This window comes from Streptomyces sp. enrichment culture (assembly GCF_964272855.1).
Classification (GTDB): Bacteria; Actinomycetota; Actinomycetes; order Streptomycetales; family Streptomycetaceae; genus Streptomyces.
In genome coordinates this window covers 1,546,541-1,603,383 of sequence record NZ_OZ186847.1, presented here as the reverse complement: position 1 = coordinate 1,603,383, position 56,843 = coordinate 1,546,541, and the positions used below count along the sequence as shown (strand labels likewise).

The following is a 56,843-nucleotide window of genomic DNA, read 5'->3' as shown; positions in this document are numbered from 1 at the left end:
CCATCGACGAGTTTCTCGCCCGGCACGCGGCCGACGTGGAGGACGCGGTCCGCAAGGCGGCCGCCGCGGAGATCATGCCGCGCTTCCGGCGGCTGGCCGCGCACGAGGTCGACGAGAAGAGCGGCCCGCACGACCTGGTGACGGACGCCGACCGCAAGGCTGAGCTCTACCTCACCCAAGCGCTGGGCGCGCTGCTGCCCGGTTCCGTGGTGGTGGGCGAGGAGGCCGTGCACGCCAACCCCGCGACGTACGAGGCGATACAGGGCGACGCGCCCGTCTGGATCATCGACCCCGTCGACGGCACGCGCCAGTTCGTGCACGGCGACGACGGCTTCTGCACCCTGGTCGCGCTCGCCCGGCACGGCAAGCTCCTCGCGTCCTGGACGTACGCGCCGGCCCGCGACCAACTCGCCACCGCGGTAAGGGGCCAGGGCGCCTTCCTGAACGGCGAGCGGCTGTACGCCGGCCCGCCGGAGCCCGGCCGCGACCTGCGCGTCGCCACCTCCCACCCGGACTACACCACGGACGACCAGAAGCGCGCCCTGCTCGGCCTGCGCACGGAGGGCGTCGCGCCGCGCGCCTGCGGCTCCGCCGGACTGGAGTATCTGGCCGTCGCCCGCGGCGATTCCGACGGAACAGCCTTCTCCTGGGAGGCGGCGTGGGATCACGCCGCGGGACTGCTGCTCGTCGAGGAGGCCGGCGGCGCCCATCTGACCCTCACCGGCGAGCCGTTCCGCATCACCGGCGGCAACTCCCTGCCGTTCACCGCGGCCCGCGACGCGGCGACCGCCCGCAGGATCGCCGCCCTGCTGGCCACCGGGCACTGACCGGACCGGCCGCCCCATGGGCCGGGGCGGTGCGGGGCGGCACCCGTCGCCGGTGCCTGTCGGTGCCCCGGCATATCCTGCTGTTCGAGTGGACATCGGCTGACGAACCGTCCCGGTGCCCATCGGCTGACGAAGGGGTCCGAAGGTGCCGTCGATGTTCGATGTGGTCGTGGTGGGTGCGGGGCCGAACGGACTGACGGCCGCCGTGGAACTGGCCCGTCGCGGCTTCTCGGTCGCTCTCTTCGAGGCCCGCGACACGGTCGGCGGGGGCGCCCGCACCGAAGAGCTGACGCTGCCCGGCTTCCGCCACGATCCGTGCTCCGCCGCCCACCCCCTCGGCGTCAACTCGCCCGCCCTCCGCGCCCTGCCGCTGGCGCGCTACGGCCTGAACTGGCTCCAGCCGGAGCTGCCCATGGCTCACCCGTTCCCCGACGGCACCGCCGCCGTGCTCTCCCGCTCCGTGTCGGAGACCGCCGCGTCCCTCGGACCGCGCGACGCGGGCACGTACCGCAGGCTCGTCGAGCCGTTCCTGCCGCGCTGGGACACACTCGTCCGCGACTTCATGTCACTGCCGCTCAGCGCCCTCCCGCGCGACCCGGTGACCCTGGCCCGCTTCGGACTCGCCGGGCTGCCGCCGTCGACGTGGCTGACCCGCCGCTTCCGCGACGAGCGCGCCAGGACCCTCTTCGCCGGACTCGTCGCCCATGTCATGGCCCCGCTCAGCGGCATCGCCACGGGCGCCATCGGCCTGGTCTTCGCGCTCGCCGCGCACGCCCGCGGCTGGCCTGTCGCCCAGGGCGGCTCCCAGGCAGTGTCGGACGCGCTCGCCGCGTACCTGCGCGACCTCGGCGGCAGCATCCACACCGACTACGAGGTCAAGCGCCTCGACGACCTGCCGCCCGCCCGCGCCTACGTCTTCGACACCTCGCCCACCGCCCTCGCCCGGATCGCGGGTCTCGGCCGCCACTACGACGGTTACCGGTACGGCCCGGGCGTCTTCAAGATCGACTACGCGCTGGACGGTCCCGTCCCCTGGACCGCGCCGGAGGCCCGCACCGCCGGCACCGTCCAGATCGGCGGGGACAGCGCGGAGATCGGCGCCGCCCTGCGCGCCGCCTCCCGCGAGGGCCGGGCCCCCGACAAGCCGTTCATGATCACCGTGCAGCCGAGTGTCGTCGACCCCGCCCGAGCTCCGGCCGGCAAGCAGGTCTTCTGGGCGTACGGACACGTCCCGCACGGCTGGACCGGCGACCTCACCGACGCCATGGAACGCCAACTGGAGCGCTTCGCCCCCGGATTCCGCGACCGCGTCCTCGCCCGCGCGACGGCCGGCCCGCCCGAACTCGCCGCCCGCAACGCCAACTACGTCGGCGGCGACATCGGCTCCGGCGCGTTCTCCGGACTCCAGGTCCTGATGCGCCCCAGACTGTCCCTGTCCCCGTACCACACCCCGCACCCCGCGGTCTTCATCTGCTCGTCGGCCACCCCGCCGGGCCCCGGAGTGCACGGCATGTCGGGCCACAACGCGGCGAAGGCCGTCTGGAGAAGGCTGAGGCAGACGCCATGACCACCCTCGTACTCGTCCAGGGCGACATCACCCGCGAGAGCGCCGACGCCATCGTCAACGCGGCCAACTCCTCCCTGCTGGGTGGCGGAGGCGTCGACGGGGCCATCCACCGCCGGGGCGGCCCGGCGATCCTGGAGGAGTGCCGCAAGCTCCGCGCCTCCCGGTACGGCAAGGGCCTCCCCACCGGCCAGGCGGTCGCCACCACGGCGGGCGCACTGGACGCGCGCTGGGTCATCCACACCGTCGGCCCGGTCTGGTCGGCCACGGAGGACCGCTCCGGCCTGCTCGCCTCCTGCCACCGGGAGTCGCTGCGCGTCGCCGACGAGCTGGGCGCCCGTACGGTCGCGTTCCCGGCGATCTCCACCGGGGTGTACCGGTGGCCGATCGACGACGCGGCGCGCATCGCGGTGGAGACGGTGCGGAACACGCCGACAGCGGTCGAGGAGGTGCGCTTCGTCCTCTTCGACGACCGGGCGTACCAGGCGTTCGCGCGGCAGGCCGGCTGACCGCCGGACCGGCTGGATGCAGAACCGCCAGACAGGGTGACCGCCGGACCGGCTGACCGCCGGACCGGCGGGTCAGAACGGCGGGTCCTCGGAGTAGCCACCCGTTCCCCAACCCTGCCGTTCGGCGGCCCGGCGGGCGCGAAGTTCGCGGACCGCGACGTCGTCCGCGTTCTCCAGAGCGCTGGTGTCGTGGCCCCATGTCCTGAGCGCGCTCAGCGCACGGTCCCGCCTGGACCGGTCCGTGCTGGTGGTCAGCAGACGGCGGGCGTGCTCGGCCAGTTCCCCCCGGTGCGAGACGAGGGCGGGGTGCTCCACCAGCGGGACGGCGGCGACGAAGGCCGCGTCGCGCACGTCGGCGTCGTCATCGCCGAGGAGGGGCCGGACCGCCGAGTGGAACGCCGGCCGCAGGTCCCGGAACGCGCGTATCTCCGGGCACTCGTCGAGAAACCCGTCGTCCCACGTGCCCTCGGCGATGGCCACGCACTCGTCGTCGGCGTCGAGGGCGGTGTCCGCGAGCCAGTCCAGCAGCGCCGCGCGGGTCGGGTAGCGCGACGTCCGCTCGCCGTCCCGGCCGGACTCACCCGCGGCGGTGGCCGGGTGGTTCAGGACCGCCGCGACGTACAGCGCCACGGGCACGGTCGCTTCGTAGACGGTGTTCTGGTGGGTGACGGCGCTGAGCGCGTCACCGACGGCGGCCGCCCGGACGGCCGGGTCGGTGTCGAGAAACCGTGCCAGCGCCCCCGGCAGATCCTCGCCCGTCCCGCACGGGGTCTCGAGCGAAGCCCAGTCGGTGCCGGTCAACAGCTCCTCGGGGCGGGGGAGCGGGGCGTGGTGAGGGGTGTCCGTCCGGTTGCTCGTCACCCGCGAAGGCTACTTCGGAGGCCGGGGCTATGCTTCGACGGATCGAACATGTGATCCACAGCGCTTGAACCCTCGCTCAGCACACGCCCACTGGAGGTCCGCGTTGCCCTCGATCCACGACTTCGCGACATGGGAACCGGTGCTCAGGCTGCTGAGCCCCGGCAGCGCGTCGGACGCCGCCACGGCGGGCGGCCGCGTGGCGGGCCGGATCGACCGGCACGGATGGAGTTTGCCCCTCCGGCGGCCGAGGCCACGACCCGGACAGGCCGCGCAGGTCGAGGACATGCAGGCGGAGTTCGACGCGGTGCGGCGGGTGCAGCGCGCGCTCGCGGGCAGTGGGGCCGACACCGTCTCCTTCTCGGCGGAGTTCCTGCCGGACGCCAGGGCGGTCGTCCACCTGCTCGGCTCCAGCCCCGCCGTGGAGCCCGGCGTGGGCAGCGCCCACCCCGGGTCGCTCGTCCTGGTCGAGGACGCCGTGCCCGCGCCCTGGCGCCGCCTCCCGGAACCCGTGCCCGGCGCGCTGCCCGCCCCCACGGCGGACCCGGAGCTGCTGGAGCGCACGCTCCGCGAGCGGTTGCCCGACGCGATCGGCGCCACCGAGGCGGAGATCGCCCAGGCGGAGGCCCGTCTCGGCGTCGCCCTGCCCGAGGAGCTGAAGGCGCTGTACCGGGTGACCCGCGCCAAGTGGGAGGACTGGGCGGACGACCACGGGGCGCCGGCCCGCCACGCCGAGGCGGTCGGCTGTGAACTGTTCGCCCTGGACGAGCTCTACATATCCGATGTCGCCTCCCGGCCCTGCCCCTGGCGGTTCGCGGCCACCGAGGCGGCCGTCACCCCGCCGGACGCCGCGGTGCAGCGCCTGGCCGGCTCGCCGGGCTGGATCGTCTTCGGCGACAACGGCGGCGGCGACCGGATCGCCGTCGACCTGACCCCCGGCCCGCGCGGCCGGCTCGGCCAGGTCGTCATGATCGGCCACGAGGACAACCTCGGCGCCGAGCTGCTCGCGCACTCCGTCACCGACATGATCCTCGAACGGGAGGCGGAGGAGCCGCACGACGGCCGAGAGGGCGAGGGCCGAGAGGACGAGCCGTCGCCCGTCGCGCACGTCAACATCCGCAGTCTGCCCAGCGTGGCCGCCGCCGCCCACCCGGCGCTGGAGGTGCTGTGCGTCGGCGTGTGGGAGGGCGAGCCGGTGAGCCTCGCCCCGGTCGTCGGACTGCCCCGGCTGCGCACCCTCACCGCCTACCCCGGCACGCTGGCCGACCCGCTGGAGATCGCCCGGCTGACCGGCCTCGAGTACCTGGAGCTGGGACCGGGGGAGTGGCGGGTCCTCCTCGACGCGGACGCCGTCCCGCGCGGCCTGTCCGCCGTGGGCATCGTGGCGCACGGCAACCCGGACCCGCTGCCGATCGTGGGGCTCGCCAACGAGATCCTCTCCCTCTGGGACCGCCCCCTGATCTCCCGCACCGTCCTCGAAGGCCGCCTCGGCCAGGTGGCGTAGCCCCGCCGGGCCGCGCCCGCGGCGCTCACCAGGTGCGGCCCGCCTCCAGCAGAAGGTCCCGGACCCGGACGACGTCCGGGTTGTCCGGGCGGCCGGGGCGTTGGACGAGGTAGCCCGTGTTGATCGGCGGGTCCTCCGGTTCGAGCAGCGGCACCAGGGCGCCGGAGGCCAGCTCGGCCAGGCACAGATAGCGCGGCAGCACGGTGAACCCGGCTCCCGCGACGACCGCCGCGAGCACCCCGCGCAGGTCGGGGACGGTGACGGCGGCCGGGCAGGACAGCCGGGTGCCGAAGACGTGCCGCCAGTACCGGCGGGCGATCGGCACGTCCTCCGCGTAGGTGACGAGCGGCACGGCGTGCAGCGCGTCGGGGGCGTCGGCGGTGAGGCGCCCGGCCAGCCGGTCCGCCCAGACGGGCGCGGCCACCAGGACGAACTCCTCGTCCATCAGCGGCGTGGCGGTCAGGGCCCGCCCGCGCGGCCGGTAGGTGGCGATCACCAGGTCGTGACGGCCGGCGCGCAGTTCCTCCAGGAGCGGATCGGTCAGTCCGAGCGTGACCCGCAGCCGCAGCCCCTCGGCGGTCAGCGGGGCGAGGGCCGGCAGCACCCGGACGGACATCAGCTCCGCGGGCCCGGCCAGATGCACCGGCGCGGCCCGCTCGTCCGCGGCGGTGTCCTGCCCGGTCGCGGCGGCGAGCGCGTCGAGCGGCGCCGCCACCCGCGCGGCGAGGTCGTGTGCGACGGCGGTCGGGGCGACGCCGCGCGGCAGCCGCGCGAACAGTTCCCGCCCCGACTGCCGTTCCAGCGCCCGGATCTGGGTGGTCACGGTCGGCTGCGACACACCGAGCAGGCCTGCGGCGGCGGTGAACGAACCGGAACGGTAGACCGCCAGGAAGGTGCGCAGCAGGTTCAGGTCGGCCACCGTGTGCGCGACGGGCGACCGCTCTTCGGCGGAGCCGCCTGAGCCATCGGTTTGCCTATGCGTCACGGTCAAGAGCCTAGTCGCCTCCTATGAGAGAGGGGCGGGAAGCCCATTGCGCACAGCGGTACCGCCGCCATACCCTCCGATGCGCCTATTCAATTTATTGAGTATGTGTGCGTCGCGTTACCGAGCATGCATCGCGGCTGAGGCCGCAGACAGGGAGGGCTCCCATGCACCCGTTCCGGAAAGCCGTCGAGAACCGCGACGTGCCCGCGCTGGAGGCGCTGCTGGCGGAGAACGTGGTCTTCACCAGCCCCGTGGCCTTCAAGCCGTACGAAGGCAAGGCCATCACCGCGGCCATCCTGCGCGGCGTGATGCGGGTCTTCGAGGACTTCTCCTACGTCCGCGAGATCGCCAACCCCGACGGCCGCGACCACGCCCTCGTCTTCACCGCCACCGTGAACGGCAAGCGGATCCAGGGCTGCGACTTCCTGCACTTCGACGAGGACGGCAGGATCGACGACTTCACCGTCATGGTCCGCCCCCTGTCCGCGGCCCAGGCCCTCGCCGAGGCCATGGGCGCGCAGTTCGACCGGATAGCGAGCGAGGCGGCGGCCGGCGCCTGAGCCGCCGTCCTCCGCCCCGCCGTCCCGGGCCGGCCGGTCTCCGCCCGCCTCACCCGCCGTTCCCCGTTCTCCGCCCGGCGGCGTCGCTCAGGCCAGCTTCTTCAGCAGCTCGGCGGCGAGCGGGGCGGACGAGGCCGGGTTCTGCCCGGTCACGAGGTTGCGGTCGACGACCACGTTCGGCGCCCACGGCTCACCGGCCCGCACGTCCACCCCGGCCTCCACGAGGCGGGACTGGAGCAGCCACTTCGCCTTGTCCGCCAGGCCGCCCTGGGTCTCCTCGGCGTCCGTGAACGCGGCCACCCGGTACCCGGCGAACGCGTTCGCGCCGTCCTCGCGCACGGCGGCCAGCAGCGCGGCCGGGCCGTGGCAGACCACGCCGAGCGGCTTGCCGGCGTCGAGGGCGTCGATCAGCAGCCCGCCCGAGGCGGCGTCCACGGCCAGGTCCTCCATGGGGCCGTGCCCGCCGGGGTAGAACACGGCCGCGTAGTCGTCGAGGACGACGTCCTCCAGCCGGATCGGCCGCTCCAGCTCGGTCATCCCGGCCAGCGCCCGCGCGACCCGGTCGGCGCCCTCCGGACCGCCGTTGTACTCGGGGGCCAGGCTGCCCTTGTCCACGGGCGGCACGACACCGCCCGGCGTGGCGACGACGATCTCGTGACCGGCGGCCTTGAACGCCTCGTACGGCGCGACGGCCTCCTCGGCCCAGAATCCGGTGGGGTGCCGGGTGCCGTCGTTCAGCGTCCAGTGGTCGGCGCCGGTCATCACGAACAGGATCTTCGACATGGTGCATCTCCCAAGGGTGGTTCGATGCCGTCGACGTTAGGCCTGCCCCGGAGGGCCTTTCCAATGACGAATCCAATGTCCCGCATAGGCAAGCCGATGGATCCGCAGGAATAACCCGGACGGCTGCTCAGCGGGAGGTCGGCGCGGGCGTCGGCGACGGCGCCGACGTGTTGATGTTCAGGTCCTCCCGCGGCTCCAGCACGAGCACCGGCGCGCCCGGCTGCGGCGGCGGCGGGGTGAGCTGGTCCTTGGGCAGCTTCGGCGGGGAGGTCTGCTGGAAGTTCACCTGTTCGTGATTGACCAGGCCGGTCTTCTCCAGCACGGTGATGTGGTCGAGCACCGTGTCGTTGGCCTGGTCGGCGAGTTCCCTGATCAGGCTGTTGCGGGTGTTGGCACGGACCTTGGCGATGACCGGGAAGATCTGACCGTGCGTCACCCGCATGATGGTGACGGCCGTGGAGTCGAACTGCCGGCCCGTCTCCGAGGCCGATGTCGCCACGAACTGCTGCTGCTGGGGGCTGGCCTGGTTGGGCAGCGTGATGCCCAGCTCCGGCGCGATCCGCCGGCAGGTCGCGTCGAGCCTGGAATGACCGACGACCAGATGCTTGCCGGCCTCCTTCATCTCCGCCGTCGTACCGCGCTTCATCGCCATCTCGCCCAGCGGGTACTCCCACAGCCCGGCCGCCCGGACCTTGACCACGAAGTCGCGGTCGGCCTCGGTCAGCGGCCCGTACCGGGTGTTGGCGATGATGCGGTCCCCCGTCGTCGCCGTGTTCTCCACGCCGAGCATGGCGGGATACGCGAGGGCGGCCAGGGTCAGACCCAGCGCGCCGAAGACGAAGACACTTCCTGCCGTGGTGCGGGACATCCGCATGCTGCCTCCAGACGCGAGCACGTTGTACGCCAGGAGGTACGCAAACGCCGGGCGGTTCGATCAGCGCGCCGGGAAATTCCTCACCCGGGCGGTGTGGGCTGCGCCACACCACCTGTTTCGGCCGACCGGCCCAACAGAACCGCACAGACAGCGACGGCGTCATTGCTTCGATTGTGTTGGAGTTCTAGTGTGACCGAGCCTCAGAAGTCCCCAGGGGCCCATGAGTTGAGGGGTTCACCCGAGGAAGGTCACGGTCATGCCGCACCCGCACGTGCCTCATGTCTCACACCCCGAACCGTCCGCCGGACGCCCGGCAGTCAGCCGCCGCCGGCTGCTCGAGGGCGGAGCCGCCGTCCTCGGCGCGCTCGCCCTGTCCGCACCGCCCGGCACGGCCCGCGCCGCCGGACCCGCCGCCGCGCCGGACGGGACCCCTGAGTGGAACGGCCGTATCGACGTCTTCAGCGTCGGCACCGAACCGCCGCACACCACGCTGATGCCGTACGCGGACGTCGACCAGGCGCTGGCCGCCGACCGCACCCGCTCACCGTGGCGGATCGGCCTCGACGGCACCTGGAAGTTCGCCTACGCCGAGCGCCCCGACGACCGCGATCCCGACTTCCACCGCACGGACCTCGACGACCGCGACTGGGACACGATCCCCGTCCCCTCCGTCTGGCAGCTGCACGGCTACGACCGCCCGATCTACCTCAACATCACCTACCCCTACTGGGGGCCCAACGGCCTGGGCGAGGAGCCGCAGCCGCCCGCCGCGCCGACCCGCCACAACCCCGTCGGCCAGTACCGCCGCACCTTCACCGTGCCGCGCTCCTGGTCCGGCCGTCGCACCGTGCTGCACTTCGAGGGGGTGAAGTCCGCCCACTACGTGTGGATCAACGGCAGGCTGGCCGGCTACGACGAGGACTCCTACACGCCCTCCGAGTACGACATCACCCCCCACCTGCGTGAGGGCACCAACCAGATCGCGGTGGAGGTCTACCGCTACTCCGACGGCGACTGGCTGGAGGACCAGGACATGATCCGGCTGAGCGGCATCTTCCGCTCGGTCTACCTGTACTCCACGCCGGCCGTGCACCTGCGGGACTTCAAGCTGGACACCCCGCTCGCCGACGACTACACAGCCGCCGAGCTGAAGGTGACGGCACACGTCCGCTCATCGGACGAGGTATCCGGCGGACTGTATACCGTCGACATCATGCTGTACGACGCCGACGGCCGACCCGTCTGGCGCCGCCCGCTCCAACGGTCCGTCGACGTCCCCGCCGGGCAGGAAGCCACCGTGGACGCCACGCAGCGGATCCCCGAGCCCCGGCTCTGGTCGGCCGAGCAGCCGTACCTCTACACCGCCGTCCTCCAGCTCCGCGACCCGGCCGGAAAGGTCGTCGAGACCCTGTCGCACCGCGTCGGCCTGCGCGAGTTCGCGCTCGAGGACGGCCTGATGCGCATCAACGGCAAGCCCGTCACCTTCCGCGGCACCAACCGGCACGAGATGCACCCCGACCGCGGCACCGCGCTCACCCGCGCGGACATGGTCCGGGACATCGAACTGATCAAACGCCTCAACATCAACAGCGTCCGCACCTCGCACTACCCCAACAACCCGCTCTGGTACGAACTCGCCGACGAGTACGGCCTGTACCTCGTCGACGAGACCAACCTGGAGACCCACGGCATCCGCGGCGAGTACCCGGGCGACCACCCCGAATGGACCAAGGCGTGCGTCGCCCGCGCCCAGAACATGGTCCACCGCGACAAGAACCACGCCTCGGTCGTCATCTGGTCGCTCGGCAACGAGGCCGGCGGCGGCAGCACCTTCACCACCATGCACGACTGGATCCGCTCCTACGACCCCACCCGCGTCATCCAGTACGAGGGCGACGACCGCCCGGGCGTCAGCGACATCCGCTCCGAGATGTACGACACCCCCCAGCGCGTCGAGACCCGCGCGAAGGACACCTCCGACACCCGGCCCTACGTCATGATCGAGTACTCCCACTCGATGGGGAACTCCACCGGCAACTTCAAGAAGTACTGGGACCTCGTCCGCCGCCACGACGTCCTCCAGGGCGGCTGGATCTGGGACTTCGCCGACCAGTCCCTCACCTGGCCCACCCCGCCGCGCGTCCTGCTCACCGAGACCGGCCCCGCCGGCCTGAAAGGCGAGATCCTCGCCCCCGGCGGCAGCTTCGACCGGGCGCGAGGCCTGTCCGGCGGCACCGTCTTCGCCCGCGACCCCCGCCTGGACCTCACCGGCTCCCTGACCCTGGAGGCATGGATCACCCCGAAGGTGACGGGCTACCACCAGCCCATCATCGCCAAGGGCGACACCCAGTACGCCCTGAAGCAGACCAACCGCAACCTGGAGTTCTTCATCCACGGCGACGGCCAGTGGACCACCGCGACCTGGCCGCTGCCCGCCGACTGGACCGGTTCCGAACACCACGTCGCGGGCGTCTACGACGCCGACGCCGGCACCCTCACCCTCTCCGTGGACGGCCAGGTCAGAGCCACCCGCACCACCACCCGGCGGCCCGGCGTCAACACCGCGCCCCTCGCCCTCGCCACCGACGCCGACAACTGGACCCGCGAGTTCAGCGGCACCGTCCGCCGCGCCCGCGTCTACGCCCGCGCCCTCACCGCCGCCGAACTCGCCGCCGCCGGCCGAGGCCCCGGCGACGACGGCGTGCGGTTCTGGTTCGACGCCGCCACCGTCGGCCACACCGAGAGGAAACCCCGCGAGAAGACCTTCTACGCCTTCGGCGGCGACTGGGGCGACAACCCCAACGACGGCGCCTTCGTCGCCGACGGCATCGTCACCGCCGACCGCGGCCACACCGGCAAGGCCGCCGAGGTCAAACGGATCCACCAGACCATCGACGTCACCCCCGCCGGCGGCGGCCCCGGCGCCGTCACCCTCACCAACGAGAACCTGTTCACCGGTCTGCGCGCCTACGACGGGCACTGGGCCCTGGTCGCCGACGGCAGCACGGTCCAGCGCGGCCGGCTGACCCGCGCCCAGCTCGACGTACCGCCCCTGTCCTCCAAGAGCGTCACCCTCCCCGTACGGCTGCCCGACGACCCGCCGCCCGGCACCGAGTACTTCCTGGAACTGTCCTTCACCACCCGGGAGCCCACCCCCTGGGCCGACTCCGGCTTCGAGGTGGCCCGCGCGCAGATCCCCCTCGACGCGGGCGCCCCGGCCGTCACACCGGTACCGCTCGACCGCGTGCCCGCGCTCCGCCACACGGAGACGGGCGAGCGGATCACCGTCACCGGCGACGACTTCACCGTCACCGTCGACAGACGCAGCGGCCTCATCACCTCCTACGAGGCGAACGGCCGGCCCCTGATCGTCTCCGGCCCCGCACCCAACTTCTGGCGCGCCCCCACCGACAACGACAAGGGCAACGGCCAGCACACCCGCAACCAGACCTGGCGCGACGCCGGGGCCCGCCGCACGGTGACCGGCGTCCGGGTGCGCGCCCTGCGCGACCGGGCCGTCGAGATCACCGTCACCGGCACCCTGCCGACCACCGTCGAATCGGCGTACGGCACCACCTACACCGTCTTCGGCAACGGCGAGATCAAGGTCGACCACACCCTGCACCCGGGCGCCGCGAACCTGCCGTACCTCCCCGAGGTCGGCAGCCTGCTGTTCCTGCCCGCACGGCTGGAACGGCTGCGCTACTACGGGCGCGGCCCCGAGGAGAACCACTGGGACCGCAACAACGGCACCGACGTCGGCGTGTACTCCGGGACCGTCTCCGGACAGTGGACGCCGTACATCCGCCCGCAGGAGAACGGCAACAAGACCGACGTCCGCTGGATCGCTCTCACCGACCGCGACGGCACCGGACTGCTCGTCACCGGGGACTCCCTCCTCGAGGTCAACGCCTCCCACTTCACCCCCGAGGACCTGTCGCTGGGCGTGCGCCACGACTACCAGCTCACCCCGCGCGAGGAGGTCGTCCTGCGAGTGAACCACCGCCAGATGGGCGTCGGCGGCGACAACAGCTGGGGCGCCCACACCCACGACGAGTACAAGCTGTTCGCCGACCGCGACTACGCCTACACCTACCGGCTGCGCCCCCTCACCGGCCTCGACCAGGCCATGGCGGCCTCCCGCCGGCCCACCGCCACGGAGGCCTAGACCTCCGGATCCGGTTCCTCACCCGACGGCACCGCCTCGAAGGTGCCGTCGGGGCCGGGCACCACCGCGGCGCCCACCGCGAAGGCGTCGAGCGTCGCCCGCAGCCAGGCGCGGTCACGCCCGTCCGGGTGCTCCAGCCGCATCCGCCGCGCCCGCAGCGGCACCAGCCGCAGCCCGCGCAGCCGCCCCGTCCCCGCCTCCACCGCGGCCAGGAACACCAGCCGCAGATCGTCGCGGTACTCCTCGTAGCCGGAGATGCCCTCGTAGTCGTCGACGAAGTCCCCGCAGCCGTACAGCACCAGCCGCTCCCGGTACACCTCGATGCGGCGGGGGTGGTGCGAGGAGTGACCGTGCACCACGTCCACCCCGCCGTCGACCAGGTCGTGCGCGAAACGGACCTGGTCCCGCGGGATGAGGTGGCCCCAGTTCGAACCCCAGTGCACGGAGACGACCACCACGTCACCGGGCCGCCGGACCCGCCCCACCCGGCGCAGCACCGCCTCGGCCACCGCCGGTGACGGGGAAGGGGCGAAGGCCACCCCCGACTGCCGCTCCGTCGCCGCCCAGCTCGGCGGCACCCCGCTGGACAGCATGGCGAGCCCGAACACCAGCACCCGCACGCCACCGGACCCCACCGGCACCACGGCGGGCGCGTACGCCGACGCCGCGTCCCGGCCCGCGCCCGCCGTCCGCAGCCCCGCACCGGCCAGCACCTCCAGCGTCTCCGCCAGCCCGCGCCGGCCGAAGTCCAGGACGTGGTTGTTGGCCAGCACGCACACGTCCGGACGGGCCACCGTCAGCGCCGGCAGGTTCGCCGGATGCATCCGGTAGTGCACCGCCTTGCCCGGCGCGAACGTGCCGTCCGCCGTCACCGACGTCTCCAGGTTCACGATCCGCACGTCCGGCGCGGCCTCCGCGAGCACCCGCAGCGCCTCTCCCCACGGCCACCCCGGATCCACCGGCGCCGGCACCGGCCCGTTCACCGCCTCCGCCAGCGCCACATAGCCGCGGGCATCGCGTACGTACTCCTCCCGCAGCCCCGGATCCCCCGGGTGCGGCAGGATCTGGTCGACGCCCCGCCCGAGCATCACGTCCCCGCACAGGAACAGCGTCACGACACCGCCGCCCATGACTCCACCGTAGGACCGCCCCGCCACGTGTGGCTCGCCTCCGCGGGGAAACCCGGGGCCGAGAGGACGTAACGAGAGGGCGACCGGACGGGGGCGGGGCACATGACCACGCGTTTCCACAACCGCACACACGCCGGCCAGGAACTGGCCGAACACCTGCGCATCCTTCAGGAGAAGGGACTCCTCCCGCATCCTGTCGTCCTCGCCCTCCCCCGCGGGGGCGTCACGGTGGCCCAGGAGGTCGCCCGGGCCCTCGGCGCACCGCTCGACGTGCTGGTCGTACGCAAGATCGGGGCACCGTTCCACGAGGAGTTCGGGGTCGGCGCCATCGCCGGCGACGAGCCCCCGCTGTTCGACCAGCGGTCCCTGGACCAGGCCGGGCTCACCGAGGAGGACCTCGCCCCCGTGGTCGCCCGGGAACGCGCCGAGCTGCGCCGCCGCGAGGAACGCTACCGGCAGGGCCGGCCCGCCCCCGAACTGGCCGGCTGCACCGCCATCCTCGTCGACGACGGACTCGCCACCGGCGCCACCGCCCGGGCCGCCGTGCACGCCGTGCGCGGAGCGCAGCCGGAGCGGATCGTCGTGGCCGCGCCGGTGTGCTCCGCGGAGGCGGCCGAACTGCTGCGCGGCGACGCCGACGACGTGGTGTGCCTGCTGAGGCCCAGCCCCTTCCACGCGGTCGGCCTCTGGTACGAGGACTTCGACCAGCTCACCGACGACGACGTCCTGAAAGCACTGCACGGCGGCTAGGAGGCACCCCATGACCAGGTACGTACGCGACGTGATGTCGCCCGGCGCGGCAGCCGTCGAACCGATGACGACGCTCACCGAGGCCGCCGTGGTGATGCGCGAGCAGAACATCGGCGACGTCCTCGTGGCGTACGACTGCGACCTGTTCGGCGTCCTCACCGACCGGGACATCACCGTCCGGGGCGTCGCCGAGGGCCGCGACCCCAAGGTCACCACCGTGGGTTCGCTGTGCACCCGGCCGCCCGTGGTGACCCTCGCCCCCGAGGACACCACCGACCACGCCGTCGAGCTGATGCGCCGGTACGCGGTACGCCGGCTGCCCGTCGTCGAGCACGGCGGCTGCCCCATCGGCATGATCAGCCTCGGCGATCTCGCCACCACCGAGGACCCGCACTCCGCGCTCGCCGACATCAGCCGGGCCGCCCCGAGCCGCTGACCGCGCGGCGGCCGGTGGCGGGCCGCGGTGCGGGACGGAACAATCCGACTGGAACCGCTCGCACCGCACCGAAAGGGACCTTGCGCATGGACGAGCAGGACGAACGCTTCGACGTCGTCGTACTCGGCGCCGGCCCCGGCGGGTACGTCGCCGCCATCCGCGCCGCCCAGCTGGGCCGACGCGTCGCCGTCGTCGAGGAGAAGTACTGGGGCGGGGTCTGCCTGAACGTCGGCTGCATCCCCACCAAGGCCCTGCTGCGCAACGCCGAACTCGCGCACATCGTCACCCGCGAGGCGAAGACCTTCGGCATCCGGTCGGACGCGCCGATCACCTTCGACTACGGCGAGGCCTACCGCCGCAGCCGCAAGGTCGCCGACGGCCGCGTCAAGGGCGTCCACTACCTGATGAAGAAGAACAAGATCACCGAGTTCGACGGCCGCGGCACCTTCCTCGACGCGAACACCCTCCAGGTCACCGACTACGAGGGCACCACCCGCACCATCGGCTTCGACAACTGCGTCATCGCCACCGGCGCGACCCCGAAACTGCTGCCCGGCACCAAACGCAGCGCCCGCGTGGTGACGTACGAGGAGCAGATCCTCGCCGAGGACCTGCCCGGGTCGATCATCGTCGCGGGCGCCGGGGCCATCGGCATCGAGTTCGCCTACGTCCTGCACAACTACGGCGTGCAGGTCACCGTCGTCGAGTTCCTGGACCGCGTCGCGCCCACCGAGGACGCCGACGTCTCCGCCGAACTCGCCAAGCAGTACCGCCGCCTCGGCATCGACGTGCTCACCTCCACCCGCGTCGACGCCATCGACGAGTCCGGCCCGCGGGTCCGCGTCACCGTCACCGCCAAGGACGGCTCCCAGCAGGTGCTGGAGGCCGACAAGGTCCTCCAGGCCATCGGCTTCGCCCCGAACATCGAGGGCTACGGCCTGGAGAACACCGGGGTCGAGGTCACCGAGCGCGGCGCCATCGGCGTCGACGCCCGCTGCCGCACCTCCGTCCCGCACATCTACGCCATCGGCGACGTCACCGCGAAGCTGATGCTCGCGCACGCCGCCGAGGCCATGGGCGTGGTCGCGGCGGAGACCATCGCCGGCGCCGAGACCATGGAACTCGACTACGCGATGATCCCGCGCGCCACCTACTGCCAGCCGCAGATCGCCAGCTTCGGCTACACCGAGGCCCAGGCCCGCGACCTCGGCCACGACGTCGAGGTCGCCAAGTTCCCCTTCACCGCCAACGGCAAGGCCCACGGCCTCGGCGACAGCACCGGCTTCGTGAAACTCATCAGCGACGCCAAGTACGGCGAGCTGATCGGCGGCCACCTCATCGGCCCGGACGTCACCGAGCTGCTGCCCGAGCTGACCCTGGCCCAGCAGTGGGACCTCACCGTCCACGAGGTGGCCCGCAACGTCCACGCCCACCCGACGCTGGGCGAGGCCGTGAAGGAGGCCGTGCACGGGCTCGCCGGACACATGATCAACTTCTGACGCCGGCCGGGTCGTCGTCGCGGGCGGACACGGTCCTCGCCCATGCCCTGCCGCATCTCACCGGGGGGCGTCGCGTATCCGGGGGACACCGAAAGGAAGCCCGCATGAGTCAGGAGAACCCGCCGCAGGGCGAGATCGGCACCGCCTGGACCGCCGAACGGCGTCGGCGCCCTGCCGGGAGCCCGGCACCGCACGAGGACGACGGCTGGGCCTCCGGCGGCGCCGTCCTCGCCGGGGTGCTGCTGCTGTGCACCGGAGTCCTCGCCGCGCTCCAGGGCATCGCCGCGATCACCCAGGACGACGTCTACGGCCGGATCGGCTCCTACCTCTACGGGCTCGACCTCACCGGCTGGGGCTGGATCCACCTGGTCCTGGGCGCCCTCGTCGCCGCCACCGGCTGCGGCGTGCTCACCGGCGCGGCCTGGGCCCGCCTCACCGGCATCGTCCTCACGGCGGTCGGCCTGGTGGCGCAGTTCCTCTTCCTGCCGTACGCGCCCCTGTGGTCCCTCGTCCTGATGGTGATCGACGTGTTCGTCCTCTGGGCACTGGCGTCCCGGACGGCGACGCCTACTCCGCGGCGTCGCTGATCCCCAGGCGCAGATGCTCCACGTGGTACACGGCCTGGTCGAGGAGCTCGGCGACATGGTGGTCGTGCAGCGCGTACACCACCGACCGGCCCCGGCGCTCGCCCACGACCAGGCCCAGATTGCGCAGCAGCCGCAACTGGTGCGAGCACGCCGACTGCTCCATGCCGACCTCGGCGGCCAACTCGGTGGCCGGCAGCGGCCCTTCGCGCAACCGGGCGAGGATCAGCAGCCGGGAGGGGGTGGACAGGGCCTGGAGCGTGGTGGCCACCTTCGCGACGTTGTCCGCGTCGATACGGACTCGCTCGGGGGCGTTCTGCGCGGTGGTGACGGCTCCATGACCCATGGCGGATATCTTACCGACCGCATATGAACGCATGAAGGAGTCTTCATGTGTTCCTGTATGGTGGGCCGCGTGTCAGCGACTCTTGCTCCCCAACCGACCCCTGCCCGCACCTCGCGGGCACCCCGCCGCCGCACCCGCGTCCTCGCCCTCCCCGAGGCCCGCTGGGCGCTCGCGGCGCTGATCGCCTTCCTGCTGGGGCTCGCCCTGGACCTGGGCGGCGCGCCCGGCTGGGTCTACGGGATCCCGTATACCGTCGCCTACGTCGCCGGCGGCTGGGAGCCCGCCCTCGAAGGGCTGCGCGCCCTGCGCGAGAAGACCCTCGACGTCGACCTGCTGATGATCGTCGCCGCGCTGGGCGCGGCCGCCATCGGCCAGGTCCTCGACGGCGCCCTCCTGATCGTCATCTTCGCCACGTCCGGCGCCCTGGAGGCCCTGGCCACCGCCCGCACCGCCGACTCCGTACGCGGCCTGCTCGACCTCGCCCCCACCACCGCGACCCGGATCCGCGACGACGGCACCGAGGACACCGTCCCGACCGCCGACCTCTCCGTCGGCGACGTGCTGCTGATCCGCCCCGGGGAGCGCATCGGCGCCGACGGCACGGTCCTGGACGGCGTCAGCGAGGCCGACCAGGCCACCATCACCGGCGAACCCCTCCCGGTCGTCAAGCGCCCCGGCGACGAGGTCTACGCCGGCACCCTCAACGGCACCGGCTCGCTGCGCGTCCGCGTCGAACGCGACCCCGCCGACTCCGTCATCGCCCGGATCGTCACCCTCGTCGAGGAGGCGTCCCGCACCAAGGCGCCCACCCAGCTGTTCATCGAGAAGATCGAACAGCGCTACGCGGTCGGCGTGGTCGCCGCCACGCTCGCCGTCTTCGGCATCCCGCTGCTGTTCGGCGAGGCCCTCACCGACGCCCTGCTCCGCGCGATGACCTTCATGATCGTCGCCTCACCGTGCGCGGTCGTCCTCGCCACCATGCCGCCGCTGCTGTCCGCCATCGCCAACGCCGGCCGCCACGGCGTCCTCGTCAAGTCGGCGGTCGCGATGGAACGCCTCGGCGAGATCGACACCGCTGCACTCGACAAGACCGGCACCCTCACCGAAGGCACCCCGGAGGTCACGGCCGTACGGCCACTGCCGGACTCCGGGCTCGACGAGGACCGGCTGCTCGCCCTCGCCGCGGCGGCCGAGAACCCCAGCGAGCATCCGCTGGCGCGGGCGATCGTGGCGGCGGCGCGGGCTCGGGAGCTGCCGGTGGCGGTGGCGGAGGACTTCTTGGCGACCCCGGGGGAGGGGGTTGCGGCGACGGTGGACGGTCGACGGGTGACGGTCGGTCGTGTGCGGGATTCCGTACACGGAGACCGGGATTCTGTATGCAGCACGCGGGATGCCGTATCCGGAGAACACCCCCGCGGCACCACCGTCGTTACCGTAACCCGCGACGGCATCCCCCTCGGCACCCTCGCCCTCACCGACCGCCTGCGCCCCGACGCCCCAGCCACCACGGCCGCCCTCACCGCCCTCACCGGCACCGCCCCCGTCCTGCTGACCGGGGACAACGCGGACACCGCCGCCCGTGTCGCCGAGGCCACCGGGCTCAGCGACGTCCGCGCCGAGCTGCTGCCCGAGGACAAGGTGAAGGCGGTATACGAAATCCAGCAGACCGGCCGCAAGGTGCTGTTCGTCGGCGACGGCGTCAACGACGCTCCCGCCCTCGCCGCCGCCCACTCAGGCGTCGCCATGGGCCGCGCGGGCTCCGACCTCGCCCTGGAGACCGCCGACGCGGTCGTCGTCCGCGACGAGCTGGCCGCCGTCCCCGCGGTCGTCCGTCTCTCCCGCACCGCCCGGCGCCTGGTCAAGCAGAACCTGGTCATCGCCGGCACGTTCATCACCGTCCTCGTCGTCTGGGACCTGGTCGGCCACCTCCCGCTGCCGCTCGGCGTCGCCGGTCACGAGGGTTCGACCGTGCTGGTCGGCCTCAACGGGCTGCGGCTGCTGCGCGAGTCCGCGTGGCGATCCGGGACAGCCCAGGACAGCCGAGGTTGATGTCGGATTCTCGCCAGCCCGCATGCGTCCGGTGCCGGATGCTGGACGCATGCAGATGGGGATGCACACCGACACCGAGCGCTGTGTCCGCGCCGTTCAGTCCAAGGACGCCCGTTTCGACGGCTGGTTCTTCACCGCCGTCCTGACCACCGGGATCTACTGCCGGCCCAGTTGCCCGGTCGTGCCGCCCAAGCCGCAGAACATGGTGTTCCACCCGAGCGCGGCCGCCTGCCAGCAGGCCGGTTTCCGGGCCTGCAAACGCTGCCGCCCGGACACCAGTCCGGGCTCCCCGGAGTGGAACCAGCGTGCCGACCTCGTCGCCCGCGCCATGCGGCTGATCGCCGACGGGGTCGTGGACCGCGACGGCGTCCCCGGCCTCGCCGCCCGGCTCGGCTACAGCACCCGGCAGATCGAACGCCAGCTGCTCGCCGAGCTGGGCGCCGGCCCTCTCGCCCTCGCCCGCGCCCAGCGCGCCCAGACGGCCCGCCTGCTCATCGAGACGACGGAGCTGCCGATGGCGGACATCGCGTTCGCCGCCGGCTTCGCCTCCATCCGCACCTTCAACGACACCGTCCGCGAGGTCTTCGCCCTCACCCCGAGCGAACTGCGCACCCGCACCGCCGGGAAGCGCCCCGCCGGAACCGCTGCCGGAACTCCCGGGACGCCAGCCGGAAGCCCCAGCCCCGGGACTCCCGCCGGCACCCCCGGAGCGCTCTCCCTCCGCCTCCCCTTCCGCGCTCCCCTCAACCCGGACAACCTCTTCGGCCACCTGGCCGCGACCGCCGTCCCCGGCGTCGAGGAGTGGCGGGACGGCGCCTACCGCCGCACCCTGCGCCTCCCGTACGGCCACGGCATCGCCGCGCTGACCCCCAAGCCCGACCACATCGCCTGCCGTCTCACCCTCAGCGACCTGCGGGACCTGCCGGTCGCGATCAGCCGCTGCCGCCGCATGCTCGACCTGGACGCCGACCCGGTCGCCATCGACGACCAGCTGCGCACGGACCCGGTCCTCGCGCCGCTGGTCGACAAGGCGCCGGGGCGGCGCGTCCCGCGTACGGTCGACGAGGCCGAGTTCGCCGTCCGGGCCGTGCTCGGCCAGCAGGTGTCCACGGCCGCCGCCCGCACCCACGCGGCCCGCCTGGTCACCGCGCACGGCGAGACCGTGGACGACCCCGAGGGTGGCCTCACCCACCTGTTCCCGTCGCCGGACGCCCTCGCGGCCGTCGACCCCGAGTCGCTGGCGATGCCGCGCACCCGCCGCACCACGTTCACCACCCTGGTCGGTGAACTGGCTTCGGGAGAACTCCACTTGGGCGTAGAGAGTGACTGGGCGGAAGCCCGCGCCCGTCTCCTCGCGCTGCCCGGCTTCGGCCCCTGGACGGTCGACGTCATCGCGATGCGCGCCCTCGGCGACCCCGACGCCTTCCTCCCCACCGACCTCGGCATCCGCCGCGCCGCCGCCGAGCTGGGCCTGCCCGGCACCCCGGCGGCGCTCACCGCCCGCGCGGCGGCCTGGCGCCCCTGGCGGGCCTACGCGGTCCAGTACCTGTGGGCGACGGACAGCCACCCCATCAACTTCCTTCCGGTCTAGGGACGTTCCATGAGACAGCACACCGTGATCGACAGCCCCTACGGGCCTCTGACCCTCGTCGCCGACGACGGCGTCCTCTGCGGCGTCTACATGGAGAACCAGCGCCACCGACCATCCGAGGACACCTTCGGCAAGCCCGCAACCGGGCCATCCACCGGGCTCTCCACCGGACCATTCGCCGAGGCGGAGGAGCAGCTGGAGGCCTACTTCGCGGGCGAGCGGACCGAGTTCACCCTCCCGCTGCGCCTGCACGGCACCCCGTTCCAGCGCACCGTCTGGGAACACCTGCGCACCATCCCGTACGGCGAGACCCGCACGTACGGCCAGCTCGCCGACGCCCTCGGCAACCCGAAGGCCTCCCGCGCGGTCGGCCTCGCCAACGGCAGGAACCCCGTCGGCATCATCGTCCCCTGCCACCGCGTCGTAGGCGCCGACGGAAGCCTCACCGGCTACGGCGGCGGCCTGGACCGCAAACGCCGCCTGCTGGACTTCGAACGCGGAACGGCGCTCTTCTGACAGCACCGGCAGCCGCTCCACCGCACCGGCGGCGGTGCGTCAACCGTCCAGCACCGCCCAGCGCACCGCCGCCACACCACCCACCACCAACGCCGGTGTCACCCACGCCCATCCCGCGACCCGCCGCACCCACGGAAGCAGCCACAGTGCCGTCGCCGCGGCGGCGGCCGACACGCTGAGCAGGCAGGACAGCACGATCGCGGCGTACGCGCCGTCGTCCCAGGGGCCGTTCGGCCGGACGGTCAGCGCGCACCAGCAGAAGAACCCGGCGATGAGGGTGAGCAGGACCAGCGGGACCGCCAGGACCATGCGGAGCCCGCCGCGGTCGTCGTCCGGGAGGTGAGGGAGATCGGTCACGGCTGGGATTCCCGCTCCTCACCGGCGAGTCTGCGCAGCAGCTCCGGCAGGGCGGTGCCGATGGGTTCGCGGATCACCTCGTCGGCCAGTTCGTCGTACGGCGTCGGTTCGGCGTTGACGATGATCAGGCGGGCGCCGTGGTCCGCGGCGATGCCGGCCAGGCCCGCGGCGGGCTGCACCTGGAGGCTGCTGCCGACGGCGACGAACACCTGGCAGGCCTTGGTGATGGCGACCGCGTCGGCGAGGACCACCGGGTCGAGCCGTTCGCCGAACATCACCGTCGCCGACTTGAGGATGCCGCCGCACTCCAGGCAGGGCGGGTCCGCCTCACCGGCGTCCAGCCGGGCCAGGGCGTCCGTCATGGCACCGCGGGCATGACACTTCGTACAGACGTAACTCCGCGCGGTGCCGTGCAGTTCGAGCACCTTGCGGTCGGGCATCCCGGCGAGCTGGTGCAGCCCGTCCACGTTCTGGGTGATCACCCGCACCGGAACCCCGGACCGTTCCAGCTCGGCCACCGCGCGGTGCGCCGCGTTCGGCTCGGGCCGCAGTGCCTCGTTGCGGCGCCGCATCTGCCAGGAGCGGCGGCGGATCTCCGGGTCGCCCATGTAGTACTCGTACGTGACCAGCTTCTCGGCCTCCGGGTCCTGCCGCCACAGCCCGTTGGGGCCGCGGTAGTCGGGGATGCCGGAGTCGGTGGAGATGCCGGCGCCGGTCAGGAGGGCGACGAGGGGCTTGCTCATGCTGTGAGCGTAGGGCGGCCGGAGCGCGGTCGCGAACGGATATCCGAGCGCGGGCGGGGGTGTTAGGGTCCCCCGCATGGCCAAGGTCACCGTCTCGCTCGACGCCGAACTCGTCGTGGAAGCCATGGTGCTCGCCGGTGTCGGCAGCCCCCAGGACGTCGTGGAGCTGGTCCTGCGCGACTACATCGAGCGCGGGCACCGCACCGAGGCCAGGACCGTCACCCGCGACGAGGCGTTGCGCGAGGTCGACATCAAGCCCCGCGACGAGGGCTGAGAGCGCCGAACGCCCCCGTCCCGGCGCCGGCGGGCTCACTCCACGCGCCGGCCGTTCTCCAGCTCGGCCGTGCCCGAGCCGTCCGCCAGCACGTCCAGGGCGGCCAGCACCCGGCGGCGCAGGGCGTCCGGCAGGTGGTGGGTGAGCTCCTCGCGCGGGACGAGCCGCCAGGACAGCAGCTCCTCCTCCTGGAGCCGGATCGCCTTGAGGTCGTCCTCGCCGAGCACCCCGCCGTCGTACAGGTACGCCACCAGCGGCGGCCGTGCCGTGCCGTGCACCCAGTCCACCGCGAGCAGCCGGCCGAGCGGGCGGTCCAGGCCGATCTCCTCGGCGGTCTCCCGGCGGGCGCCCTGGCGCGGGGTCTCGCCGTCGTCGGACTCGACGGTGCCGCCGGGCAGCGCCCAGCCCTCCCGGTAGTTGGGTTCGACGAGCAGCACCCGCCCCTCGGAGTCCCGGAAGAGCGCGGCGGCCCCGGCGAGCACGCGGGGCAGACCGGCGATGTAGGCGGCGAAGTCATCGGAGTTCGTCATCCTGGAAGGGTAACCAGCGGGTCCGGCCGCGAGACGGCCCGGAAAGGCGCCGCGCACCACTGCGCCGGGCCGACTGCTCCACCACCCCCGCGCGGCGTCAGTGCGGGGCCTCGGCCAACCGCACCGTCCGTTCCGCCAGTTCGCTGACGCGCACCCCGTCGAAGCCGAAGACCGCGGAGCGCACCGTGTCCCGCAGCGGCTCCGTCCACTGCGGCGGCACGGCCCGGGCGCCGTTCAGCACCCCGGCCACCGAGCCCGCGGTGGCCCCGTTGGAGTCGGTGTCGAGGCCGCCGCGGACGGTGAGGGCGATGGTGCGGGTGAAGTCGCCGTCGCCGTACAGCAGCCCCGCGGTGAGCACGGCCGCGTTCGGCACGACATGGATCCAGTGCAGCCGGGCGGTCTCCTCCGACACCGTCGCCAGGGTGCCTTCCCAGGTCATGCCGGCGTCGTGGAGCGAGATCACCCGGCGGACCGCGCGGGCCAGGCGGCTGCTCGCCGGGACGACGGACAGCGCCGTGTCGAGGGCGTGCCGGACGGTGGGCGCGGTGAACGCGCCGGAGATCAGCGCCGCCGCCCACATCGCGCCGTACACGCCGTTGCCGGTGTGGGAGAGCACCGCGTCCCGGCGGGCCAGCGAGGCGGCCCGAGCGGGCTCGCCGGGGCACGTCCAGCCGTGGATGTCGGCACGGATCAGGGCGCCGATCCACTCCTGATAGGGGTTGTCGTACGTCGCGGTCAGCGGCGGTCGCAGCCCGTTCGCGAGATTGCGGTACGCCGCGCGTTCCGCCGTGAACGTCTGCAGATACGGCAGTCGCAGCAGCCACAGGTCGCCGACCTGCTCGGTGCTGAAGCCGAAGCCGTCGGCCTCCAGCAGGTGCAGGCCGAGGATCGCGTAGTCGACGTCGTCGTCACGGCAGCTGCCGTGGACGCGGCCGCGCACGCACTGCCGCCACTCGGGCCGCAGCTCGGGGAGGCCGTCCCGGTCGGCGGGCGGCTCCGGGAGGTAGTCGGTCAGCGGCAGGGCGTCGGTCAGGCGCAGATAGCGGTCGATGCGCTCACGCGTCCACACCTCGCCCTGCTCGACCGGTTTGCCGAGCATGTTGCCCGCGATCCGGCCCAGCCAGCCGCCGAGGACGCGGTCGGCGAGGTCCGGCCCGGCGGTGGTCACGGAGGCCGGCGCTTCGGTGCCGACAGGGGTCATGGGTACCGGGTTACCCGTTTCCGCTCCGTCCACCGGCCCCGCGCGGGGCGTTCCACGGTGCGGGCAGGGGCATGACGGCGGAGGCGTCCTGAGGTTAAGGTCGCAGCGGCGCGACTGCCTTGACGTGGGCAAGGCTCGGAGAGCAAGGGGAAAAGCAAGGTGGCTGACGCTGCACTGGACGGCGCCCGCAGGGTGCTCATCGCCGCGGACAAGTTCAAGGGTTCGCTCACGGCCGTGGAGGTCGCCGAGCGGGTGACCGCGGGACTGCGCCGTATCGTCCCGGACGTCCGGGTCGAGGCGCTGCCCGTGGCCGACGGCGGTGACGGCACCGTGGCCGCGGCGGTCGCCGCCGGGTTCGAACGCCGGGAGGTCCGGGTCGCGGGCCCGCTCGGCGACGAGGTGACCGCCGCGTACGCCCTGCGCGGCGACACCGCGGTCGTGGAGATGGCCGAGGCCAGCGGACTGCAGCGGCTGCCCGCCGGCGTCTTCGCGCCGCTCACCGCCTCCACCCACGGCTCCGGTGAGCTGCTGCGGGCCGCGCTGGACGCCAGGGCCCGCACGATCGTGTTCGGCGTCGGCGGGAGCGCGACCACGGACGGCGGCGCCGGCATGCTGGCGGCGCTCGGCGCACGCTTCCTGGACGCCGACGGTGAGCCGGTGGCGCCGGGCGGCGGGGGACTGGCGGGGCTCGCCACCGCCGATCTGTCCGGGCTCGACCCCAGGCTCGCGGAGGTCGAGCTGGTGCTCGCCAGCGACGTCGACAACCCGCTGACCGGGCCGAAGGGCGCCCCGGCGGTGTACGGCCCGCAGAAGGGCGCCTCCCCGGACGACGTGGCGGCGCTGGACGCGGCGCTCGCGCACTTCGCCGAGGTGCTGGCGCGGACGCCCGGTGTCGGCCCGCGGGCCGCGGAGTACGCCGCCTCGCCGGGCGCGGGCGCGGCCGGGGGCATCGGCTACGGCGCGCTGCTCGTCGGCGCCCGGTTCCGGCCCGGCATCGAGGTCATGCTGGACGTGCTCGGCTTCGCCCCGGCGCTGGAGCGGGCCGACCTGGTGATCACCGGTGAGGGCTCGCTGGACGAGCAGACCCTGCACGGCAAGGCGCCGGCGGGTGTCGCCGCCGCCGCGCGGACGGCGGGCAAGGAGGTCGTCGCGGTGTGCGGACGGCTCGCGCTGCCGCCCGAGACGCTGGGCACCGCCGGCATCCGCCGGGCCTACCCGCTGACGGACGAGGAGCCGGACGTCGCGAAGTGCATCGCCGACGCCGGACCGATCCTGGAGCGGGTGGCGGAGCACATCGCGCGGGACTTCCTGAACTGACGCGACTTCCTCGGCGCCGGTCGGAGTTCCAGCCCGTCCGGCGCTTGAGGACGAGGCCCCTTCGGGGCCGATAGCGGGGGCCTGGGGGCGGCAGCCCCCAGCACGGCCCGCACCAGCGCCGGGCACACAAAAGCGAAGGGCCCCGAACCCAACCCGGGTCCGGGGCCCTCAGCGGAGCGCTACGGCAGCTGCGCCGCCCGCGCCTCCCGCCGGTTGTCGCGGATGTTGTTCACCCGGCGGGCCGTGGCGAACAGCGGGATCACCGCGCCGAGGACCAGCTGCAGCGCGCAGCCGGCCTGGAGCAGCAGCTGGCCGCCGGGGGCGTCGAAGGCCCAGGCGGCGAGCAGACCCATCGCGGAGACGATCCAGGCCAGCATCGCCACCGCCAGCGGGCCGCGCGGCTTCGGGTACTCGACCCGGCTGACCATCAGCCACGCCGTGCCGAGGACGGCCAGCAGCGTCGCCTCGAAGGGCAGCTCCAGCAGCACGATGGAGACCACCGTGAGCGCGCCGAAGGGGCTCGGCATGCCCTGGAACATGCCGTCCTTCATCGTGACGCAGGAGAATCTCGCGAGCCTGAGCACCACCGCCAGCAGCACGACGATCGCGCCGACCGCCGCCACCCGCTGGTGCGCGTCGTTCGCGACCATGCCGTAGACCAGGACGAAGTACGCCGGGGCCAGGCCGAAGCTGATCAGGTCGGAGAGGTTGTCCAGCTCCGCGCCCATCGGCGACGACCGCAGCTTGCGCGCCACCAGGCCGTCGAACAGGTCGAAGACCGCCGCGCACAGCATCAGGATGACCGCCGTGGCCGCGCTGTGGCGGGCCATGCCGGTCTCCTCACTGCCGGTGAGGTGCGGGATCAGGATGCCGGTGGTGGTGAAGTACACCGCCATGAAGCCGCAGGTGGCGTTGCCGAGGGTGAGCGTGTCCGCTATCGACAGGCGGAGCGAGAGCGGCATCTCCTCCTCGTCGTCCTCGACCGCCTCCGGGACCCAGCCCGGCTGCGCCTCCGGATCAGTCACGGTCAATGCGAGTCACCCCAGCCACTGTCTTCTGGCCGACCTCCACCGCGACCTCGACGCCCTCGGGCAGGTACAGGTCGACGCGGGAGCCGAAGCGGATCAGACCGATCCGCTCGCCCTGCTCGACCTTGGTGCCCTGCGGGATGTAGGGGACGATACGGCGGGCCACCGCGCCGGCGATCTGGATCATCTCGATGTCGCCCAGCTCGGTGTCGAAGTGCCACACGACCCGCTCGTTGTTCTCGCTCTCCTTGTTGAAAGCGGGAACGAAGCCACCGGGGACGTGCTCCACGGACGTCACCGTGCCGGCCAGCGGCGCGCGGTTGACGTGGACGTTGAGCGGGCTCATGAAGATCGCGACGCGGGTGCGCCCGTCCTTCCACGGCATGATGCTCTGCACCACACCGTCGGCGGGCGAGATGACCCGGCCCTGGGTGATCTCGCGCTCGGGGTCGCGGAAGAACCACAGCATCCCCGCCGCGAGCGCGGTGGCGGGAACGGCGACGGCCTTGGCCACGCCGGAGCGGCGGGCCTTGGCCAGGCTGAGTGCTGCGGTGGCGACGGTCGGGAGAAGCCACGGCGATGCTCCGCGCGCGAGGCGTACGCCGGCCCGGCTGTCGCGAGGTGCAGAGGTTTGGCTGTGGGGCATGGATGACCTTCGTAGCGGATGATGCCGCGCTTCTGACGGGGGACGGCGGCTTTCCGGCGATCGTAGCGGCTAACCGCCACAACTGGGTAAGGCAGGAAGCCGAGTCGGCGGCCGAAGAGTGCCTACGGGGTGTGATCTTCTTCTCGAAGAAAACACCCCGTTTCCGGACAATCAGCCCTGGAACCGATACTCTTCGAGCAGCCTGCGTCCGATGATCATTTTCTGGATCTCGGCGGTACCTTCACCGATGAGCAGCATCGGTGCCTCGCGGTAGAGGCGCTCGATCTCGTACTCCTTGGAGAAGCCGTAGCCGCCGTGGATCCGGAAGGCATCTTCCACGACCTCCTTGCAGTACTCGGAGGCGAGGTACTTCGCCATGCCTGCTTCGAGGTCGTTTCGCTCCCCGGAGTCCTTTTTGCGCGCTGCGTTCACCATCATGGCATGAGCGGCCTCCACCTTGGTAGCCATCTCCGCCAGCTTGAACTGGATGGCCTGGTGCTGGGCGATCGGCTTGCCGAAAGTGTGACGCTGCTGGGCGTACCGGACACCGAGTTCGAACGCACGCTGCGCGACGCCGCAACCACGGGCCGCGACATTGACACGGCCGACCTCGACGCCGTCCATCATCTGGTAAAAACCTCGTCCGGTGACCCCGCCGAGCACCCGGTCGGCGGGAATCCGCAGGCCGTCCATGATGAGCTCGGTGGTGTCGACCCCCTTGTAGCCCATCTTGTCGATCTTGCCCGGGATGGTGAGGCCGGGGCGGACCTCGCCGAAGCCGGGCTCCTTCTCGACCAGGAAGGTGGTCATGGACTTGTGCGGCGCGGTGCCCTCGGGGTGTCCTTCGTCACTTCGCACCAGCACGGCCACCAGGGACGACGTGCCGCCGTTCGTCAGCCACATCTTCTGGCCGTTGAGGACGTACTCGTCGCCGTCCTTGACCGCCTTGGACGTGATGGCCGACACATCGGAGCCCAGGGCGGGCTCGGACATCGAGAAGGCGCCGCGGATGTCGCCGGCCGCCATCCTCGGCAGGAAGTGGTCCTTCTGCTCCTGCGTGCCGTGCTGCTTGAGCATGTACGCCACGATGAAGTGCGTGTTGATGATGCCGGAGACCGACATCCAGCCGCGGGCGATCTCCTCGACGCAGAGGGCGTACGTCAGGAGGGACTCGCCCAGACCGCCGTACTCCTCGGGGATCATCAGGCCGAAGAGGCCCAGTTCCTTCAGGCCGTCCACGATCTGCTGCGGGTACTCGTCGCGGTGCTCGAGCTCGGTCGCGACCGGGATGATCTCCTTGTCCACGAAGTCGCGGACGGTGGAGAGGATCTCCTGCTGGACGTCGGTCAGACCGGCGGTCTGGGCGAGACGGGCCATCTCTACTTCTCCTGCTGCTTCAGCTCCGGGCGGCCCGGCTGCTCGCCGCCGCGCTCCTTGATGTACGTCTCGGTGGGCACCATCACCTTGCGGCGGAAGACGCAGACCAGGGTGCCGTCCTGCTTGTAGCCCTTGGTCTCGACGTAGACGATGCCGCGGTCGTTCTTCGACTTCGACGGCCACTTGTCGAGCACGGTCGTCTCGCCGTAGATCGTGTCGCCGTGGAAGGTCGGCGCCACGTGCTTGAGCGACTCGATCTCCAGGTTGGCGATCGCCTTGCCGGAGATGTCCGGCACGCTCATGCCGAGCAGCAGGGAGTAGATGTAGTTCCCGACGACGACGTTCTTGCCGAAGTCCGTCGTCTTCTCCGCATAGTTCGTGTCCATGTGGAGCGGGTGGTGGTTCATGGTGAGGAGACAGAACAGGTGGTCGTCGTACTCCGTGACCGTCTTGCCCGGCCAGTGCTTGTACGTCGCCCCGACCTCGAACTCCTCGTAGGTGCGTCCGAACTGCATCGCCGTCACGCCTCCGGGATCTCGAACTTGCTGGTGCGCTGCATGCCGGCGGCGCGTCCCTTGCCTGAGATGACCAGGGCCATCTTGCGGCTGGCCTCGTCGATCATCTCGTCGCCGAGCATCGCGGAGCCCTTCTTGCCGCCCGCCTCGGACGTGTAGTAGTCGTACGCGTCCAGGATCAGCTCGGCGTGGTCGAAGTCCTCCTGCGACGGCGAGAAGATCTCGTTGGACGCCTCGACCTGGCCCGGGTGCAGCACCCACTTGCCGTCGAAGCCGAGCGCGGCGGCGCGCTGCGCGACCTCGCGGTAGCCCTCGACGTTGCGGATCTGCAGGTAGGGGCCGTCGATCGCCTGGAGGTTGTTGGCGCGGGCGGCCATCAGGATCTTCATCAGGATGTAGTGGTAGGCGTCCGCCGGGTAGCCGGGCGGCTGCTCGCCCACGACCAGCGACTTCATGTTGATCGACGCCATGAAGTCGGCCGGGCCGAAGATGATCGTCTCGACGCGCTGGGAGGCCTGCGCGATCTCGTTGACGTTGTTCAGGCCCTGCGCGTTCTCGATCTGCGCCTCGATGCCGATCTTGCCGACCTCGAAGCCCATCGTCTTCTCGATCTGCGTCAGCAGCAGGTCCAGCGCGACGATCTGCTGGGCGTCCTGGACCTTCGGCAGCATGATGCAGTCGAGGTTCTGGCCGGCGCCCTCGACGACGGTGACGACGTCACGGTACGTCCACTCGGTCGTCCAGTCGTTGACGCGCACCACGCGCGTCTTGCCGGTCCAGTCGCCCTCGTTCAGGAACTTCACGATGGTGTGCCGCGCCTCGGGCTTGGCGAGCGGCGCGCACGCGTCCTCCAGGTCGAGGAAGACCTGGTCCGCCGGGAGGCCCTGCGCCTTCTCCAGGAAGCGCGGGTTGCTTCCCGGCACCGCCAGGCAGGAACGGCGGGGACGCAGACGGTTGACGGTCATGCGGGGACCTCCAGGGGGTCGAGCTTGTTCGCTTTCCGGATCTCGTCGACGATGCGGCCGATGATCCCGGTGATGTCGAAGTCCTTCGGGGTGAAGACCGCGGCGACTCCGGCGGCACGCAGCTGTTCGGCGTCACCGTTCGGGATGATGCCACCTGCGATCACGGGTATATCTGTGGCACCGGCCACACGGAGCCGGTCCAGCACGTCCGGCACCAGCTGCGCGTGGGACCCGGAGAGGATCGACAGGCCGACCGCGTGCACGTCCTCGGCGAGGGCGGCGTCCACGATCTGCTCCGGCGTGAGCCGGATGCCCTGGTAGACCACCTCGAAGCCCGCGTCACGGGCCCGCACGGCGATCTGCTCGGCGCCGTTGGAGTGGCCGTCCAGGCCCGGCTTGCCGACCAGGAAGCGCAGCTTGCCGACGCCCATCTCCCGGGCGGTCAGCTCCACGTTGCGGCGCACCTCGGCCAGCTTGGAGCCCTCCTCGGCGGGGACGGCCACCGGCGCCGACGACACGCCCGTGGGCGCCCGGAACTCGCCGAACACCTCGCGCAGGGCCCCGGCCCACTCGCCGGTCGTGACGCCGGCGCGGGCGCACTCCAGGGTGGCCTCCATGAGGTTGTCGGTGCCCTTCGCGGCCTCCTTCAGCCGCTCCAGCGCCTTGCAGGGGCGCGGGTGGTTGAACGGCGGCTGGTACCGCGTGTCCCGCCAGTGCTGCAGGGACGCGATGACGCGGGCCTCGACGGCCGGGTCGACCGTCTGGATCGCCGTGTCGAGGTCGGCGGTCAGCGGGTTCGGCTCGGTCGACTCGAAGGCGTTGACGCCGACGATCTTCTCCTGGCCGGACTCGATCCGCGCGCGCCGCTCGGCGTGCGAGGAGACGAGCTGCGACTTGAGGTAGCCGGACTCGACGGCGGCCATCGCGCCGCCCATCTCCTGGATGCGGTCGATCTCCGCGAGGGAGGCGGCGACCAGCTCCTCCACCTTCGCCTCGATCACCTTCGAGCCCTCGAAGATGTCCTCGTACTCCAGCAGGTCGCTCTCGTAGGCGAGCACCTGCTGGATGCGCAGCGACCACTGCTGGTCCCAGGGGCGGGGCAGGCCCAGCGCCTCGTTCCAGGCGGGGAGCTGGACGGCGCGGGCGCGGGCGTCCTTGGACAGCGTCACCGCCAGCATCTCCAGCACGATGCGCTGGACGTTGTTCTCCGGCTGCGCCTCGGTCAGGCCGAGGGAGTTGACCTGGACGCCGTAGCGGAAGCGGCGCTGCTTGGGGTTCTCGATGCCGTACCGCTCACGCGTGATCTTGTCCCAGATGCGGCCGAACGCCCGCATCTTGCACATCTCCTCGATGAAGCGGACACCCGCGTTGACGAAGAAGGAGATGCGCGCGACGACGTCGCCCATGCGCTCCTGCGGCACCTGGCCGGAGTCGCGCACCGCGTCCAGGACGGCGATCGCGGTGGACATCGCGTACGCGATCTCCTGCACCGGTGTGGCGCCCGCCTCCTGCAGGTGGTAGCTGCAGATGTTGATCGGGTTCCACTTCGGCATGTGGGACACCGTGTACGCGATCATGTCCGTCGTCAGGCGGAGCGAGGGGCCCGGCGGGAAGACGTGCGTCCCCCGGGACAGGTACTCCTTGACGATGTCGTTCTGGGTCGTGCCCTGGAGCTTGGTGATGTCCGCGCCCTGCTCCTCCGCGACGACCTGGTAGAGCGCCAGCAGCCACATGGCCGTGGCGTTGATGGTCATCGAGGTGTTCATCTGCTCCAGGGGGATGTCCTGGAACAGCCGGCGCATGTCACCGAGGTGCGCGACCGGAACCCCGACCCGGCCGACCTCGCCGCGGGCGAGGATGTGGTCGGAGTCGTAGCCGGTCTGGGTCGGCAGGTCGAACGCCACCGACAGGCCGGTCTGGCCCTTGGCGAGGTTGCGCCGGTACAGCTCGTTGGACGCCTCGGCCGTGGAGTGACCGGCGTACGTGCGCATGAGCCACGGCCGGTCCTTCTGACGCTCAGTCATCTATGACCTCGGGTGTCCTCAGATGTTGCGGAAGCGGTTGATGGCGTCGATGTGCTTGGCGCGCATCTCCTGGTCGCGCACGCCCAGGCCCTCCTCGGGGGCCAGGCACAGCACGCCGACCTTGCCCTGGTGCGCGTTGCGGTGGACGTCGTGGGCGGCCTGGCCGGTCTCCTCCAGGGAGTACACCTTCGACAGCGTCGGGTGGATCTTGCCCTTGGCGATGAGGCGGTTGGCCTCCCAGGCCTCGCGGTAGTTCGCGAAGTGCGAGCCGATGATCCGCTTCAGCGACATCCACAGGTAGCGGTTGTCGTACTCGTGCATGTAGCCCGAGGTCGAGGCGCAGGTGGTGATGGTGCCGCCCTTGCGGGTGACGTAGACGGACGCGCCGAAGGTCTCGCGGCCCGGGTGCTCGAAGACGATGTCGATGTCCTCGCCGCCGGTGAGTTCGCGGATGCGCTTGCCGAAGCGCTTCCACTCCTTCGGGTCCTGGGTGCGCTCGTCCTTCCAGAACTTGTAGCCCTCGGCGCTGCGGTCGATGATCGCCTCGGCGCCCATCGAGCGGCAGATGTCCGCCTTCTGCTCGCTGGAGACGACACAGATCGGGTTGGCGCCGCCGGCCAGGGCGAACTGGGTGGCGTACGAGCCGAGGCCGCCGCTCGCGCCCCAGATCAGGACGTTGTCGCCCTGCTTCATGCCGGCGCCGTTGCGGGAGACCAGCTGGCGGTAGGCGGTGGAGTTCACCAGGCCGGGGGCCGCGGCCTCCTCCCAGCTGAGGTGGTCGGGCTTCGGCATCAGCTGGTTGGACTTCACGAGCGCGATCTCGGCGAGGCCGCCGAAGTTGGTCTCGAAGCCCCAGATGCGCTGCTCGGGGTCGAGCATGGTGTCGTTGTGGCCGTCGCTGGACTCCAGCTCGACGGACAGGCAGTGCGCGACGACCTCGTCGCCCGGCTGCCAGGCGTTGACGCCGGGGCCGGTGCGCAGCACGACGCCCGCGAGGTCGGAGCCGATGATGTGGTACGGCAGGTCGTGGCGCTTGGCCAGCTCGTTGGTGCGGCCGTAGCGCTCCAGGAACCCGAAGGTGGACAGCGGCTCGAAGATCGAGGTCCACACGGAGTTGTAGTTGACCGAGGAGGCCATGACGGCCACCAGGGCCTCGCCCGGGCCCAGCTCGGGCAGCGGCACCTCGTCCAGGTGCAGCGACTTGCGGGGGTCCTTGTCGCGGGTGGCGAGGCCCGCGAACATCTCCGTCTCGTCCTTGTGGACGGTGATGGCCCGGTACGACTCGGGCAGCGGCAGAGCGGCGAAGTCGGCCGAGGTGGATTCGGGCGACTGGATCGCGTCCAGGATGTCCTTCACGGTCACGGTGTTGCCTCCGGCGATGTGCGCCCTGAGGGAGGGGCGCTGAGGGTTACGTCGGTGCTGCTGAGGGGTGAGGGTGGGTGCCGTCGGTTCGGCGGTGATGGTGCTTCGGCAGCGCTTTGTGGCGCGGGAGGGTGCCTGTGACGCAGGCGTCCGGGCGCGCGGGCCTCGGGGCTCGCGGGGACAGTCGTCGCACGGTGGATCGGTGTGCTCCGGACCGCCCGGACAACATCAACGTATGGCACGCCGTGTCACGTGACAAGGCACTGGGTGCCAGAACTTGCGCCCAGATGAAATCTTTACGTTACAAATGAGCGATGATCGATCGAATGCCGCTTGAAAGCCGGTGGAAAAGGGCCTCTGACATGCCAAAACGGCCACCCCGTGGGGTGGCCGCGGGGTGGCCGTTGTCACATCGGCGTGGGCCGGTCAGCGCTCCTTCAACGCCTCCTCGATGGTGCGCATGACCTCGTCGAGCGGGGCGTCCGTGCGGGCCACCGTCACCAGCACCTCGCCCTGCGCGGACGCCGTCGCCGCGGGCGGCCTCGGGGCGGTCGTGCGGCCCGCCATGATCCCGGTGCCGAAGGTCTTGCGGACGATCGCGAAGGCGTGGTCGAGCTGGGACTCCACGTCGCCCTGGCCGCCGGCCCGCAGCCAGCGCCGCAGCACGTGGTTGTGGGCGGTGACCACGGCGGACGCGGCGACCTCCGCCAGCAGCGGGTCGTCGTTGGCGTCGTCGTCGTGGGCGTGCTCGTCGAAGTGGCCGAGGAGATAGCGGGTGAAGAGGCGTTCGTAGCGGGCCACCGACGCGATCTCCGCCTCGCGCAGGGTGGGCACCTCGCGCGTGAGCTTGTAGCGGGCGACCGAGATCTCCGGCCGGGCCGCGTACATCTTCATCACTTCCTTGATGCCACGGCACACCGTGTCGAGCGGATGCTCGTGCGCGGGGGCCGCGTTGAGCACGGCCTCGGCGCGGATCAGGGTGTCGTCGTGGTCCGGGAAGATCGCCTCTTCCTTGGAGCGGAAGTGGCGGAAGAAGGTGCGGCGGGCGACCCCGGCCGCGGCCGCGATCTCGTCGACGGTGGTCGCCTCGTACCCCTTGGTCGCGAACAGCTCCATCGCCGCGGCCGCCAGTTCTCGGCGCATTTTCAGCCGCTGGGCGGCGGCGCGACTGCCTGCGGCACTTTCCGGCGCGTCGGGCGTGGCTGGTGTACGGGAGGACTTGGCGGGCTGGGACATGACCCGAACGTACTGCATCCGCGCGGCCTTTTGCGCAGGTCCGGGGTTTCCCCCGCCCGCGGAGGGCGGGGGAGTCCGGGAGGCGCCGGGGTGGACGAGCCGCCCCGGCTCGAGCAGTCCGCCCCACTCGGCGCCCGCCCGGAACCAGTCGCCGGGCCGCTCAGCGCCGGGCATATTCGCGGAAGCCGCGGCCGGTCTTGCGGCCGAGGCAGCCCGCGGCCACCAGGTGCTCGAGGAGCGGCGCGGGCGCGAGCCCCGGGTCGCGGAATTCGCGGTGCAGGACCCGCTCGATGGCCAGCGAGACGTCCAGTCCGACGACGTCCAGCAGCTCGAAGGGGCCCATCGGGTAGCCGCCGCCCAGCTTCATCGCGGCGTCGATGTCGTCCAGCGAGGCGTAGTGGTCCTGGACCATCTTGATCGCGTTGTTCAGGTACGGGAACAGCAGCGCGTTCACGATGAACCCGGCGCGGTCGCCGCAGTCCACGGCGTGCTTGCGGATCTTCCCGCAGACCTCGCGGACCGTCGCGTGCACGTCGTCGGACGTCAGCACCGTGCGGACGACCTCGACCAGCTTCATCGCCGGGGCCGGGTTGAAGAAGTGCATGCCGATCACGTCCTGCGGGCGCGAGGTGGCGCGGGCGCAGGCGACGACGGGCAGCGAGGAGGTGGTGGTGGCGAGGACCGCGCCCGGCTTGCAGACCTTGTCCAGCGTGGCGAACAGCTGCCGCTTGACCTCCAGGTCCTCGGCGACCGCCTCCACGGCCAGGTCGACGTCCGCGAAGGCGTCGTAGGAGCCCGCCGGGGTGATCCGCCCCAGGGTCTCGGCGGCCGCCTCCGCGGTCATCCGGCCCTTGTCGACGGACCGCGCCAGGGACTTGCCGATGCGGGCCTTGGCGGTCTCGGCCTTCTCCTCGCTGCGGGCGGCGAGGACCACCTCGTAGCCGGCCTTGGCGAACACCTCGGCGATGCCGGACGCCATCGTGCCGGAGCCGGCCACGCCGACCGAGCGGACCGGGCGGCCGGGGGTCTGCAGGTCGCCGGAGAGCGGGGTCAGCGCGTCCCGCACGACGCCGGCGCTGCCCGGCGCCTCGTAGGTGTAGAAGCCGCGGCCCGCCTTGCGGCCGGTCAGGCCCGCCTCGCTGAGCTGCTTGAGGATCGGCGCGGGGGCGTGCAGACGGTCGCCGGACTCGGTGTACATCGCGTCCAGGACCGTGCGGGCGGTGTCGATGCCGATCAGGTCGAGCAGCGCGAGCGGGCCCATGGGCAGGCCGCAGCCCAGCCGCATCGCGGCGTCTATGTCCTCGCGGGAGGCGTACTTCGCCTCGTACATCGCGGCGGCCTGGTTCAGGTAGCCGAACAGCAGGCCGTCGGCGACGAAGCCGGGACGGTCGCCGACCGCGACGGGCTCCTTGCCGAGCTCGTACGCGAGCTGGGTGACCGCGGTGACGACCGTCGGCGCGGTCAGCACCGAGGAGACCACCTCGACCAGCTTCATCGCCGGCGCCGGGTTGAAGAAGTGCAGGCCGAGGACGCGCTCCGGGCGGGCCGACTCGGCGGCCAGCCGGGTCACGGAGAGGGCGTTGGTGCCGGTCGCGAGGATCGTCTCGGGCTGCACGACGCCGTCGAGCTCCCGGAAGATCTGCTGCTTGATCTCGTACGACTCCGGAGCCACCTCGATGACGAGGTCGGCCTCGGCCGCGGCCCGCAGGTCGGTGGCGGTGCGGACCCGGGCGAGAGCGTCGGCGCGCTCCTGCTCGGTGAGCTTGCCGCGCTCCACGGCGCGGGCGGTGGAGGCCTCCAGGGTGGCGACGCAGCGCGCGGCCTGGGCCTCGCTGACGTCGATGCCGACGACCGTGCGGCCGGCCTTGGCGAGCACCTCGGCGATGCCGGTGCCCATGGTGCCGAGGCCGACGACGGCGACGGTCCGGAGCGGGGACAGGGAAGAACTGTCGGACAGGGGAGCGGCCATCGCGGGACTCCAGAAATGAGGGTGACGACGGGAAACACGCCCGGGTGCGCCGAGGGGCGCACCGGGTGCGTGCGGAGATGCGGGTGTTGTCCGGGCTGCGAGCGCACACGCCCGGTGCCGGTCGAAGCGGACGCGCACACGTCCGCCGAGCGGCGGTGAACCGACCGGCCCTGTCCCGTGGCCGAGTCGTACCAGGTACGAGAGACGTACCGAACCGACTGCTCCTCCCGGCGGCCGCGTCACCAGACCGTCGAGAGGGGGTGGCGAGTGGGTAACTCGCTCGTCTGAGCTTAACTTGCGGGTAACGAGCGCGCCAGCCCCCCGTCTTTGTGATGTAGGTCCCTCGCCGGGCCGATCACCCCTACCCTCACCTCATGGATGTGAGGGACGAAGCGTCACGAGCGCTCACCGAGCGCTTACGGCAGGAGTCGGGAGCCTCGGCGGCGTACGAGCATCTGCTGGCGACCGAGGACCAGGACGAACTGGCGGAGGTCCTGACGGCCCCCGGACAGCCGCTGTGGGCCAGGGAACTCGCCGCGTTCCGGCTCGGCCTCGGCGGCGACCGCCGCGCCTTCGAAGCCCTGGTCCTGCTCCTCAACCACCGGGACCCGCCCCGCTGCGCCGCCGCCGCGCACGCCCTCGCCCGCCTCGGCGATCCCCGCACGGCCCGCGCGGCGGCCGCCCTCGCCACCAACGAACTGCGCGTGGCCTACGCCCTGCACCCGGTCCGCCTGCTGGTGGAACTGCGGGCCCCGGAATCCGTCCCCGCCCTCATCACCACCCTGCAACGCCGGCTGCGCCCCCACGACCCCTACCGTCGCGTCGCCCTCGCCTGCGTGGAGGGCCTCGGCACCCTGGCCGACCCCCGCGCCCGGACCGTCCTCAACGAGGCGCTGGCCCACCCGACCCTGGCGGAGGCGGCGGTACGGGCCCTGGCGCGCATCCCGAGACAGCGCTGAACCGGCGGCCGGTCCAGCCCGTCCGCGCGGGTCGTCCGCCGCCCGCGCGGCCCTTACGGCGCGACCACCGCGAACGCCTCGATCTCCATCAGGAACTCGGGGCGGACCAGGGCGGCGACCTGGACGGCGGAGGCGGCGGGGAGCCGGTCGTCGGCGAGGTGGGCGGCGCGGGCGGCGCGGATCGCCGGCAGGTGGGAGACGTCGGTGACGTAGTAGGTGAGCTTGACGACGTCGTCCCACGTGGCGCCCGCCGCGGTCAGGCAGCGGCGCAGGTTGGCGAAGACCTGGTGGGCCTGGGCGGACGGGTCGTCCCGGCCGACCAGGGCGCCGGACTCGTCGAGCGGCAGCTGGCCCGATATCGCCACGAAACGGCCGGTGCCCATCACGACATGGGAGTACTGCGCGGCGGGGGCGACGCCGTCGGGGGCGGGGATCCTGGTCAGCTCGGTCATGGGTCCATGGTGGACCACGGGTCTGACAACGCCCCCGACGGGCCGCCTGGTCGGTTCGGCCGGTCGGTTCGGCCGGTCCCGTCAGTCGCGGAAGCCGAGCAGGCCGTGCAGGTTCGCCCCCCGCGTCGGGGCGACCGACTTCCCGCTCAGCGGCTCCGGATCCGGCTGCGCCGCGCACACCGCGTCCACGCCGCCGTCGCCGCGCGGCACCGTGCCGTCCCTCAGATACGCCGTCAGGTGCCCGTCCAGGCACGCGTTGCCGCTCAGCGTGACGCCGTGGTTGCCGCCGCCCTCCTCGACGACCAGGCTGGAGCCGCGCAGCAGCCGGTGGACCCGCTCGGCGCCCCGGTACGGGGTGGCCGCGTCCCCGGTCGCCTGGAACAGCAGCACGGGCGGCAGCTGGCGGTTGCCCACGGGCAGCGGGTGCCGGCTCCGGGTCGGCCAGAACGCGCACGGCGCGTTGTACCAGGCGTTGTTCCAGGTCATGAACGGCGCCTTCGCGAACACCTCCCAGTTGTCCGCGCGCCACCGCTCCCAGTCGCGCGGCCACCTGGCGTCCCGGCACTGCACCGCGGTGTAGACGCCGTAGTTGTTGTCGCCGGCCGCGTCCACCGCGCCGTAGTCCTCGTACACCTCGACGAGCGGTTCCGTGTCCTTGTCGACGGCATACGCGGAGAAGGCCTCGGCGAGGTACGGCCAGTAGCCGTTGTAGTAGGCGCCGGGCAGGAAGGTGTCCTCCAGTTCGGCCGGACCGACCCTGCCGCCCGCCGGCTGCCTCGCCAGCTCCGCCCGCATCGCGTACCAGGCGGCCTCCACCTGCTCCGGGTCCGTGCCGAGCCCGTAGGTGTCGTGGTGCCGGGCGACCCACGCCATGAACGCGCGGTGGCGCTCGTCGAAGGCGACGTCCTGGGCGAGGTTCGCCTCGTACCAGACGCCGGCCGGGTCGACGACCGAGTCGAGGACCGCGCGGCGCACCCGATGCGGGTGGAGCTTGGCGTAGACGGCGCCGAGGTAGGTGCCGTACGAGTAGCCGAAGTAGTTGATCCGCCGGGCGCCCAGGGCCCGGCGGATGCGGTCCATGTCCCGCGCGGTGCTGACCGTGTCGATGTGCGGCAGCAGGTCGGCGTGCTTCTCGCCGCAGGCCTCGGCGAACGCCTTCGCGCGCGTCAGGTTGGCCCGCTCCACGGCGGGCGTGCCCGGCACCGAGTCGGGCCGCGCCGGGGTGAAGTACCCCGGCCGGCAGTCCAGTGCGGGCTCGCTCTTGCCGACCCCGCGCGGATCGAAGCCGATCACGTCGTACTGGGCGGCGACCTCCTCGGGCAGCGTGGAGGCGACGAACCCGGCGAGGGTGAGGCCGCTGCCGCCGGGCCCGCCGGGGTTGACCAGGAGCGGCCCCTGGTACGTCTGCGCGGTGTGCGGCACCCGGGACAGCGCCAGGGTGATCTGCCGCCCGCGCGGCTTCGTGTGGTCGAGCGGCACCTTCAGGGACGCGCACTGGAGCGCCGGATACTTCTTGGTGCCGCACTTGATCCAGGTGAGCTCGGTGGCGGGAGCGGTGTCCGCGCGGGGCGCGCTCGCCTGCGCGGGAGCGGCCGTGACCGTTCCGGCCAGGGCGACGGCGGCGCCGCAGAGCACGGCCGCGCGTGTTCTCAAGGAGTGCATGGGGTCCTCCCGGGACGGAGGGCTGGGGGGCCGCGAGGATCACGGTCCTCGCCGCATCGTCCCGGGGAGCGCACCCGAAAGAACATGTTCTGACCATGCTTGACCCGATTGGGTCGCTGGATGCCCTCGAATGCCTCTCAGATGAGCGAGAGTTGGGTCGGCTCCGGCACCGCCGGCGGGGCCGGCTCGGGCTCCCGGATCCGCCGCGGCATCCCCGCGCGGGCCGGTCCGATGCCGTACTCCTGGGCGAGTTCGTGCACCTGACGCGTGATCCGGCGCTGGTACCACTTCGGGGCGTAGGCGCCGTCCGCGTACAGCCGCTCGTACCGGCGCACCAGATGCGGATGCTCGCGCTCCAGCCAGGCCGTGAACCACTCCCGCGCGCCGGGCCGCAGGTGCAGCGTCAGCGGGGTGACGGAGGTGGCCCCGGAGGCCGCGATCGCCCGCACCGTGGCGCGCAGTTGGGCCGGGTGGTCGCTCAGGAACGGGATCACCGGCGCCATCAGCACCCCGCAGCCGATCCCGTGCTCCCCGAGGGTCCGTACGACGTCCAGGCGCCGCTCGGGTGCCGGGGTGCCCGGCTCCACGGTGCGCCACAGTTCGGTGTCGGTGAAGCCGACCGAGACGGAGATGCCGACGTCCGTCACCCGCGCGGCGTCGGTCAGCAGGTCCAGGTCGCGCAGGATCAGCGTGCCCTTGGTCAGGATCGAGAAGGGGTTCGCGTGGTCGCGCAGGGCGGCGATGATGCCGGGCATCAGCCGGTAGCGGCCCTCCGCGCGCTGGTAGCAGTCGACGTTGGTGCCCATCGCGATGTGCTCGCCCTGCCAGCGGCGCGAGCCGAGCTGGCGGCGCAGCAGTTCCGGCGCGTTCACCTTGACCACGATCTGCGAGTCGAAGCCGAGGCCGGTGTCGAGGTCCAGGTAACTGTGCGTCTTGCGGGCGAAACAGTAGACGCACGCGTGCGTGCAGCCCCGGTAGGGGTTGACCGTCCACTCGAACGGCATGCGGGAGGCGCCGGGCACCCGGTTGAGGATCGAGCGGGCCCGCACCTCGTGGAAGGTGATGCCGCGGAACTCCGGGGAGTCGAACGTACGAGTGATCACCGCGTCCGCGCCGAACAGCGCGGGGTCGGTCCGGCCGTGGTCGTCGGGCTCGGCGGAGAGGTTCTCCCAGCGCATGACGCCTCCTCGGTAGTGCTCGGCCTCAGAATAGAACATCTGTTCCCATGATCGTGCGGACGGGCCCGGACCCCCGATTTGGCGGCCGGGTGCCGGGGTGGTTGGCTTGCCCCAACCCCGAGAACCCAGGTGCTGGAGGAACGCAATGGCGCAGGTCGAGGCCACTACCGAGCGGGTCGTCGCGGCGGACCCGGAGACGGTGTTCGACACCCTCGCCGACTACGGCGGCACGCGCGCGAAGCTGCTGCCCGAGCACTTCAGCGAGTACGAGGTGCGCGAGGGCGGCGACGGCGAGGGCACCCTCGTCCACTGGAAGCTCCAGGCCACCAGCAAGCGCGTGCGCGACTGCCTCCTCGAGGTCAGCGAGCCCACCGAGGGCGAGCTGGTCGAGAAGGACCGCAACTCCTCCATGGTCACCACCTGGCGCGTCACCCCCGCCGGCGAGGGCAAGGCCCGGGTCGTCGTGACCACCGTGTGGAACGGCGCCGGCGGCATCGGCGGCTTCTTCGAGAAGACCTTCGCCCCCAAGGGTCTCGGCCGGATCTACGACGCGGTGCTCGCCAGGCTCGCCGCCGAGGTCGAGAAGTAGCCAAGAACCCACGCTCCCAAGGGCGTTGATGCCCTCACCGGATCGAGTGGTCCTTGCTGTCGACCGGCTTTACGCCGTAACTCGTCGCGCTTGCTCGTAGTTGTCGCTTTAAGCGGCAATTGTGTGGCAGTGCGACGAGGGGAGCGGCACGTGGGCGGGAGCACTCTGGTACAGGACGAACCGGTGGCGGCCGCGCCCCCGCGGCTCCCCGCGTCCCCCGCCGCCCCGGCCGCCGGGCTCGGCCCCCGCCGGGTGCGGCTGGTCTTCTTCGCGCTGATGCTGGCCTTGCTCCTCGCCGCCCTGGAGCAGATGATCGTCGCCACCGCGCTGCCCCGGATCGTCGGCGAGCTGCACGGCCTGGACAAGATGTCCTGGACGATCACCGCCTACCTGCTCACCGCCACCGTCGGCCTGCCGGTCTACGGCAAACTCGGCGACCTCCTCGGCCGCAAGGGCGTCTTCCAGTTCGCCATCGTCGTCTTCGTCGCCGGCTCCGCGCTCGCCGGCCGCGCCCAGACCATGGACCAGCTGATCGCCTACCGCGCGGTGCAGGGCGTCGGCGCGGGCGGACTGATGATCGGCGTACAGGCGATCATCGCGGACATCGTGCCGCCCCGGCAGCGCGGCCGGTTCATGGGACTGATCGGCGCCGCCTTCGGACTCGCCTCGGTGGCGGGACCACTGCTCGGCGGCTACTTCACCGACCACCTCTCCTGGCGCTGGTGCTTCTACGTCAACGTGCCCTTCGGCCTGGTCACCATGGCCGTCGTCGCCGTCGTCCTCGAACTGCCCAAGCCCGCCGCCAAGGCCCGCCTCGACGTCCTCGGCGCGACCCTGCTCGCCGCCGCCTCCACCTGCCTGGTCCTGCTGACCAGTTGGGGCGGCACCGAGTACGCCTGGGACTCGCGCGTCATCCTCGGCCTCGGCGCGGGCGCAGTCGCCGCCACCCTCCTCTTCCTCGTCGCCGAGCGCTTCGCCGCCGAACCCCTCATCCCGCTGCGGCTGTTCAGGGACTCCGTCTTCAACATCACCGGCCTGGTCGGCCTCGTCGTCGGCGTCGCCCTGTTCGGCGCCGCGAGCTATCTGCCGACCTACCTGCAGATGGTGGACGGGGCCAGCGCCACCGAGTCCGGACTGCTCATGCTGCCGATGACCGGCGGCATCGTCGGCGCCTCCATCGTCTCCGGGCAGCTCATCAGCCACACCGGCCGGTACAAGATCTACCCCGTCCTCGGCAGCCTCCTGTCCGCCGTCGGCATGTGGCTGCTCTCCCGCCTGGAGACCGACACCCCCCGCCTGCACTACAGCGTCTGGATGGCCGTCCTCGGCGCCGGCATCGGCCTGGTGATGCCGGTGCTGATCCTCGCCGTGCAGAACTCCGTGCGCCCCGCCGACCTCGGCACCGCCACCAGCGCCAACAACTACTTCCGGCAGATCGGCGGCAGCGTCGGCGCCGCGATCTTCGGCACCCTCTTCGCCGACCGGCTCACCGACTCCCTCGGCGACCACCTCCCCGCGCGGACGAGCGCCGAACTCCCGGACCCGGAGGCCCTGACTCCCGAACTGGTCCACGCGCTCCCCCCGGAGCTGCGCGACGGCTACATCCAGGCCTACGCCGACGCCATGCCGAGGATCTTCCTCCACCTCGTGCCGGTGCTCGTCCTCGGCCTGCTCATCGCCTTCTTCCTCAAGGAGAAACCCCTGGTGTCCCACAACGCCCCCACCACCGCCCCGGAGACGCCGGTGCCCGCGCCGGCGCCCGCCCCGATCCCGCAGGCCCGCACGCCGTACGCCGCGGGCATCCCGGTCTGCGGCACGGTGCAGCACCCCGACGGGACCGTCGTCCCCCGCGCGGCGCTCACCCTCATCGACGTCGCCGGACAGCAGATCGGGCGGGGCGCCAGCGGCGACGACGGGCGGTACGCGCTGGCCACCCCGGGCTCCGGCGCGTACGTGCTGATCGCCGCCGCGGGCGGCCACCAGCCGCAGGCCGTCTCCGTGACCGTCGGCGAGCGACCCGTCGAGCTGGACGTCGTCCTCGGCGGCGCCGGACGCCTCGCGGGCACGGTCGTCACCGCCGACGGCACCCCGGTGCGCGACGCCACCGTGACCCTCACCAACGTCCACGGCGAGGTCGTCGCCAGCACCCGCAGCGGACGCGAGGGCGGATACGTCATCACCGACCTGGTCGCCGGCGAGTACACCCTCGCCGCCAGCGCCCCCGCGTTCCGCCCGGCCGCGCTCCCCGTCACCGTCCAGGCCTCCCGCGAGACCCGCCAGGACATCGAACTCGCGGGCGGCGCCGTACTGCGCGGCACCGTGCGGGCCGGTGGCGGACGGCCCGTCGAGGACGCGCGGGTCACGCTGCTGGACGCGGCGGGCAACGTCGTCGACACCATGACCACCGGCGTCGACGGCACCTTCCGCTTCGTCGACCTGTCCTCCGGCGAGTACACCGTCATCGCGGCCGGCTACCCGCCCGTGGCCACCGTGCTCCAGGTGGCGGGCGGCGGGCGCACGGAACGCGATCTCCTGCTCGGGCACGAGGACTGACGAACCGGCCCGCGGCGCCGCCGCCGCGCGGGCGTACGCGCCGGTGTGGGCCGCGCGGCCGGTGCGGGCGGATGCGGGCGGGCGCGGCCGGTGACGGCAATTCCCGTGTCGGCTCCCCTTACCGGCGGCCGTCGCCGTACGGTGGTGAACCGGGGACACAGATCATCCGCAGCCGTGGGGAGAGAGGGCCTGGGCCATGGATCATGGCACCGACCGGGGGGCCGGGGCGCCTGGCGGCCACGAGGCCGGGACGATCGCGGTCACGGACCCGGCCGCGCCAGGACGTGTTCCGCTCGCCGTGGCGGTCGTCGACCGCGAGGGACTGGTGTCCCACTGGAGCGGCGGCGCGCGACGGCTCTTCGGCGCCGCCGAGGAGGCCGCGCTCGGCCGCCCGGCGATCGACCTGCTGCCCGTCACGGGCGCACTCGCGCCGGACGAAGCCCCCGCGTCCCGTCACCCGGCCGCGGGCCGCGCCCGCCTCACCGTGCCCACCGGCGACCGCGTCGCCGTGCTGTGGTGGGCCTACCCGCTGGCCGGACCCGGCCCCGAACGGCTGCTGGTGCTCGCCGTCGACGCGGCGGCCCTGCGCCCGCGGGAGCACGGGGAGCACGCCGCCTCCGGGGAGCCCGGTGACCTCCTGGCCGTCGAGCGCGTCGCGCCCGGTTTCACCCCGCGCACCGACGTCCCCGCCGCCCTGCAACTGGCCCGCAGGCTCCCCGCGCTCCTGCCCGGCATGAGCATCGCCGACAGCGCCTGGATCGTCGCCCAGGCCCTCGAACTGGGCTACCCGGTCCTGGAGTTCGGCGGGCACGACCGGGTGCCGGTCGTCCCGGCCTGAGGGACGGGGACGCCGGGCGCCACGACGGCGGCCGGCGTGCGCACGTTCTGGTCTGCGGTCCGGGCCGCGCGTAACGTGAGGCGGACAAAGATCCGCGGTCGCGAACGGCGGAGTTGGGAGCATGGTGAAGATCCTCATCAGCGCCGACATGGAGGGCGCCACCGGCGTCACCTGGCCGGCCGACGTCCTGCCGGGGACACCGCAGTGGGAGCGGTGCCGGTCGATGTTCACCTCGGACGTCCAGGCCGCCGCGCTGGGCTTCTTCGACGGCGGCGCGGACCAGGTGCTGGTCAACGAGGCGCACTGGACCATGCGCAACCTGCTCCTGGAACAGCTCGACGAACGGGTCGAGATGCTGACCGGACGGCACAAGGCGCTGTCCATGGTGGAGGGCGTGCAGCACGGCGACGTCGACGGCATCGCGTTCGTCGGCTACCACGCGGGCGCCGGCATGGAGGGCGTCCTCGCCCACACCTATCTCGCCAACTCCATCACCGGCGTCTGGCTCAACGACGTCCGGGCCAGCGAGGGCCTGCTCAACGCTCACGTGGTCGCCGAGTACGGCGTCCCGGTGGTGCTGGTCACCGGGGACGACGTGGCGTGCGAGGACGCGCTCGGGTACGCGCCCGAGGCGCTGAAGGTCGCGGTGAAGGACCATGTGTCGCGGTACGCGGCCGTGTGCCGGACGCCGGCCAGGACCGCCGCCGACATCCGGGCGGCGGCGAAGCAGGCGGTGGCGCTCGCCGGGAGACGGGATCCGGTCGTCGGTGGACCGTATACAGTCGCCGTCGAGTTCGACGCCGAGCACCTGTCGTCGGCGGCCACGGTCGTGCCGGGTGTCGACCGGATCGGGGAACGCAAGGTGGCGTACACCAGTCCGACCATGTACGAGACGATCCGCACCTTCAAGGCGGTCACCACCGTCGTCTCGGCCGCCGTGGAGGAGCAGTATGGCTGACCGGCTCGCGATGGACGAGGTCGTCGGGTTCACCTCCGACCTCATCCGCCTCGACACCACCAACCGGGGCGGCGGCGACTGCCGGGAACGGCCCGCCGCCGAGTACGCGGCCGCGCGGCTCGCCGAGGCGGGAGTCGCCCCCGTCCTCCTGGAACGCACCCCGGGCCGGACCAACGTCGTCGCCCGCGTCGAGGGCACCGACCCGTCCGCCGACGCGCTGCTCCTGCACGGCCACCTGGACGTCGTCCCGGCCGAGGCCGCCGACTGGAGTGTGCACCCGTTCTCCGGGGAGGTCCGCGACGGGGTCGTCTGGGGCCGGGGCGCGGTCGACATGAAGAACATGGACGCGATGATCCTCGCCGTCGTCCGGGCCTGGTCCCGCGAGGGGGTACGGCCCCGCCGCGACATCGTGATCGCGTTCACCGCCGACGAGGAGGCCAGCGCCGAGGACGGCTCCGGGTTCCTCGCCGACACGCACCCGGAGCTGTTCGAGGGCTGCACCGAGGGCATCAGCGAGTCCGGCGCGTTCACCTTCCACGACGGCGCCGGCCGGCAGATCTACCCCATCGCCGCCGGCGAACGGGGCACCGCCTGGCTCAAGCTCACCGCGCGCGGCCGCGCCGGGCACGGCTCCAAGGTGAACCGCGAGAACGCGGTCACCCGGCTGGCCGCCGCGATCACCCGGATCGGCGCCCACGAGTGGCCGCTGCGGCTCACCCCGACCGTGCGGGCCGCGCTCACCGAACTCGCCGACCTCTACGGCATCGAGACCGACCTGGGCGACGTGGACCGGCTGCTGGAGAAGCTCGGGCCGGCCGCCAAGCTGGTCGAGGCGACCGTGCGCAACAGCGCCAACCCGACGATGCTGGACGCCGGTTACAAGATCAACGTCATTCCGGGCGAGGCGGCGGCGTACGTCGACGGGCGGTATCTGCCCGGCGGCGAGGAGGAGTTCCGCACCACCCTGGACCTGCTCACCGGGCCGGACGTGGACTGGGAGTTCCACCACCACGAGGTCGCCCTCCAGGCGCCGGTGGACTCGGCGACGTACGCCGGACTGCGCGCGGCCGTCGAGGAGTTCGCGCCGGAGGGCCATGTCGTGCCGTACTGCATGTCGGGCGGCACCGACGCCAAGCAGTTCTCCCGGCTCGGCATCACCGGCTACGGCTTCACCCCGCTGAAGCTGCCCGAGGGCTACGACTACCAGGCCATGTTCCACGGCGTCGACGAGCGGGTGCCGGTGGAGGCGCTGCACTTCGGGGTGCGCGTCCTCGACCGCTTCCTGCGGACGGCCTAGGCGGACGGGGGAGACAGGTGCACACCCTGCCCTACGGCTCGTGGCCCTCGCCGATCGAAGCGGCCGTCGCCGCCGCCCACGACGGCCGTCCCGAGTACGTCGGATTCGTCGGCGACGAGGTGTGGTGGACCGAGCCGCGGCCCGCCGAGGGCGGACGGCGCGCCCTGGTGCGCCGGCTCCCGGACGGCGGGGAGGAGGCGGTGCTGCCCGCGCCGTGGAACGTGCGCAGCAGGGTGTGGGAGTACGGCGGGCGGCCCTGGGCGGGCGCGGTCGTCGACGGCCGGCCGCTGGTGGTGTTCGCGCACTTCGCCGACCAGCGGCTGTACCGGTACGAGCCCGGCGGCGGCGCCCCGCGTCCGCTGACGCCGGTGTCGGCGGTGGGCGGCGGGCTGCGCTGGGCGGATCCGCTGGTGCGGGCCGACCGCGGCGATGTGTGGTGCGTACTGGAGGAGTTCACCGGCGAGGGGTCCGGCGACGTCCGCCGGGTGCTCGCCGCCGTACCGCTGGACGGCTCCGCCGCCGAGGACCGGGACGCCGTGCGGGAACTCAGCGACGGCGGGCACCGGTTCGTCACCGGGCCGCGGCTCGCGCCCGACGGGCGGCGCGTGGCCTGGCTCGGCTGGGACCATCCGCGGATGCCGTGGGACGGGACGGAACTGCTCGTCGCCGACGTCGGGGACGACGGACGGCTGCGGGACGCGCGGACGGTGGCCGGCGGACCGGAGGAGTCCATCGCGCAGGCCGACTGGTCGACGGACGGCAGTCTTCTGTATACAAGCGACCGTACGGGCTGGTGGAACCTGTACCGGTGGCACCTGGACCGCGACCACGAGCCGACCGCCCTGTGCCCGCGCGAGGAGGAGTTCGGCGGCCCGCTGTGGAAGGTCGGACACCACTGGTTCGCCCCGCTGGACAACGGGCTGATCGCCGCGGTACACGGTCGCGGGTCGACCGCACTCGGCATACTGGATCCCGAATCCGGCGAACTCGTCGACGCGGCGGGCCCGTGGACCGAGTTCGCGCCCACCCTCGCCGTCCACGGCGAGCGCGTCGTCGCCGTCGGAGCCAGCCCGCGCAGCGCCTACGAGGTGGTCGAGCTGAACACCCGGACCGGCCGCGCCCGGGTCGTCGCCGCCGCGCACGACGACGCCGTCGACCCCGCCTACTACCCCGAGCCGCAGATCCGCACCTTCACCGGCCCCGACGGCCGCGAGATCCACGCCCGCGTCTACCCGCCGCACCATCCGGTCTGCACCGCCCCCGCCCAGGAGCTGCCGCCGTACGTCGTGTGGGCGCACGGCGGGCCCACCGACCGCGCCCCGCTCGTCCTCGACCTCGCCATCGCCTACTTCACCTCACGCGGCATCGGCGTCGCCGAGGTCGACTACGGCGGCTCCAGCGGCTACGGGCGCGCCTACCGGGAGCAGCTGCGCGAGCAGTGGGGGGTGGTGGACGTCGAGGACTGCGCGGCCGTCGCGCTAGCCCTGGCCGACGAGGGAACCGCGGACCGGGCGCGGCTGGCGATCCGGGGCGGCAGCGCGGGCGGCTGGACGGCCGCCGCCTCCCTGGCCGCCGGCGACGTCTACGCCTGCGGCACGATCAGCTATCCCGTCCTCGACCTCACCGGCTGGGCGTCGGGCGAGACCCACGACTTCGAGTCCCGCTATCTGGAGAGCCTGGTCGGGCCGTTCGCCGAGGTGCCCGCACGGTACGCCGAGCGCTCGCCGGTGACCCGCGCCGACCGGATTGCCGTACCGTTTCTGCTGCTCCAGGGACTGGACGACGTGATCTGTCCGCCCGTGCAGTGCGAGCGGTTCCTGGCCCGGCTGGACGGGCGCCGGGTGCCGCACGCCTACCTCGCCTTCGAGGGCGAGGGGCACGGGTTCCGCAGGACGGAGACCATGGTCCGCGCCCTGGAGGCGGAACTGTCCCTTTACGCGCAGGTCTTCGGACTGCGGCCGCCGCCGGGCGTGCCCCGGCTGGAGCTGACCAAGTGACGGAAGCGGAGTCGATCAGGTGAAGGAACTCGTCCGCCCGCCCCGGCTCGCCCCCGGCGCCCGGGTCGCCGTCGTCGCGCCCAGCGGGCCCGTGCCCGAGGAGCGGCTGCAGGCCGGGCTCGACGTGCTGCGCGGCTGGGACCTCGACCCGGTGGTGGCCCCGCACGTCCTCGACCGGCACCGCGAGTTCCCCTACCTCGCGGGCACCGACGCCGACCGGGCCGCCGACTTCCAGGCCGCCTGGTGCGACCCGTCGGTGGCGGCGGTGCTGTGCGCCCGCGGCGGTTACGGCGCGCAGCGCATGGCCGACCTGCTCGACTGGGACGCGCTGCGCGCCGCGGGCCCCAAGATCCTGGTCGGCTTCAGCGACGTCACCGCGCTGCACGAGGCGTTCGCCACCCGGCTGGGCCTGGTCACCCTGCACGGGCCGATGGCCGCCGGGATCGACTTCGTCAAGAACGACCGCGCCCAGGAGCACCTGAGAGCCACCCTGTTCGCGCCGGAGACCGTCCGCACCATCGCGTCCGACGGCCGCGCCCTGCTGCCGGGCCGGGCGCGCGGCGTCGTCCTCGGCGGCTGCCTGTGCCTGCTCGCCGCCGAACTCGGCCACCCCCACGCCCGGCCCGGCGCGTCCGGAGGGCTGCTCTGCCTGGAGGACGTGGGGGAGGAGGCGTACCGCCTGGACCGCTATCTCACCCAGCTCCTGCGGGCCGGCTGGCTCGACGGGGTGCGCGGGGTGCTGCTCGGCTCGTGGGAGGAGTGCGATCCCTACGACCGGGTGCGCGCCCTGCTCACCGAACGGCTCGACCCGCTCGGGGTGCCGGTGGTGGAGGAGTTCGGATTCGGCCACTGCGCCGGGGCGTTGACGATCCCGTTCGGGGTGCGTGCGGAACTCGACGCCGACGCGGGGACCTTGACGCTGGACGAACCCGCGTTGAAGTGAACACACGCTTGTCGTAGGCCAGTTGAGTGGCCGTCAAGAAACCCGCGTCCGGGTGATTGACCTTCCCTGACACGTGTCACAGCATGACTACCGGCCAGTACCTACTGGTCGGTATCGGGTTGTCCTCAGCGTGGAGGTCCATGTGCCCCGACGTGTCCCCAGATCACGTGCCGCCCTCGCCGCCGCGCTCGGCGCGGCCCTGACCGCACCGCTCGCCCTCACCGCTCCCGCCGCCGCGACCACTGCTTACACGGTGACCCCGCTGACGTTCACCGTCCGGGCCGGCGACCGCACCTGCACCGTCGACGCCGACCTGTACCGGCCCGCCGGTGCCGACCGCGACCACCCCGCCCCCGCAGTGCTCGGCACCAACGGCTTCGGCGGCAGCAAGGACGACGGTTCCACGGACGCCATCGGCAAGGCCTTCGCCCAGCGCGGATACGTCTCCCTCGTCTACTCCGGGCTCGGCTTCGGCAAGTCGGGCTGCCTCATCTCCCTCGACGACCCGGAGACCGACGGCCGGGCCGCCGCCCAGCTCGTCGACTTCCTCGCCGGGAAGCGCACCGCCGACGACGGCACCCGCGCCGACTACGTCACCCTCGACGGCGCCGGCGACCCGCGCGTCGGCATGATCGGCGGCTCCTACGGCGGCGCCGTCCAGCTGGCCACCGCCGCCGTCGACCGGCGCGTCGACGCGCTCGTGCCGGTGATCACCTGGAACGACCTCGCCTACTCCCTCGACCCGAACAACGCGGTCGGCGCCCGAAGAGTGCCGGGCGCCTTCAAATGGCAGTGGACCAACGGCTTCTACCTCATGGGCGAGGGCCAGCCGCTGCTCCAGCCCAGCCTCGACCCGTCCCGCATCAACTCCCTGGCCTGCCTGCACTTCGTCACCCAGGCCTGCCAGACGGTGCGCACCCTCAACTCCGGCCGCTACCCGGCCGACCGGACGGACCAGCTGCTCGACTACGCCCACAGCGTCTCCCCGGCCTCCTACCTGCACCGGGTCAGGACGCCGACCCTCCTGGTGCAGGGGCAGGCCGACAGCCTGTTCAACCTCAACGAGGCGACCGCCACCTACCGGACGCTGAAGGCGCAGGGCACACCGGTCAAGATGATCTGGCAGGCCTGGGGCCACAGCGGCGGCCTCACCGACCCCGCCGCCGGCGAACTGAACCTCGGTCAGGGCAACCTGGAGACCAGCTACGTCGGCCGCCGCGTCCTCGCCTGGTTCGACCGCCACCTGCGCCACCGGCCCACCGACACCGGACCGGCCTTCGCCTACTACCGCGACTGGATCAGCGACCCGGACGACACCTACGCCACCGCCGACGCGCCGCCCGCCCCCACGAGCACGCTGTACCTCTCCGGCGACGGCAAGCTCGTGGACAACCGGACGAAGGTGACGCGCGGCAGCCGCACCTACACCAACTGGCTGCTGCCCAGCAGCCATTCGGAGAGCTCGCTCGCCGGGCTGATCGGACTGCCCGACCCGGCGCCGTACGACACCCCCGGCACCCACCTCGCGTGGACCGGCGAGCCGCTGACCCGGCCGCTGACCGTCGTGGGCGCGCCCCGCGTCACCCTGAAGGTCGTCTCCCCGGCGGCCGAACGCACTCAGAACTCCGACGACGCCGCCGACAAGCTCGTGCTGTTCGCCAAGCTGTACGACGTCGCGCCCGACGGCACCAAGACGCTGGTGCACCGGCTGGTCGCCCCGGTGCGGGTGCCGGACGTCACCGAGCGGTTCACCGTCACCCTGCCGGGGATCGTCCACCGCTACCCGCAGGGGCACCGGCTGCGGTTCGTGATCGCGGCGAGCGACGGCGCCTACTTCGGCAACCGGGGCGTGAAGCCGGTGACCGTGGTGAGCGCGCCGGACGACACCGGCGTGCTGCGGCTCCCGGTGACGGGCGGCTGAGTCACCCCGCGGGCGGCCCCCACCGTGCGGACGGCGGGCTTCGGGCTCACTCTGGTCCCATGAGCCCGAAGACCCCGGCGTAGGCTGTTCCAATGCCGCACGCCACCTCCCGCTATCTCGCCGAGGGCCCCCGAGTGGGGATACGCCACTTCACCCACCGCGACGGCGACGAGTTCGTCACGCGCGTCCGGGAGAGCAAGGACCTGCACCACCCGTGGCTCTTCCCCCCGGACACCCTCGAGGCGTACGGCGCCTACGCCGGCCGGCTCATCGACGACCCGGCGAAGGCGGGCTTCCTGGTCTGCGAGAAGGACGGCGCGGACGGACCCGGGGCGATCGCCGGGTTCATCAACATCAACAACATCGTCGGCGCCGGCTTCCAGTGCGGCGCCCTCGGCTACGGCGCCTTCGCGCACGCCGCCGGGCGCGGGCTGATGCGCGAGGGCCTGGAGCTGGTGGTGGGGTACGCGTTCGGGCCGATGCGGCTGCACCGCCTGGAGATCAACGTCCAGCCCGGCAACACCGCCTCCATCGGCCTCGCCAAGGCCCTGGGGTTCCGCCTGGAGGGCTTCTCGCCGAACATGCTCTTCATCGACGGGGCCTGGCGCGACCACGAACGCTGGGCGCTCACCGCCGAGATGCGGGCTTCCGGTTGACCTTCATCGTGTCGAGGTCCGTGACGGTCGACTTCAGGCCCGTGAAGCCGTAGCCGAGCGCCCGCAGCGCCGACTCGGCACGGTCCTCCGCGAGCGCCGCCGCCATCTCCTCGCCGTCGGCCGCGTCCGACACCACGACGAAACGCATCGAGAAGTGCTTCAGCGGTGACGCCTCGTACGTCAGCGAGCCCTCCTCGGTGAACCGCATGCTCGTCAGCCCGTGCTCACCGGCCCCGGCCAGCAGCCGCTCCCGTGCCTCCGCGGTCAGCCCGTCCCACGTGCCCCGGACGATCACCCGATAGGTGTGCCGCTCGCTCACCACTGCCCCTTTCCCGCTCGAAGCCCCGACTCTACGTCGCAGACCGTCGACCGCATACGGAATATCGTCGTACGCGCGGCCGGGACGCCTTTGCCCAATCCTGACCGGCAGATCCTCTGTGCAGCGGGCCGGTCGCCCGGTTCCATGGTGATCGTGACGACGATCCGACGCGCCGTAGTGACCCTGCCCGCCGCCGAATCGGGTCCCGACAACCCGCTGCCCCCGCTGCGGCCCCTCGACGAGGCGCACCGCGTCGACGAGCGGGACCGCCGGGACCTGCCGCGCGACATGGCCCGCCAGATCGCCTACGAGCCGCTGCGCGGCCTGCTGCCCGTCCCGCTCCGCGACGGCTACGGCCGCCGGCGCTCACCCCGCGACCTGGACGCGCTGGTGATCGAGAACGACCGGCTGAGCGCCACCGTGCTCCCGGGCCTCGGCGGACGGCTCGTCTCCCTCGTGCACCGGGGCCGCGAACTCCTCTACCGCAACCCCGTCCTGCAGCCCGCCAACTTCGCCCTCAACGGCGCCTGGTTCTCCGGCGGCGTCGAATGGAACATCGGCGCCACCGGCCACACCACCCTGTCCTGCTCACCCCTGCACGCCGCCCGCGTCCCCGCCCCCGACGGCGGCGAGATGCTGCGGCTGTGGGAGTGGGAACGCCTGCGCGACCTGCCCTTCCAGGTCGACCTGTGGCTGCCGGACGGCTCCGACTTCCTGCACGTCGGCGTCCGCGTGCGCAACCCGCACGAGCGGCCCGTGCCCGTCTACTGGTGGTCCAACACCGCCGTTCCCGAGCAGTGCCGGGTGCTGGCCCCCGCCGACCAGGCCTGGCAGTTCGGATACGAGCGGCGGCTGCGCCGGGTGCCGGTCCCGGCGTACGACGGCGTCGACCGCACGTACCCCCTCAACAGCACCCACGCCGCCGACTGGTTCTACGACCTGCCCGACGGCCGGCGCCGCTGGATCGCCGCGGTCGGCGCCGACGGACACGGCCTGGTGCAGACCTCCACCGACGTGCTGCGCGGCCGCAAGCTCTTCGTGTGGGGCACCGGCGGCGGCGGACGGCGCTGGCAGGACTGGCTCACCGAGCCCGGCACCGGCGGCTACTGCGAGATCCAGGCCGGTCTCGCCCGCACCCAGCTCGAACACGTCCGCCTGGAGGCGGAGAGCGAGGTGTCCTGGCTGGAGGCGTACGGGCCGCTCGGCACCCCGCCCGACGGCGAGTGGACCGACGTACTGCGCGCCGCGGAGAACCGGCTGGAGGCCGCCCTGCCGCGCCGGGCCGTCGACGACGCGTACGCCGCCTGGCGGCCGTACGCCGACACCGGTCCCGGCGAGATCCTCGCCCGCGGCTCCGGCTGGGGCGCGCTGGAGGTGCTGCGCGGCGGCTGGAAGCTGCCCGGCACACCCTTCGACGAGAGCACCCTCGGCGACGCCCAGGCGCCCTGGCTGCACCTGCTGCGCGCCGGGGCCCTGCCCGAGCCCCGCCGGTCCGGAGCGCCCGGGCCGACCCTCGTCGCCCCGCACTGGCGGGACATGCTGGAGACCGCGCCCGCCACCCCGCTCACCGAATACCACCTGGGGGTCGCCCAGTGGCACGCCGGCGACCGGGCGCAGGCCGTGCGCAGCTGGGAGCGGGGCCTCGGCCTCGCCCCCGCCGACTGGCCGGCCCTGCGCTGCCTCGCCGTCGCGGACCGCGTGGACGGCCACCCCGAGCGGGCCGCCGACCGGTACGCGCAGGCCTTCGACGACCTGTGCCGGGACGACTTCGAGGGGCGGGCCGAGGTCACCGCCGCCCTGGCGCGGGAGGCCGTCGAGGCGCTGCTCGCGGTGGGGCGGGCCGCCGGGGCGCGGGCCGTGTGGGAACGGCTGGACCCGGACACCCGGCAGCGGGGCGCGTTCCGCCTGCTGGAGGCCGAGTTGCTGCTCGCCGAGGGACGCCCGGACGCGGCGCGGGCCGTCTTCGACGCCGGGTTCGAGGTCGCCGACCTGCGGGAGGGCGCCGAGGCCATCGGCGAGCTGTGGGCCCGGCTCTCCGACGAACCGCTGCCCGCGCGGTACGACTTCCGGATGCGCCCGCCCACGCGGTGACCACGGGTTACCCGCGACCGGCGCCGGGTACCCGGCCGCCATGGACCGCTTGGATCATCTGGAGCATCTGGACAAACATCTCGTCGACGAACTGGCGCAGGTGGCGCGCGAGACGATCCGCGACGAACTGCGGCAGCAGACCCGGAAGCAGCGCCGTACGGCCATGCTGTACGCCGCGTCCGGCACCGTCGCCCTGTACGCGGGCGCGGCCCTCGCGCTCGCCGTCGGGCTCGCCCTCGCCCTGGCGCTGCCGGACTGGGCCGCCGCGCTGATCACCGCGGCCCTGCTCGGTGTCGTCGCCTACGCGCTGCGCGGCGCCGCCCGGCCCAAGCACGACTCGATGTACGACTCCGGCGACGGGCACACCCTCGGCGGCACCCAGCCGGCGGCACCGCCGAGCGGGCTCGGCATGCCGTACCCGCCGATGCCGTCGTCCGCCCCGCGCACCCCGGCGCCGGGGCAGCAGGGCACCGACCCCGAGTCCCCGCACCACCGGGCCTGACCCGCGGTGCGCGGGACGGGCAGGCACCCGGGGCGCGGCCGGGCCGTCGTGGTCACCGGGGCCAGCGGCGGCGTGGGCCGCGCCACGGCCCGCGCCTTCGCCGCGCGCGGCGACCGCGTAGCCCTGCTGGCCCGCGGCCGCGAGGGCCTGGCCGCCGCCGCCGACGACGTGCGGCAGGCGGGCGGGGAGGCGCTGGTCGTCACCGTCGACATGGCCGACGCGAGGGCCGTCGAGGACGCCGCCCAGCAGGTCGTCGACGCCTTCGGCCACATCGACGTCTGGGTCAACAACGCCTTCTCCGGGGTGTTCGCCCCGTTCACCGGCATCACCGCCGACGAGTACCGCCGGGTCACCGAAGTGACCTACCTGGGCTACGTGTCCGGCACCCGGGCCGCGCTGCGGCACATGCGGCCGCGCGACCGGGGCACGATCGTGCAGGTCGGCTCCGCGCTGGCCTACCGCGGGGTGCCGCTGCAGAGCGCGTACTGCGGGGCCAAGCACGCCATCCAGGGCTTCACCGAGTCGCTGCGGTGCGAGCTGCTGCACGAGGGCAGCCGGGTGCGCGCCACGATGGTGCAGTTGCCGGCGGTCAACACCCCACAGTTCGACTGGCTGCTGAGCCGGATGCCGGGCCGCGCCCGCCCGGTGGCACCCGTGTACCAGCCGGAGGTCGCGGCCCGCGCGATCGTCCACGCGGCGTCCCACCCGCGGCGGCGCGAGTACTGGGTCGGCGGCTCCACGGTCGCCACGCTGCTCGCCAACGCCGTGGCGCCCGGACTGCTGGACCGGTACCTGGCGCGCACCGGGTTCGGCTCCCAGCAGGAGTCCCAGCCGGAGGCGGGACACCGGCA

The 56,843-nt window shown here is 72.7% G+C and carries 50 protein-coding genes and 1 pseudogene (2 of these 51 running past the window's edge); 28 read left to right on the top strand and 23 right to left on the bottom strand.

Annotated elements, in window-relative coordinates; translation table 11 throughout:
• The 3 genes from ACSU6L_RS06935 to ACSU6L_RS06925 all read left to right on the top strand — a co-directional run.
• Positions 1-827 carry the 3' portion of an inositol monophosphatase family protein gene (locus tag ACSU6L_RS06935; protein ID WP_437054575.1) on the top strand. Its footprint begins 19 nt before the window's first position, so the window shows 827 of its 846 coding nt (coding positions 20-846); its start codon lies off the left edge, out of view; the stop codon is at positions 825-827.
• 154 nt (positions 828-981) lie between these two features.
• Complete coding sequence (locus tag ACSU6L_RS06930; RefSeq protein WP_437054573.1) at positions 982-2,394, top strand: phytoene desaturase family protein; 1,413 nt, start codon at positions 982-984, stop codon at positions 2,392-2,394.
• Positions 2,391-2,900 carry an O-acetyl-ADP-ribose deacetylase gene (locus ACSU6L_RS06925; protein ID WP_437054571.1) on the top strand — a complete coding sequence of 170 codons (510 nt, stop codon included), beginning with the start codon at positions 2,391-2,393 and terminating at the stop codon, positions 2,898-2,900. The genes ACSU6L_RS06930 and ACSU6L_RS06925 overlap by 4 nt, the downstream gene beginning before the upstream one ends.
• A 72-nt stretch (positions 2,901-2,972) precedes the next feature.
• On the opposite strand, the gene ACSU6L_RS06920 is transcribed toward ACSU6L_RS06925, so the two are convergent.
• Entirely contained in the window at positions 2,973-3,761 is a 789-nt protein-coding gene (locus ACSU6L_RS06920) for a hypothetical protein (protein ID WP_437054569.1), read from the bottom strand.
• Between the two features lie 103 nt (positions 3,762-3,864).
• On the opposite strand from ACSU6L_RS06920, the gene ACSU6L_RS06915 reads away from it, so the two are divergent.
• Positions 3,865-5,262, top strand: coding sequence for an SMI1/KNR4 family protein (locus ACSU6L_RS06915; protein ID WP_437054567.1), 1,398 nt, complete (start codon positions 3,865-3,867; stop codon positions 5,260-5,262).
• A 25-nt stretch (positions 5,263-5,287) separates the two neighbouring features.
• On the opposite strand, the gene ACSU6L_RS06910 is transcribed toward ACSU6L_RS06915, so the two are convergent.
• Complete coding sequence (locus ACSU6L_RS06910) at positions 5,288-6,247, bottom strand: LysR family transcriptional regulator (RefSeq protein ID WP_437054565.1); 960 nt, start codon at positions 6,245-6,247, stop codon at positions 5,288-5,290.
• 164 nt (positions 6,248-6,411) lie between these two features.
• On the opposite strand from ACSU6L_RS06910, the gene ACSU6L_RS06905 reads away from it, so the two are divergent.
• Positions 6,412-6,807, top strand: a complete 396-nt coding sequence (locus ACSU6L_RS06905) for a nuclear transport factor 2 family protein (RefSeq protein WP_437054563.1) — start codon at positions 6,412-6,414, stop codon at positions 6,805-6,807.
• Positions 6,808-6,894: 87 nt separating this feature from the next.
• Here ACSU6L_RS06905 and ACSU6L_RS06900 read toward each other — a convergent pair whose 3' ends face one another.
• Positions 6,895-7,590 carry a type 1 glutamine amidotransferase domain-containing protein gene (locus tag ACSU6L_RS06900; RefSeq protein WP_437054561.1) on the bottom strand — a complete coding sequence of 232 codons (696 nt, stop codon included), beginning with the start codon at positions 7,588-7,590 and terminating at the stop codon, positions 6,895-6,897.
• Between the two features lie 127 nt (positions 7,591-7,717).
• The gene (locus tag ACSU6L_RS06895; protein ID WP_437054559.1) at positions 7,718-8,464 is read right to left on the bottom strand and encodes a DUF4142 domain-containing protein; all 747 of its coding nucleotides are present in this window, start codon (positions 8,462-8,464) and stop codon (positions 7,718-7,720) included.
• A gap of 256 nt (positions 8,465-8,720) precedes the next feature.
• On the opposite strand from ACSU6L_RS06895, the gene ACSU6L_RS06890 reads away from it, so the two are divergent.
• A complete protein-coding gene (locus ACSU6L_RS06890) occupies positions 8,721-12,632 on the top strand; it encodes a glycoside hydrolase family 2 TIM barrel-domain containing protein (protein WP_437054557.1) in 3,912 nt (1,303 codons plus the stop codon).
• Here the strand turns inward: ACSU6L_RS06890 and ACSU6L_RS06885 are convergent.
• Entirely contained in the window at positions 12,629-13,762 is a 1,134-nt protein-coding gene (locus tag ACSU6L_RS06885; protein WP_437054555.1) for a CapA family protein, read from the bottom strand. The two genes, ACSU6L_RS06890 and ACSU6L_RS06885, sit on opposite strands and share 4 nt — an antisense overlap.
• A 102-nt stretch (positions 13,763-13,864) precedes the next feature.
• On the opposite strand from ACSU6L_RS06885, the gene ACSU6L_RS06880 reads away from it, so the two are divergent.
• The 4 genes from ACSU6L_RS06880 to ACSU6L_RS06865 all read left to right on the top strand — a co-directional run bounded on the left by ACSU6L_RS06880 (position 13,865) and on the right by ACSU6L_RS06865 (position 17,034).
• Positions 13,865-14,512, top strand: coding sequence for a phosphoribosyltransferase (locus tag ACSU6L_RS06880; protein WP_437054553.1), 648 nt, complete (start codon positions 13,865-13,867; stop codon positions 14,510-14,512).
• Between the two features lie 10 nt (positions 14,513-14,522).
• Complete coding sequence (locus ACSU6L_RS06875) at positions 14,523-14,948, top strand: CBS domain-containing protein (RefSeq protein WP_437054552.1); 426 nt, start codon at positions 14,523-14,525, stop codon at positions 14,946-14,948.
• A gap of 86 nt (positions 14,949-15,034) precedes the next feature.
• Positions 15,035-16,447, top strand: coding sequence for a dihydrolipoyl dehydrogenase (gene lpdA / locus ACSU6L_RS06870; protein ID WP_437054550.1), 1,413 nt, complete (start codon positions 15,035-15,037; stop codon positions 16,445-16,447).
• Between the two features lie 104 nt (positions 16,448-16,551).
• A complete protein-coding gene (locus ACSU6L_RS06865; RefSeq protein ID WP_437054548.1) occupies positions 16,552-17,034 on the top strand; it encodes a DUF7144 family membrane protein in 483 nt (160 codons plus the stop codon).
• Here ACSU6L_RS06865 and ACSU6L_RS06860 read toward each other — a convergent pair.
• On the bottom strand, positions 17,015-17,377 hold the full coding sequence (locus ACSU6L_RS06860) for an ArsR/SmtB family transcription factor (protein WP_073942737.1): 363 nt from the start codon (positions 17,375-17,377) through the stop codon (positions 17,015-17,017). The two genes, ACSU6L_RS06865 and ACSU6L_RS06860, sit on opposite strands and share 20 nt — an antisense overlap.
• A gap of 57 nt (positions 17,378-17,434) precedes the next feature.
• Here ACSU6L_RS06860 and ACSU6L_RS06855 point away from each other — a divergent pair, with 57 nt between their 5' ends.
• From ACSU6L_RS06855 to ACSU6L_RS06845, 3 genes are read left to right on the top strand one after another with little or no spacing between them, the layout of a single operon-like run.
• Entirely contained in the window at positions 17,435-19,426 is a 1,992-nt protein-coding gene (locus tag ACSU6L_RS06855) for a heavy metal translocating P-type ATPase (RefSeq protein WP_437064802.1), read from the top strand.
• 49 nt (positions 19,427-19,475) lie between these two features.
• A complete protein-coding gene (locus ACSU6L_RS06850; protein WP_437054546.1) occupies positions 19,476-21,017 on the top strand; it encodes a DNA-3-methyladenine glycosylase 2 family protein in 1,542 nt (513 codons plus the stop codon).
• Between the two features lie 9 nt (positions 21,018-21,026).
• Complete coding sequence (locus tag ACSU6L_RS06845; RefSeq protein WP_437054544.1) at positions 21,027-21,533, top strand: methylated-DNA--[protein]-cysteine S-methyltransferase; 507 nt, start codon at positions 21,027-21,029, stop codon at positions 21,531-21,533.
• A gap of 39 nt (positions 21,534-21,572) precedes the next feature.
• Here the strand turns inward: ACSU6L_RS06845 and ACSU6L_RS06840 are convergent, their stop codons facing one another.
• A complete protein-coding gene (locus tag ACSU6L_RS06840) occupies positions 21,573-21,890 on the bottom strand; it encodes a hypothetical protein (RefSeq protein WP_437054542.1) in 318 nt (105 codons plus the stop codon).
• Complete coding sequence (locus ACSU6L_RS06835) at positions 21,887-22,633, bottom strand: SIR2 family NAD-dependent protein deacylase (protein WP_437054540.1); 747 nt, start codon at positions 22,631-22,633, stop codon at positions 21,887-21,889. The genes ACSU6L_RS06840 and ACSU6L_RS06835 overlap by 4 nt, the downstream gene beginning before the upstream one ends.
• A 76-nt stretch (positions 22,634-22,709) precedes the next feature.
• Here ACSU6L_RS06835 and ACSU6L_RS06830 point away from each other — a divergent pair, with 76 nt between their 5' ends.
• Positions 22,710-22,907 (top strand): type II toxin-antitoxin system VapB family antitoxin, encoded by a 198-nt coding sequence (locus ACSU6L_RS06830; RefSeq protein ID WP_437054538.1) that lies wholly within the window; start codon positions 22,710-22,712, stop codon positions 22,905-22,907.
• A gap of 35 nt (positions 22,908-22,942) precedes the next feature.
• Here the strand turns inward: ACSU6L_RS06830 and ACSU6L_RS06825 are convergent, their stop codons facing one another.
• Together ACSU6L_RS06825 and ACSU6L_RS06820 are read right to left on the bottom strand one after the other, a co-directional pair.
• The gene (locus tag ACSU6L_RS06825; RefSeq protein ID WP_437054536.1) at positions 22,943-23,437 is read right to left on the bottom strand and encodes an NUDIX domain-containing protein; all 495 of its coding nucleotides are present in this window, start codon (positions 23,435-23,437) and stop codon (positions 22,943-22,945) included.
• Positions 23,438-23,534: 97 nt separating this feature from the next.
• Positions 23,535-24,638: an ADP-ribosylglycohydrolase family protein gene (locus tag ACSU6L_RS06820; RefSeq protein WP_437054534.1), complete on the bottom strand. Its 1,104-nt coding sequence runs from the start codon at positions 24,636-24,638 to the stop codon at positions 23,535-23,537.
• A gap of 174 nt (positions 24,639-24,812) precedes the next feature.
• Between ACSU6L_RS06820 and ACSU6L_RS06815 the strand changes: the two genes are divergently transcribed.
• On the top strand, positions 24,813-25,955 hold the full coding sequence (locus tag ACSU6L_RS06815) for a glycerate kinase (RefSeq protein ID WP_437064801.1): 1,143 nt from the start codon (positions 24,813-24,815) through the stop codon (positions 25,953-25,955).
• A 179-nt stretch (positions 25,956-26,134) separates the two neighbouring features.
• On the opposite strand, the gene pssA is transcribed toward ACSU6L_RS06815, so the two are convergent.
• The 9 genes from pssA to ACSU6L_RS06770 form a co-directional block, all read right to left on the bottom strand.
• The gene (pssA, locus tag ACSU6L_RS06810; RefSeq protein WP_073942559.1) at positions 26,135-26,986 is read right to left on the bottom strand and encodes a CDP-diacylglycerol--serine O-phosphatidyltransferase; all 852 of its coding nucleotides are present in this window, start codon (positions 26,984-26,986) and stop codon (positions 26,135-26,137) included.
• Positions 26,973-27,629 carry a phosphatidylserine decarboxylase gene (locus tag ACSU6L_RS06805; RefSeq protein WP_073942560.1) on the bottom strand — a complete coding sequence of 219 codons (657 nt, stop codon included), beginning with the start codon at positions 27,627-27,629 and terminating at the stop codon, positions 26,973-26,975. The genes pssA and ACSU6L_RS06805 overlap by 14 nt, the downstream gene beginning before the upstream one ends.
• A gap of 171 nt (positions 27,630-27,800) precedes the next feature.
• On the bottom strand, positions 27,801-29,006 hold the full coding sequence (locus tag ACSU6L_RS06800; RefSeq protein WP_437054531.1) for an acyl-CoA dehydrogenase family protein: 1,206 nt from the start codon (positions 29,004-29,006) through the stop codon (positions 27,801-27,803).
• Positions 29,007-29,008: 2 nt separating this feature from the next.
• Positions 29,009-29,521, bottom strand: a complete 513-nt coding sequence (locus ACSU6L_RS06795) for a MaoC family dehydratase (RefSeq protein WP_019757884.1) — start codon at positions 29,519-29,521, stop codon at positions 29,009-29,011.
• A 5-nt stretch (positions 29,522-29,526) separates the two neighbouring features.
• Positions 29,527-30,486 (bottom strand): HpcH/HpaI aldolase/citrate lyase family protein, encoded by a 960-nt coding sequence (locus ACSU6L_RS06790; RefSeq protein ID WP_073942562.1) that lies wholly within the window; start codon positions 30,484-30,486, stop codon positions 29,527-29,529.
• Positions 30,483-32,510 carry a protein meaA gene (locus tag ACSU6L_RS06785; protein ID WP_437054528.1) on the bottom strand — a complete coding sequence of 676 codons (2,028 nt, stop codon included), beginning with the start codon at positions 32,508-32,510 and terminating at the stop codon, positions 30,483-30,485. The genes ACSU6L_RS06790 and ACSU6L_RS06785 overlap by 4 nt, the downstream gene beginning before the upstream one ends.
• 18 nt (positions 32,511-32,528) lie before the next feature.
• Entirely contained in the window at positions 32,529-33,866 is a 1,338-nt protein-coding gene (gene ccrA, locus ACSU6L_RS06780; RefSeq protein WP_437064800.1) for a crotonyl-CoA carboxylase/reductase, read from the bottom strand.
• Positions 33,867-34,298: 432 nt separating this feature from the next.
• Positions 34,299-35,108 (bottom strand): TetR family transcriptional regulator, encoded by an 810-nt coding sequence (locus ACSU6L_RS06775; protein WP_437054526.1) that lies wholly within the window; start codon positions 35,106-35,108, stop codon positions 34,299-34,301.
• Between the two features lie 160 nt (positions 35,109-35,268).
• Positions 35,269-37,077, bottom strand: coding sequence for a 3-hydroxyacyl-CoA dehydrogenase family protein (locus tag ACSU6L_RS06770; protein WP_437054524.1), 1,809 nt, complete (start codon positions 37,075-37,077; stop codon positions 35,269-35,271).
• A gap of 374 nt (positions 37,078-37,451) precedes the next feature.
• On the opposite strand from ACSU6L_RS06770, the gene ACSU6L_RS06765 reads away from it, so the two are divergent.
• Positions 37,452-38,036 carry an adenylosuccinate lyase gene (locus tag ACSU6L_RS06765; RefSeq protein ID WP_437054522.1) on the top strand — a complete coding sequence of 195 codons (585 nt, stop codon included), beginning with the start codon at positions 37,452-37,454 and terminating at the stop codon, positions 38,034-38,036.
• Between the two features lie 53 nt (positions 38,037-38,089).
• On the opposite strand, the gene ACSU6L_RS06760 is transcribed toward ACSU6L_RS06765, so the two are convergent.
• From ACSU6L_RS06760 to ACSU6L_RS06750, 3 genes are all read right to left on the bottom strand, one after another.
• The gene (locus ACSU6L_RS06760; protein WP_437054520.1) at positions 38,090-38,488 is read right to left on the bottom strand and encodes a RidA family protein; all 399 of its coding nucleotides are present in this window, start codon (positions 38,486-38,488) and stop codon (positions 38,090-38,092) included.
• A gap of 81 nt (positions 38,489-38,569) precedes the next feature.
• Complete coding sequence (locus ACSU6L_RS06755; RefSeq protein WP_437064798.1) at positions 38,570-40,141, bottom strand: alpha/beta hydrolase; 1,572 nt, start codon at positions 40,139-40,141, stop codon at positions 38,570-38,572.
• Positions 40,142-40,287: 146 nt separating this feature from the next.
• Positions 40,288-41,328, bottom strand: coding sequence for an Rv2578c family radical SAM protein (locus tag ACSU6L_RS06750; RefSeq protein WP_437064796.1), 1,041 nt, complete (start codon positions 41,326-41,328; stop codon positions 40,288-40,290).
• A gap of 145 nt (positions 41,329-41,473) precedes the next feature.
• Here ACSU6L_RS06750 and ACSU6L_RS06745 point away from each other — a divergent pair, with 145 nt between their 5' ends.
• The 9 genes and pseudogenes from ACSU6L_RS06745 to ACSU6L_RS06705 all read left to right on the top strand — a co-directional run bounded on the left by ACSU6L_RS06745 (position 41,474) and on the right by ACSU6L_RS06705 (position 53,080).
• Positions 41,474-41,917: an SRPBCC family protein gene (locus tag ACSU6L_RS06745; RefSeq protein WP_437054518.1), complete on the top strand. Its 444-nt coding sequence runs from the start codon at positions 41,474-41,476 to the stop codon at positions 41,915-41,917.
• Positions 41,918-42,067: 150 nt separating this feature from the next.
• Positions 42,068-44,470 (top strand): MFS transporter, encoded by a 2,403-nt coding sequence (locus ACSU6L_RS06740; protein WP_437054516.1) that lies wholly within the window; start codon positions 42,068-42,070, stop codon positions 44,468-44,470.
• Positions 44,471-44,666: 196 nt separating this feature from the next.
• Positions 44,667-45,302 (top strand): annotated as a pseudogene (locus ACSU6L_RS06735) (PAS domain-containing protein); the annotation flags it as partial.
• 130 nt (positions 45,303-45,432) lie between these two features.
• Positions 45,433-46,266, top strand: coding sequence for a M55 family metallopeptidase (locus tag ACSU6L_RS06730; RefSeq protein ID WP_437064795.1), 834 nt, complete (start codon positions 45,433-45,435; stop codon positions 46,264-46,266).
• On the top strand, positions 46,259-47,563 hold the full coding sequence (locus tag ACSU6L_RS06725) for a M20/M25/M40 family metallo-hydrolase (RefSeq protein ID WP_437054514.1): 1,305 nt from the start codon (positions 46,259-46,261) through the stop codon (positions 47,561-47,563). Before ACSU6L_RS06730 ends, ACSU6L_RS06725 begins: the two co-directional genes overlap by 8 nt.
• A 17-nt stretch (positions 47,564-47,580) precedes the next feature.
• On the top strand, positions 47,581-49,560 hold the full coding sequence (locus tag ACSU6L_RS06720; RefSeq protein ID WP_437054512.1) for a prolyl oligopeptidase family serine peptidase: 1,980 nt from the start codon (positions 47,581-47,583) through the stop codon (positions 49,558-49,560).
• Positions 49,561-49,579: 19 nt separating this feature from the next.
• Positions 49,580-50,503 (top strand): S66 peptidase family protein, encoded by a 924-nt coding sequence (locus ACSU6L_RS06715; RefSeq protein WP_437054510.1) that lies wholly within the window; start codon positions 49,580-49,582, stop codon positions 50,501-50,503.
• Positions 50,504-50,645: 142 nt separating this feature from the next.
• Positions 50,646-52,424, top strand: a complete 1,779-nt coding sequence (locus ACSU6L_RS06710; RefSeq protein WP_437054508.1) for a CocE/NonD family hydrolase — start codon at positions 50,646-50,648, stop codon at positions 52,422-52,424.
• Positions 52,425-52,516: 92 nt separating this feature from the next.
• A complete protein-coding gene (locus ACSU6L_RS06705) occupies positions 52,517-53,080 on the top strand; it encodes a GNAT family N-acetyltransferase (RefSeq protein ID WP_437054506.1) in 564 nt (187 codons plus the stop codon).
• Here ACSU6L_RS06705 and ACSU6L_RS06700 read toward each other — a convergent pair.
• Entirely contained in the window at positions 53,052-53,399 is a 348-nt protein-coding gene (locus tag ACSU6L_RS06700; RefSeq protein ID WP_437054504.1) for a DUF6204 family protein, read from the bottom strand. The genes ACSU6L_RS06705 and ACSU6L_RS06700 overlap by 29 nt on opposite strands.
• Before the next feature lie 144 nt (positions 53,400-53,543).
• Here ACSU6L_RS06700 and ACSU6L_RS06695 point away from each other — a divergent pair, with 144 nt between their 5' ends.
• The 3 genes in view from ACSU6L_RS06695 to ACSU6L_RS06685 are tightly spaced (at most 40 nt apart) and all read left to right on the top strand, a layout consistent with a single transcriptional unit that may run on beyond the window.
• The gene (locus ACSU6L_RS06695; RefSeq protein WP_437054502.1) at positions 53,544-55,490 is read left to right on the top strand and encodes a DUF5107 domain-containing protein; all 1,947 of its coding nucleotides are present in this window, start codon (positions 53,544-53,546) and stop codon (positions 55,488-55,490) included.
• A gap of 40 nt (positions 55,491-55,530) precedes the next feature.
• A complete protein-coding gene (locus ACSU6L_RS06690; protein ID WP_437054500.1) occupies positions 55,531-55,992 on the top strand; it encodes a phage holin family protein in 462 nt (153 codons plus the stop codon).
• A 6-nt stretch (positions 55,993-55,998) separates the two neighbouring features.
• Positions 55,999-56,843 carry the 5' portion of an SDR family oxidoreductase gene (locus ACSU6L_RS06685; protein ID WP_437054498.1) on the top strand. The gene runs 208 nt beyond the window's last position, so only the first 845 of its 1,053 coding nucleotides appear in the window; it begins with the start codon at positions 55,999-56,001; its stop codon lies off the right edge, out of view.

Coding starts and splice junctions, on each gene's coding strand:
- ACSU6L_RS06835 (WP_437054540.1), bottom strand. CDS start 22,633: ATGAGCAAGCCCCTCGTCGCCCTCCTGACCGGCGCCGGCATCTCCACC.
- ACSU6L_RS06930 (WP_437054573.1), top strand. CDS start 982: ATGTTCGATGTGGTCGTGGTGGGTGCGGGGCCGAACGGACTGACGGCC.
- ACSU6L_RS06770 (WP_437054524.1), bottom strand. CDS start 37,077: ATGGCCGCTCCCCTGTCCGACAGTTCTTCCCTGTCCCCGCTCCGGACC.
- ACSU6L_RS06895 (WP_437054559.1), bottom strand. CDS start 8,464: ATGCGGATGTCCCGCACCACGGCAGGAAGTGTCTTCGTCTTCGGCGCG.
- ACSU6L_RS06845 (WP_437054544.1), top strand. CDS start 21,027: ATGAGACAGCACACCGTGATCGACAGCCCCTACGGGCCTCTGACCCTC.
- ACSU6L_RS06805 (WP_073942560.1), bottom strand. CDS start 27,629: ATGCCCCACAGCCAAACCTCTGCACCTCGCGACAGCCGGGCCGGCGTA.
- ACSU6L_RS06775 (WP_437054526.1), bottom strand. CDS start 35,108: ATGTCCCAGCCCGCCAAGTCCTCCCGTACACCAGCCACGCCCGACGCG.
- ACSU6L_RS06750 (WP_437064796.1), bottom strand. CDS start 41,328: ATGCGCTGGGAGAACCTCTCCGCCGAGCCCGACGACCACGGCCGGACC.
- ACSU6L_RS06890 (WP_437054557.1), top strand. CDS start 8,721: ATGCCGCACCCGCACGTGCCTCATGTCTCACACCCCGAACCGTCCGCC.
- ACSU6L_RS06855 (WP_437064802.1), top strand. CDS start 17,435: ATGGTGGGCCGCGTGTCAGCGACTCTTGCTCCCCAACCGACCCCTGCC.
- ACSU6L_RS06690 (WP_437054500.1), top strand. CDS start 55,531: ATGGACCGCTTGGATCATCTGGAGCATCTGGACAAACATCTCGTCGAC.
- ACSU6L_RS06860 (WP_073942737.1), bottom strand. CDS start 17,377: ATGGGTCATGGAGCCGTCACCACCGCGCAGAACGCCCCCGAGCGAGTC.
- ACSU6L_RS06820 (WP_437054534.1), bottom strand. CDS start 24,638: ATGACCCCTGTCGGCACCGAAGCGCCGGCCTCCGTGACCACCGCCGGG.
- lpdA (WP_437054550.1), top strand. CDS start 15,035: ATGGACGAGCAGGACGAACGCTTCGACGTCGTCGTACTCGGCGCCGGC.
- ACSU6L_RS06825 (WP_437054536.1), bottom strand. CDS start 23,437: ATGACGAACTCCGATGACTTCGCCGCCTACATCGCCGGTCTGCCCCGC.
- ACSU6L_RS06900 (WP_437054561.1), bottom strand. CDS start 7,590: ATGTCGAAGATCCTGTTCGTGATGACCGGCGCCGACCACTGGACGCTG.
- ACSU6L_RS06695 (WP_437054502.1), top strand. CDS start 53,544: ATGGTGATCGTGACGACGATCCGACGCGCCGTAGTGACCCTGCCCGCC.
- ACSU6L_RS06725 (WP_437054514.1), top strand. CDS start 46,259: ATGGCTGACCGGCTCGCGATGGACGAGGTCGTCGGGTTCACCTCCGAC.
- ACSU6L_RS06785 (WP_437054528.1), bottom strand. CDS start 32,510: ATGACTGAGCGTCAGAAGGACCGGCCGTGGCTCATGCGCACGTACGCC.
- ACSU6L_RS06925 (WP_437054571.1), top strand. CDS start 2,391: ATGACCACCCTCGTACTCGTCCAGGGCGACATCACCCGCGAGAGCGCC.
- ACSU6L_RS06790 (WP_073942562.1), bottom strand. CDS start 30,486: ATGACCGTCAACCGTCTGCGTCCCCGCCGTTCCTGCCTGGCGGTGCCG.
- ACSU6L_RS06865 (WP_437054548.1), top strand. CDS start 16,552: ATGAGTCAGGAGAACCCGCCGCAGGGCGAGATCGGCACCGCCTGGACC.
- ACSU6L_RS06880 (WP_437054553.1), top strand. CDS start 13,865: ATGACCACGCGTTTCCACAACCGCACACACGCCGGCCAGGAACTGGCC.
- ACSU6L_RS06765 (WP_437054522.1), top strand. CDS start 37,452: ATGGATGTGAGGGACGAAGCGTCACGAGCGCTCACCGAGCGCTTACGG.
- ACSU6L_RS06795 (WP_019757884.1), bottom strand. CDS start 29,521: ATGCAGTTCGGACGCACCTACGAGGAGTTCGAGGTCGGGGCGACGTAC.
- ACSU6L_RS06705 (WP_437054506.1), top strand. CDS start 52,517: ATGCCGCACGCCACCTCCCGCTATCTCGCCGAGGGCCCCCGAGTGGGG.
- ACSU6L_RS06760 (WP_437054520.1), bottom strand. CDS start 38,488: ATGACCGAGCTGACCAGGATCCCCGCCCCCGACGGCGTCGCCCCCGCC.
- ACSU6L_RS06830 (WP_437054538.1), top strand. CDS start 22,710: ATGGCCAAGGTCACCGTCTCGCTCGACGCCGAACTCGTCGTGGAAGCC.
- ACSU6L_RS06885 (WP_437054555.1), bottom strand. CDS start 13,762: ATGGGCGGCGGTGTCGTGACGCTGTTCCTGTGCGGGGACGTGATGCTC.
- ACSU6L_RS06745 (WP_437054518.1), top strand. CDS start 41,474: ATGGCGCAGGTCGAGGCCACTACCGAGCGGGTCGTCGCGGCGGACCCG.
- ACSU6L_RS06875 (WP_437054552.1), top strand. CDS start 14,523: ATGACCAGGTACGTACGCGACGTGATGTCGCCCGGCGCGGCAGCCGTC.
- ACSU6L_RS06850 (WP_437054546.1), top strand. CDS start 19,476: ATGCAGATGGGGATGCACACCGACACCGAGCGCTGTGTCCGCGCCGTT.
- ACSU6L_RS06905 (WP_437054563.1), top strand. CDS start 6,412: ATGCACCCGTTCCGGAAAGCCGTCGAGAACCGCGACGTGCCCGCGCTG.
- ACSU6L_RS06800 (WP_437054531.1), bottom strand. CDS start 29,006: ATGGCCCGTCTCGCCCAGACCGCCGGTCTGACCGACGTCCAGCAGGAG.